Origin of the sequence: Allobosea sp. FBZP-16, assembly GCF_002831785.1 — a bacterium.
GTDB classification, from domain to species: Bacteria; Pseudomonadota; Alphaproteobacteria; order Rhizobiales; family Beijerinckiaceae; genus Allobosea; species Allobosea lupini.
Genome location: NZ_LNCQ01000006.1, coordinates 108,444 through 164,594 on the forward strand (window position 1 = coordinate 108,444; position 56,151 = coordinate 164,594).

At 66.4% G+C, this 56,151-nt stretch carries 52 protein-coding genes and 1 tRNA gene; 30 read left to right on the forward strand and 23 right to left on the reverse strand.

All coding sequences use genetic code 11. The features are described 5' to 3' along the window. Positions 1-52: 52 nt before the first annotated feature. Entirely contained in the window at positions 53-823 is a 771-nt protein-coding gene (locus tag CXY91_RS00935) for an alpha/beta fold hydrolase (RefSeq protein WP_158673217.1), read from the forward strand. 77 nt (positions 824-900) lie between these two features. Here the strand turns inward: CXY91_RS00935 and CXY91_RS00940 are convergent, their stop codons facing one another. Further along, complete coding sequence (locus tag CXY91_RS00940) at positions 901-1,749, reverse strand: fumarylacetoacetate hydrolase family protein (protein WP_091829838.1); 849 nt, start codon at positions 1,747-1,749, stop codon at positions 901-903. Positions 1,750-2,215: 466 nt separating this feature from the next. On the opposite strand from CXY91_RS00940, the gene CXY91_RS00945 reads away from it, so the two are divergent. Then, positions 2,216-3,574: an OmpP1/FadL family transporter gene (locus CXY91_RS00945; protein ID WP_100958930.1), complete on the forward strand. Its 1,359-nt coding sequence runs from the start codon at positions 2,216-2,218 to the stop codon at positions 3,572-3,574. A 194-nt stretch (positions 3,575-3,768) separates the two neighbouring features. Here the strand turns inward: CXY91_RS00945 and CXY91_RS00950 are convergent, their stop codons facing one another. Further along, positions 3,769-5,610, reverse strand: coding sequence for a class I poly(R)-hydroxyalkanoic acid synthase (locus CXY91_RS00950; RefSeq protein ID WP_100958931.1), 1,842 nt, complete (start codon positions 5,608-5,610; stop codon positions 3,769-3,771). A 209-nt stretch (positions 5,611-5,819) separates the two neighbouring features. Here CXY91_RS00950 and CXY91_RS00955 point away from each other — a divergent pair, with 209 nt between their 5' ends. The 4 genes from CXY91_RS00955 (at position 5,820) to CXY91_RS00970 (ending at position 8,774) form a co-directional block, all read left to right on the forward strand. After that, a complete protein-coding gene (locus CXY91_RS00955) occupies positions 5,820-6,071 on the forward strand; it encodes a hypothetical protein (protein WP_100958932.1) in 252 nt (83 codons plus the stop codon). 75 nt (positions 6,072-6,146) lie between these two features. Beyond that, positions 6,147-6,773: a glutathione S-transferase family protein gene (locus tag CXY91_RS00960; protein WP_100958933.1), complete on the forward strand. Its 627-nt coding sequence runs from the start codon at positions 6,147-6,149 to the stop codon at positions 6,771-6,773. 152 nt (positions 6,774-6,925) lie between these two features. Beyond that, on the forward strand, positions 6,926-8,146 hold the full coding sequence (locus CXY91_RS00965; RefSeq protein WP_091829828.1) for an LL-diaminopimelate aminotransferase: 1,221 nt from the start codon (positions 6,926-6,928) through the stop codon (positions 8,144-8,146). Between the two features lie 196 nt (positions 8,147-8,342). Further along, positions 8,343-8,774, forward strand: a complete 432-nt coding sequence (locus CXY91_RS00970) for a hypothetical protein (protein ID WP_091829826.1) — start codon at positions 8,343-8,345, stop codon at positions 8,772-8,774. 7 nt (positions 8,775-8,781) lie between these two features. On the opposite strand, the gene CXY91_RS00975 is transcribed toward CXY91_RS00970, so the two are convergent. Continuing rightward, on the reverse strand, positions 8,782-9,318 hold the full coding sequence (locus CXY91_RS00975) for a peroxiredoxin-like family protein (protein WP_091829824.1): 537 nt from the start codon (positions 9,316-9,318) through the stop codon (positions 8,782-8,784). Between the two features lie 68 nt (positions 9,319-9,386). On the opposite strand from CXY91_RS00975, the gene CXY91_RS00980 reads away from it, so the two are divergent. Continuing rightward, the gene (locus tag CXY91_RS00980) at positions 9,387-10,163 is read left to right on the forward strand and encodes a helix-turn-helix transcriptional regulator (RefSeq protein ID WP_100958934.1); all 777 of its coding nucleotides are present in this window, start codon (positions 9,387-9,389) and stop codon (positions 10,161-10,163) included. A gap of 9 nt (positions 10,164-10,172) precedes the next feature. Here the strand turns inward: CXY91_RS00980 and CXY91_RS00985 are convergent, their stop codons facing one another. Continuing rightward, positions 10,173-11,075 (reverse strand): hypothetical protein, encoded by a 903-nt coding sequence (locus CXY91_RS00985; protein ID WP_248307301.1) that lies wholly within the window; start codon positions 11,073-11,075, stop codon positions 10,173-10,175. Here CXY91_RS00985 and CXY91_RS00990 point away from each other — a divergent pair. Beyond that, positions 11,074-12,414, forward strand: a complete 1,341-nt coding sequence (locus CXY91_RS00990; protein ID WP_100959056.1) for a homoserine dehydrogenase — start codon at positions 11,074-11,076, stop codon at positions 12,412-12,414. The genes CXY91_RS00985 and CXY91_RS00990 overlap by 2 nt on opposite strands. A gap of 95 nt (positions 12,415-12,509) precedes the next feature. Beyond that, complete coding sequence (glpX, locus tag CXY91_RS00995) at positions 12,510-13,508, forward strand: class II fructose-bisphosphatase (protein ID WP_091829820.1); 999 nt, start codon at positions 12,510-12,512, stop codon at positions 13,506-13,508. Positions 13,509-13,589: 81 nt separating this feature from the next. On the opposite strand, the gene CXY91_RS01000 is transcribed toward glpX, so the two are convergent. Next, complete coding sequence (locus CXY91_RS01000; RefSeq protein WP_100958935.1) at positions 13,590-14,264, reverse strand: GntR family transcriptional regulator; 675 nt, start codon at positions 14,262-14,264, stop codon at positions 13,590-13,592. Between the two features lie 174 nt (positions 14,265-14,438). Between CXY91_RS01000 and dctP the strand changes: the two genes are divergently transcribed. The 4 genes from dctP (at position 14,439) to CXY91_RS01020 (ending at position 17,789) form a co-directional block, all read left to right on the forward strand. Continuing rightward, a complete protein-coding gene (gene dctP, locus CXY91_RS01005; RefSeq protein ID WP_100958936.1) occupies positions 14,439-15,422 on the forward strand; it encodes a TRAP transporter substrate-binding protein DctP in 984 nt (327 codons plus the stop codon). Positions 15,423-15,524: 102 nt separating this feature from the next. Next, positions 15,525-16,043, forward strand: coding sequence for a TRAP transporter small permease (locus CXY91_RS01010; protein ID WP_100958937.1), 519 nt, complete (start codon positions 15,525-15,527; stop codon positions 16,041-16,043). Further along, positions 16,040-17,335: a TRAP transporter large permease gene (locus tag CXY91_RS01015; RefSeq protein ID WP_100958938.1), complete on the forward strand. Its 1,296-nt coding sequence runs from the start codon at positions 16,040-16,042 to the stop codon at positions 17,333-17,335. The genes CXY91_RS01010 and CXY91_RS01015 overlap by 4 nt, the downstream gene beginning before the upstream one ends. A gap of 19 nt (positions 17,336-17,354) precedes the next feature. Further along, positions 17,355-17,789, forward strand: coding sequence for a type II 3-dehydroquinate dehydratase (locus tag CXY91_RS01020; protein ID WP_100958939.1), 435 nt, complete (start codon positions 17,355-17,357; stop codon positions 17,787-17,789). Between the two features lie 9 nt (positions 17,790-17,798). Here the strand turns inward: CXY91_RS01020 and CXY91_RS01025 are convergent, their stop codons facing one another. Together CXY91_RS01025 and CXY91_RS01030 are read right to left on the reverse strand one after the other, a co-directional pair. Further along, positions 17,799-18,524 (reverse strand): RlmE family RNA methyltransferase, encoded by a 726-nt coding sequence (locus tag CXY91_RS01025; protein ID WP_100959057.1) that lies wholly within the window; start codon positions 18,522-18,524, stop codon positions 17,799-17,801. Then, a complete protein-coding gene (locus CXY91_RS01030; protein WP_244543678.1) occupies positions 18,521-19,621 on the reverse strand; it encodes a Ppx/GppA phosphatase family protein in 1,101 nt (366 codons plus the stop codon). The genes CXY91_RS01025 and CXY91_RS01030 overlap by 4 nt, the downstream gene beginning before the upstream one ends. Positions 19,622-19,852: 231 nt before the next feature. Here CXY91_RS01030 and glpK point away from each other — a divergent pair, with 231 nt between their 5' ends. Together glpK and CXY91_RS01040 are read left to right on the forward strand one after the other, a co-directional pair. Next, the gene (gene glpK, locus CXY91_RS01035; protein ID WP_100958940.1) at positions 19,853-21,355 is read left to right on the forward strand and encodes a glycerol kinase GlpK; all 1,503 of its coding nucleotides are present in this window, start codon (positions 19,853-19,855) and stop codon (positions 21,353-21,355) included. Between the two features lie 161 nt (positions 21,356-21,516). Next, positions 21,517-21,590 (forward strand) — tRNA-Gln (locus tag CXY91_RS01040). Positions 21,591-21,864: 274 nt separating this feature from the next. On the opposite strand, the gene CXY91_RS01045 is transcribed toward CXY91_RS01040, so the two are convergent. From CXY91_RS01045 to CXY91_RS01060, 4 genes are all read right to left on the reverse strand, one after another. Beyond that, positions 21,865-22,758, reverse strand: a complete 894-nt coding sequence (locus tag CXY91_RS01045; RefSeq protein WP_100958941.1) for a DMT family transporter — start codon at positions 22,756-22,758, stop codon at positions 21,865-21,867. A gap of 59 nt (positions 22,759-22,817) precedes the next feature. Continuing rightward, positions 22,818-24,203: an RNB domain-containing ribonuclease gene (locus CXY91_RS01050; protein ID WP_100958942.1), complete on the reverse strand. Its 1,386-nt coding sequence runs from the start codon at positions 24,201-24,203 to the stop codon at positions 22,818-22,820. 256 nt (positions 24,204-24,459) lie between these two features. After that, positions 24,460-25,512 (reverse strand): FAD-binding oxidoreductase, encoded by a 1,053-nt coding sequence (locus CXY91_RS01055; RefSeq protein WP_100958943.1) that lies wholly within the window; start codon positions 25,510-25,512, stop codon positions 24,460-24,462. Next, complete coding sequence (locus CXY91_RS01060) at positions 25,509-26,747, reverse strand: aromatic ring-hydroxylating oxygenase subunit alpha (RefSeq protein ID WP_199777324.1); 1,239 nt, start codon at positions 26,745-26,747, stop codon at positions 25,509-25,511. The genes CXY91_RS01055 and CXY91_RS01060 overlap by 4 nt, the downstream gene beginning before the upstream one ends. A 183-nt stretch (positions 26,748-26,930) precedes the next feature. On the opposite strand from CXY91_RS01060, the gene CXY91_RS01065 reads away from it, so the two are divergent. The 8 genes from CXY91_RS01065 (at position 26,931) to CXY91_RS01100 (ending at position 35,073) form a co-directional block, all read left to right on the forward strand. After that, the gene (locus tag CXY91_RS01065; RefSeq protein WP_100958944.1) at positions 26,931-27,923 is read left to right on the forward strand and encodes a GlxA family transcriptional regulator; all 993 of its coding nucleotides are present in this window, start codon (positions 26,931-26,933) and stop codon (positions 27,921-27,923) included. Between the two features lie 113 nt (positions 27,924-28,036). Continuing rightward, the gene (locus tag CXY91_RS01070) at positions 28,037-28,690 is read left to right on the forward strand and encodes an ABC transporter permease (protein ID WP_100958945.1); all 654 of its coding nucleotides are present in this window, start codon (positions 28,037-28,039) and stop codon (positions 28,688-28,690) included. Then, complete coding sequence (locus CXY91_RS01075) at positions 28,687-29,793, forward strand: ABC transporter ATP-binding protein (RefSeq protein ID WP_100958946.1); 1,107 nt, start codon at positions 28,687-28,689, stop codon at positions 29,791-29,793. Before CXY91_RS01070 ends, CXY91_RS01075 begins: the two co-directional genes overlap by 4 nt. A gap of 1 nt (position 29,794) precedes the next feature. Continuing rightward, positions 29,795-30,523 carry an ABC transporter permease gene (locus CXY91_RS01080; RefSeq protein WP_091829794.1) on the forward strand — a complete coding sequence of 243 codons (729 nt, stop codon included), beginning with the start codon at positions 29,795-29,797 and terminating at the stop codon, positions 30,521-30,523. Positions 30,524-30,558: 35 nt separating this feature from the next. Then, positions 30,559-31,449 (forward strand): glycine betaine ABC transporter substrate-binding protein, encoded by an 891-nt coding sequence (locus tag CXY91_RS01085; protein WP_100958947.1) that lies wholly within the window; start codon positions 30,559-30,561, stop codon positions 31,447-31,449. A gap of 55 nt (positions 31,450-31,504) precedes the next feature. Then, positions 31,505-32,362 carry a nitrilase-related carbon-nitrogen hydrolase gene (locus CXY91_RS01090; protein ID WP_158673218.1) on the forward strand — a complete coding sequence of 286 codons (858 nt, stop codon included), beginning with the start codon at positions 31,505-31,507 and terminating at the stop codon, positions 32,360-32,362. Further along, positions 32,359-33,696 carry an MmgE/PrpD family protein gene (locus CXY91_RS01095; RefSeq protein WP_100958949.1) on the forward strand — a complete coding sequence of 446 codons (1,338 nt, stop codon included), beginning with the start codon at positions 32,359-32,361 and terminating at the stop codon, positions 33,694-33,696. The genes CXY91_RS01090 and CXY91_RS01095 overlap by 4 nt, the downstream gene beginning before the upstream one ends. Positions 33,697-34,002: 306 nt before the next feature. After that, positions 34,003-35,073 (forward strand): LLM class flavin-dependent oxidoreductase, encoded by a 1,071-nt coding sequence (locus CXY91_RS01100; protein ID WP_100958950.1) that lies wholly within the window; start codon positions 34,003-34,005, stop codon positions 35,071-35,073. A 24-nt stretch (positions 35,074-35,097) separates the two neighbouring features. Here the strand turns inward: CXY91_RS01100 and phnE are convergent, their stop codons facing one another. Genes phnE through phnD form a run of 3 tightly spaced genes read right to left on the reverse strand, consistent with a single transcriptional unit; the run spans position 35,098 to position 38,584 of the window. Continuing rightward, on the reverse strand, positions 35,098-36,729 hold the full coding sequence (phnE, locus tag CXY91_RS30765; RefSeq protein ID WP_248307302.1) for a phosphonate ABC transporter, permease protein PhnE: 1,632 nt from the start codon (positions 36,727-36,729) through the stop codon (positions 35,098-35,100). Beyond that, positions 36,726-37,517 (reverse strand): phosphonate ABC transporter ATP-binding protein, encoded by a 792-nt coding sequence (gene phnC, locus CXY91_RS01110; protein WP_100958951.1) that lies wholly within the window; start codon positions 37,515-37,517, stop codon positions 36,726-36,728. Before phnC ends, phnE begins: the two co-directional genes overlap by 4 nt. Positions 37,518-37,537: 20 nt before the next feature. Further along, entirely contained in the window at positions 37,538-38,584 is a 1,047-nt protein-coding gene (gene phnD / locus CXY91_RS01115; protein WP_442896406.1) for a phosphate/phosphite/phosphonate ABC transporter substrate-binding protein, read from the reverse strand. 148 nt (positions 38,585-38,732) lie between these two features. Here phnD and CXY91_RS01120 point away from each other — a divergent pair, with 148 nt between their 5' ends. Continuing rightward, on the forward strand, positions 38,733-39,611 hold the full coding sequence (locus CXY91_RS01120; protein WP_100958952.1) for a TIGR01459 family HAD-type hydrolase: 879 nt from the start codon (positions 38,733-38,735) through the stop codon (positions 39,609-39,611). A gap of 9 nt (positions 39,612-39,620) precedes the next feature. Here CXY91_RS01120 and CXY91_RS01125 read toward each other — a convergent pair whose 3' ends face one another. Both CXY91_RS01125 and CXY91_RS01130 read right to left on the reverse strand, forming a co-directional pair. Further along, entirely contained in the window at positions 39,621-40,628 is a 1,008-nt protein-coding gene (locus CXY91_RS01125) for an anion permease (protein WP_465246832.1), read from the reverse strand. A 21-nt stretch (positions 40,629-40,649) separates the two neighbouring features. Then, entirely contained in the window at positions 40,650-41,294 is a 645-nt protein-coding gene (locus CXY91_RS01130; protein WP_091829777.1) for a DUF47 domain-containing protein, read from the reverse strand. A gap of 159 nt (positions 41,295-41,453) precedes the next feature. Between CXY91_RS01130 and CXY91_RS01135 the strand changes: the two genes are divergently transcribed. The 4 genes from CXY91_RS01135 to CXY91_RS01150 all read left to right on the forward strand — a co-directional run bounded on the left by CXY91_RS01135 (position 41,454) and on the right by CXY91_RS01150 (position 46,641). Next, on the forward strand, positions 41,454-42,782 hold the full coding sequence (locus CXY91_RS01135; protein ID WP_100958954.1) for an ABC transporter substrate-binding protein: 1,329 nt from the start codon (positions 41,454-41,456) through the stop codon (positions 42,780-42,782). A 149-nt stretch (positions 42,783-42,931) separates the two neighbouring features. Continuing rightward, positions 42,932-44,647 carry an ABC transporter permease gene (locus tag CXY91_RS01140; RefSeq protein WP_100958955.1) on the forward strand — a complete coding sequence of 572 codons (1,716 nt, stop codon included), beginning with the start codon at positions 42,932-42,934 and terminating at the stop codon, positions 44,645-44,647. A gap of 1 nt (position 44,648) precedes the next feature. Further along, positions 44,649-45,746 (forward strand): ABC transporter ATP-binding protein, encoded by a 1,098-nt coding sequence (locus CXY91_RS01145; protein ID WP_100958956.1) that lies wholly within the window; start codon positions 44,649-44,651, stop codon positions 45,744-45,746. A 94-nt stretch (positions 45,747-45,840) separates the two neighbouring features. Continuing rightward, positions 45,841-46,641 carry an aldolase gene (locus CXY91_RS01150; RefSeq protein ID WP_100958957.1) on the forward strand — a complete coding sequence of 267 codons (801 nt, stop codon included), beginning with the start codon at positions 45,841-45,843 and terminating at the stop codon, positions 46,639-46,641. A 3-nt stretch (positions 46,642-46,644) separates the two neighbouring features. Here CXY91_RS01150 and pdxR read toward each other — a convergent pair whose 3' ends face one another. Next, positions 46,645-48,096: a MocR-like pyridoxine biosynthesis transcription factor PdxR gene (gene pdxR, locus CXY91_RS01155; protein ID WP_248307303.1), complete on the reverse strand. Its 1,452-nt coding sequence runs from the start codon at positions 48,094-48,096 to the stop codon at positions 46,645-46,647. Between the two features lie 65 nt (positions 48,097-48,161). Between pdxR and CXY91_RS01160 the strand changes: the two genes are divergently transcribed. After that, complete coding sequence (locus CXY91_RS01160) at positions 48,162-48,791, forward strand: FMN-binding negative transcriptional regulator (protein ID WP_100958959.1); 630 nt, start codon at positions 48,162-48,164, stop codon at positions 48,789-48,791. 3 nt (positions 48,792-48,794) lie between these two features. Here the strand turns inward: CXY91_RS01160 and CXY91_RS01165 are convergent, their stop codons facing one another. Continuing rightward, positions 48,795-49,424, reverse strand: coding sequence for a glutathione S-transferase family protein (locus CXY91_RS01165; RefSeq protein ID WP_349236574.1), 630 nt, complete (start codon positions 49,422-49,424; stop codon positions 48,795-48,797). Continuing rightward, positions 49,424-50,617 (reverse strand): diaminopropionate ammonia-lyase, encoded by a 1,194-nt coding sequence (locus tag CXY91_RS01170; protein ID WP_100959062.1) that lies wholly within the window; start codon positions 50,615-50,617, stop codon positions 49,424-49,426. The genes CXY91_RS01165 and CXY91_RS01170 overlap by 1 nt, the downstream gene beginning before the upstream one ends. Positions 50,618-50,734: 117 nt before the next feature. Here CXY91_RS01170 and CXY91_RS01175 point away from each other — a divergent pair, with 117 nt between their 5' ends. Continuing rightward, on the forward strand, positions 50,735-51,214 hold the full coding sequence (locus tag CXY91_RS01175) for an Lrp/AsnC family transcriptional regulator (protein WP_100958960.1): 480 nt from the start codon (positions 50,735-50,737) through the stop codon (positions 51,212-51,214). Between the two features lie 131 nt (positions 51,215-51,345). On the opposite strand, the gene CXY91_RS01180 is transcribed toward CXY91_RS01175, so the two are convergent. From CXY91_RS01180 to CXY91_RS01195, 4 genes are all read right to left on the reverse strand, one after another. Then, positions 51,346-52,239, reverse strand: coding sequence for a carbohydrate ABC transporter permease (locus tag CXY91_RS01180; RefSeq protein WP_091829759.1), 894 nt, complete (start codon positions 52,237-52,239; stop codon positions 51,346-51,348). Then, positions 52,236-53,129 carry a carbohydrate ABC transporter permease gene (locus tag CXY91_RS01185; protein WP_100958961.1) on the reverse strand — a complete coding sequence of 298 codons (894 nt, stop codon included), beginning with the start codon at positions 53,127-53,129 and terminating at the stop codon, positions 52,236-52,238. Before CXY91_RS01185 ends, CXY91_RS01180 begins: the two co-directional genes overlap by 4 nt. A 187-nt stretch (positions 53,130-53,316) precedes the next feature. Then, entirely contained in the window at positions 53,317-54,597 is a 1,281-nt protein-coding gene (locus tag CXY91_RS01190) for an ABC transporter substrate-binding protein (protein WP_091829755.1), read from the reverse strand. Positions 54,598-54,680: 83 nt separating this feature from the next. Further along, entirely contained in the window at positions 54,681-56,087 is a 1,407-nt protein-coding gene (locus CXY91_RS01195) for a beta/alpha barrel domain-containing protein (RefSeq protein ID WP_100958962.1), read from the reverse strand. Positions 56,088-56,151: the final 64 nt, after the last annotated feature.

The following is a 56,151-nucleotide window of genomic DNA, read 5'->3' on the forward strand; positions in this document are numbered from 1 at the left end:
CTTGCCCCCATAGTCGGAAAGCTATCGTCGTAGAATGAGGAGAAGGCTTGTCGTGCAAGAGCTCTCTTGGACATTGCGAGCAATGCGGCGCCGCGCGCTCGTACCATTGCTCTCGGCTGCGGTCGCGCTCGGCGCGATGGCGCCCGCCTCGGCGTTCGACCTGCGCGGCGCGGGCGTAGTGCTCATCCACGGCAAGGCAGGTGGGCAAGGTCCCCTCCAGCCATTGGCCCAGGCGCTGAAGGCGCGTGGCGCGACCGTCCTGCTGCCGCGGATGTCTTGGACGTCCGGCTACAGGACCTATGACCAGACGCTCGGCGAGGTGCAGGCTGCCGTCTCGCGGCTGAAGGCCGGTGGAGCGTCCCGGATCGTGCTCGCCGGACATAGCCTCGGAGCCAACATCTCCATGGGCTATGCCGCTCGCGTCGGCGGCGTCGACGCGGTCGTGGCGCTGGCGCCGGGGCATCGCCCGGACTTCATCGCCAGCCAGACCGGCGAGAGTCTTGCGCAGGCCAAGGCGATGGTCGCGGCCGGGCAGGGGGCGCAGAAGGCGAAGTTCCTCGACTTCAACCAGGGCCGGACCTTCCCCATCACCACCACGGCCGAGGCCTATCTCAACTTCTTCGATCCCTCCGGGCCGGCAGCCCAGGCTGCCCAGGCGAGCGGTGTCCGCGCTCCGACGCTCTGGGTGATCGGCACGGGCGATCGCCCAGCGATGAACGATCGCGCCGCTTACTCCGGCACGCGCCTCGTCGTCGAGGCCGACCATCAGACGACACCACGCGTCGCGGTGGCCGAAGTGATCGACTGGCTGCAGAAGCAGTAGGGTCGCGGCCTGCCGGGATTGAAAAAGGGCGCTGCCGGAGGCCCGGCAGCGCCCTTCACGTCTTGCGCAGGATAGCGTCAGCCTGCGTAGGGCTTGAAGAGCTGCTTCTGCGTGCCTAGGCCCTCGATGCCGAGGGCGACGGTCTCGCCACCCTTGAGGAAACGCGGCGGCTTGAAGCCGAGGCCGACGCCGGGCGGGGTGCCGGTGGTGATGACGTCGCCCGGATCGAGCTGCATGAACTGGCTGATGTAGTGGACGAGATAGGCGGCGCCGAAGATCATCGTCTTGGTCGAGCCGTTCTGGACGCGCTCGCCGTCGACTTCGAGCCACATGGCGAGATTCTGCACGTCGGCGATCTCGTCCGGGGTGACCAGCCAGGGGCCGAGCGGGCCGAAGGTCGGGCAGCCCTTGCCCTTGGCCCATTGTCCGCCGCGCTCGGTCTGGAATTCGCGCTCGGAGACGTCGTTGCAGACGCAGAATCCGGCGATCGCCGCCATCGCGTCCTTCTCGTCGATGTAGGAGCCGCCGTCGCCGATCACGATGGCGAGCTCGACCTCCCAGTCGGTCTTCTTCGAGTTCTTCGGGATGATCACGTCGTCATTGGGGCCGACGATGCAGTTCGGCGCCTTGTTGAACAGGATCGGTTCGGCAGGGATCGGCGCGCCGGTCTCGGCGGCGTGGTCGGCGAAGTTGAGGCCGACGGCGATGAAATTGCGGACATCGCCGACGCAGGCGCCGATGCGCGGCGAGCCCTCGACCAGCGGCAATGATTCGGGGGAGAGGGCCTTCAGCTTGGCGAGCGAAGCGGATTTGAGCGCCGCGCCGGCGAGGTCGGAGACATGCGCCGAGAGATCGCGCAGCTTGCCGGCAGAGTCGACAAGGCCGGGCTTCTCCTGACCAAATGCACCGTAACGAACCAGTTTCACGTCGTTTCCCCCTTTTCAATCGTTTCAAACAGGGCTTGTAAGGCTAGACCGAAGGTCGCGCCGATCCTGTGCGGACTGCCCCTGCGATGCAAGCCCGGCGCGACGCATGCCATACTTGCGGGCGGACCGGGAGTTGTGGCGCTTATGCAACGCTCGTCACGAAAGCGCGCCCGAACTCGGCGCTGGCGGGTGAGGCTATGCTGCGGCGCACAATGGCGAAACCCACGATAGTTCGCATCTAAACTATCTTTTCGGGCGCTGGCTTTGCCGCGGGACGCGCGAAACGCGGTCATTTTGCACGTTTTTTGGCCCTGCCGATGCGGAAAGCCGATCGAGCATGGCGATTTGAAGGCGGTCAAGGCGGGATTGCGGCGTAATCCGGCAGGCGGCATGGTGATGACAGATTCCGCGGCCTGCTTCGCCGCAACCACCACAACAAGAACCTCAGCCTGGGGAAGACGCCGCGATGAAGAGCCTTCTGAAATTCACCGCCGCCGCCACTGTCTCGCTTTCGGCGCTGCTGGCGGCCGGCGCGGCTTCGGCGAGCTCCTTCGCGATCCGCTCGGGCCAGAGCGCCGAAGGTCTCGGCATGGCCTATGCCGGCGCGGCGGCGGGCGGCATCGGCATGGGCTCGATGGCCTGGAACCCGGCGACGATCACCATGTTCCCGGGCCGCAACAGCCAGTGGAACTTCACCTATCTCTATGCCAACGGCGACTATCAGCCGACTTCGACGACCACGGTGCGCACCCCTGCGGGCGCCACGGTTCCGATCCAGGCCGCCGGCGGCAGCACCCTCGGCACCGGCAATATCGGCGGCGACGGCTCCTTCATCCCGGCCTCCTATTCCTCCTGGCAGCTGACCGACCGGTTCTGGATCGGTCTTACCACCGGCGCGCCGTTCGGCCTGCGCTCGAAGCCCGACAACCAGGTCAACGCGGCGCAGGTCTTCGGCCGCTCGGCCAAGGTGCAGACGATCAACGTCTCCCCGACCATCGGCTACAAGGTCAACGACTGGCTCTCGATCGGCGCGGCGCTGCAGGTCCAGTATTTCAAGGCCAGCCTGAAGCAGGCCAACGGCGTCACTGCGGCCGCGACGCCGATCATCATCCAAGGCGACACGATCGATTTCGGCTATCGCTTCGGCGCCACGCTGACCCCGCTCGACGGCACGACGATCGGCCTGGCCTACCGCTCTTCTGTCAAGCAGACGCTGGAAGGCAGCCTGCGGAGCGCGGCGACCGGCTATATCCCGGTCAAGGCCAACCTGAACCTGCCCGACTCGGTCGTGCTGGGTGTTTCGCAGGTCATCAACGACCAGTGGCAGGCCCATCTCGGCGTGGAGTGGACCAACTGGAGCCGCTTCCGCAACATTCCGGTCGTGACCCGCGCCGGTGGCGTCCCGCTCACCAGCCTGAACTTCCAGTATGACGACAGCTGGTTCTTCTCGGGCGGTGTCGAGTACAAGTACAGCCGCGACCTGACGCTCCGCGCCGGTGTGGCCTACGAGCTCTCGGCCGTGAACGACGACAACCGCCAGATCTTCATCTCGGACAACGACCGGCTCTGGCTCAGCGCCGGTCTGAGCTACCAGCTCACCGAGAAGTTCAAGCTCGACGTCGGCTACACCTATATCCACGTCAACAAGGCCAAGGTGAACTACACCGGGAACAATCCGCAGCAGGTCTTCAATCCGTCGCTGCGGGCGGTGTCCTATACCGGCCAGGCCGAGCCTTACATCCACATCGTCTCCGCCGCCCTGACCTATCGCTGGGACAACCCGGCCGAGACGATCCCGGTCCGCCCGGTCGTTCGCAAGAACTGATCGGCGCTTCCACGACGCTGAAAAGCCGGCCTTCGGGCCGGCTTTTTTTGTCGAGGTGAAAGGAAGGGCCGGCAGAGAGCAGGAACTGCCGCCGGATGCCGGCTTCATCCGGAGACATCCTCGTCATCCCGGAGCTGCGCGGCTTCGCCGCTTGTCTAGGATGACGGAGCGGTTCCGAGTAGAATCCGTAAGCTCTAAGCCTTGATCTTCACATAGCTCCCCGGCGCGTCCTCGAGCGCGGGCAGGGGCCCCTCGCCGGGGATACGCGGCTTGACGCGCTTGGGCGCCTGCTTCTCCAGCCAGCCGAGCCAATGCGGCCACCAGGAGCCGGGGTGCTCCTCGGTTTTCTTCATCCAGTCCTCGAAGGCGCCCTCCGGTTTCGGGCCGGTCCAGTACTGGTACTTCACCTTGTTCGGCGGATTGACCACGCCGGCGATGTGGCCGGACCCGGCCATGACATAGTCGACCGGGCCGCCAAAGGTCTGCGAGCCCAGGAAGACCGATTTCGCCGGAGCGATGTGGTCCTCGCGCGTCGCCAGATTGTAGATGGGTATCTTCACCTTCTTGAGGTCGAGCCGCTTGCCGCCGAGGCGCATCTCGCCCTTGCTCAGCTTGTTCTCGAGATAGCAGTTGCGCAGGTAGAAGGAGTGGTTCGCCGCCGGCATCCGGGTCGAATCCGAATTCCAGTAGAGCAGGTCGAACGGGGTCGGCGCCTTGCCTTTCAGGTAGTTGTTGACGGCATAGGACCAGATCAGGTCGTTGGGCCGGAGCATGTTGAAGGCGCCCGACATGCGCGAGCCGTCGAGATAGCCGCGCTCGGCCATCTGCTCCTCGACGGCGCGGATCTGCTCCTCGTCGACGAAGACCGAGAGCTCGCCGGCGTGGCTGAAATCGACCTGCGTGGTGAAGAAGGTCGCGCTGGCGATGCGCTTGTCCCGGGTTGCCGCCATATAGGCCAGGGTCACGCCGAGCAGCGTGCCGCCGACGCAGTAGCCGATCGTCGAGACCTGTTTCTCGCCGGTGACCTGTTCGATCGCCTCCAGTGCAGCGAAGATACCCTCGCGCATGTAGCTCTCGAAATCCTTGAGCGCGTGGCGGTGGTCCGGGTTGACCCAGGAGATGCAGAAGACCGTCAGCCCCTGCGAGACGCACCAGCGGATGAAGCTCTTCTCGGCGTTGAGATCGAGGATGTAGAACTTGTTGATCCAGGGCGGCACGATCAGCAGCGGCCGCTTCAGCACAGTCTCGGTCGCCGGCGCGTACTGGATCAGCTCGATGATGTCGTTGCGGTAGATGACCTTGCCGGGCGTCGTCGCGATGTTGACGCCGACCTGGAAGGCGCCGGCATCGGACTGCCTGATCTTGAGCTCGCCGCCGCCTGCCTCGACGTCCTCGGCCAGCATCTTCATGCCGCGCACCAGGTTCTCGCCGTTCTGCGCCATGGTCTCGCGCAGCAGCTCGGGATTGGTCGCGACGAAGTTGGAGGGCGAGAGGGCGCCGGCGATCTGCTTGACGTAGAAGCGGGCCTTGTCACGCGTATGCGGGTCGAGCTCGTCCGCCTGCTCGACCATGCCTTCGGCCCAGCGCGTCGTCAGCAGATAGGCCTGCTTGACGAAGTCGAAGACGGGATGGCTGTCCCACTCCGGATCGGCGAAGCGTGCATCCCTTTTCTCGGGGGCGATCACCGGCTCGACCTGCTCGCCGCCAAGGCGCTTCAGGGTCGAGCTCCACAGGGAGAGGAAGTCGCTGGTGATCGCGCCCTGCGCCTCGATGATCTTCTGCGGGTCGCTGACCCAGCGCTCGGCGACGCGGCCGAGCACCTTGACCATTTCGCTGGCTTCGTCGGCCTGGCCGGTCTTGGCCTCGCCGCGCTCGATCGGCTTCAGATAGGCGGCGGTCACCTTGCCGGCCTGCTCGACCAGCTTGCCCATGTTCTGCGCCATCGCTTCGAAATCGGGAACGGCCGGGAGCTCGGCGAACGGCGCTTCAGCAGGCTTTGGCCCGGCTTTGCCTTTCTCGTCAGCTGGCGGACACATGATGGCGCTCCCCTTGGTAGCCTTACGCAGGAGTTGCACTCCCCATTTTGGACCCATTAAGGACCTAACCGGTATGAGTGACAAAGAAATTTTGCGGAAGCAGGGCGATGGCTGACAGGCGGACTCAAATCTCGCTCAGGGCGGCTGGACTGGTTCTCATGGTCGGAGCCGGCCTTGGAGGCTGCGAAGCCACGCGCGGTGTGGCTGAAATGGCCGATCTCGCCACCAAACCCGGCGAGCCCAAGCCTTTCGTCACCGAGACCCGGCCGCAGGATCCGAAATATATCCCGATCGGCACCACCGTCTCGCGGCCGGCCAAGCGCAAGACCGTCGACGAGTTCAAGAAGCTCGAGGCCGAGTTGGAAGCCAAGCGAATCTCCAACGACGCTGCCGGCGCGCAGGCGCAGAGCCTCGGCAAGGTCCTGCCGCCGCCGGCGCCACCGCCGCAGCCGAAGGAGTGAAGGCGGCAGGCACGGAACGCTTGCCTGGCGTCACCCGGATCAATCCAATGACGGCTCCTCGGTGGAGCGCCCGCGATGATCCTGATCGGCCAGTATGATTCGCCCTTCGTGCGCCGCGTCGGCATCGCCCTGACGCTCTATGAGTTGCCCTTCGAGCACCGGCCCTGGTCGGTTTTCGGCGACGGCGACAGGATCGCGCCGCTCAATCCGCTGGTTCGCGTGCCGACATTCGAGCTCGATGACGGGCTCGTGCTGGTCGAGAGCCATGCCATTCTCGATTATCTCGACGGCTTGGTTCCGCCCGAGCTTGCCCTGTTCCCGCGTACGGAGCCGGGCCGTCACAGGGCCTTGCGCGTCGCGGCACTGGCGATCGGGCTCGCCGAGAAGGCGGTGAGCCTGTTCTACGAGCTGCGATTGCACGACCAGGTTTCCGAGGTCTGGGCCGGGCGCTGCCGCTCTCAGATTCTGGGTGTCCTTGCCGCTCTCGAGCGCGAGCGTGCCGAGCGTAACGGCGACTGGTGGTTCGACGATCGGATCGGCCATGCCGATATCGCGCTCGCCTGCGCGCTGCGCTTTGCCGGCGAGGCGCATCCCGATCTCGTGGTCCTCCGTGACCATCCGGCATTGGAGGCTCATTCCGCGCGCTGCGAAGCGCTCGACGTGTTCAAGACGATCAGTCAGCCCTTCATTCCGCCGGCTTGAAGCGTTGCAGCAATGCGGCATGCGCTGCTGTTCGCTGAATCTTGCGTTTTTTCTGCTGTTGGGGCGGAAGCTGCGGTGGTAAGGCATCGCAACGCAAGAATGTGATTTGCCGCGCGCGAGGGTGCGGCGATCCGCAAGGACCTGTTGTCGAGATGACCGATTTCCACCGCATCAAGCGCCTGCCGCCCTATGTTTTCGAACAGGTCAACAAGATCAAGGCTGCCGAGCGCGCCAAGGGCGTCGACATCATCGACCTCGGCATGGGCAATCCCGATCTGCCGGCGCCCAGGCATGTCATCGAGAAGCTGGTCGAGACCGCCGGCAAGCCGCGCACCGATCGCTATTCCGCCTCGAAGGGCATCTCCGGCCTGCGCCGCGCCCAGGCCCATTACTATCAGCGCCGCTTCGGCGTGACTCTCAATCCCGACACGCAGGTCGTCGCCACGCTCGGCTCGAAGGAGGGCTTCGCCAATATGGCGCAGGCCATAACCGGTCCCGGCGACGTCGTGCTCGTGCCCAATCCGAGCTACCCGATCCATGCCTTCGGCTTCCTGATGGCGGGCGGCGTGATCCGCTCCGTCCCGGCCGAGCCGACGCCGGCCTTCTTCCCGGCGCTCGAGAGGGCGATGGCGCATTCGGTGCCGAAGCCGATCGCGCTCGTCACCTGCTATCCGGCGAACCCGACCGCCTATACCGCCTCGCTCGACTTCTACCGCGACCTCGTCGCCTTCGCGAAGCGGCATGAGCTGATCCTGCTCTCCGACCTCGCTTATGCCGAGGTCTATTTCGACGAGAATGATCCGCCGCCCTCGATGCTTCAGGTGCCGGGCGCGATCGACGTCGCCGTCGAGTTCACCTCGATGTCGAAGACCTTCTCCATGGCCGGCTGGCGCATGGGCTTTGCCGTCGGCAATGAGAAGCTGCTGGCGGCGCTGGCGCGGGTGAAGTCCTATCTCGACTACGGCGCCTATACGCCGATCCAGGTCGCGGCCGCGGCGGCGCTGAACGGTCCCGACGACTGCATCCGCGAGATGCGCGAGATCTATCGCAAGCGCCGCGACGCGCTGGTCGAGAGCTTCGGCAAGGCCGGCTGGGAGTTCCCGGCGCCGCAGGCCTCGATGTTCGCCTGGGTGCCGATTCCCGAGAAGTTCCGCCATCTCGGCTCGCTGGAGTTCTCCAAGCTGCTGATCGAGAAGGCCGAAGTCGCTGTCGCGCCTGGCATCGGCTTCGGCGAGCATGGCGACGACTATGTCCGCATCGCCATCGTCGAGAACGAGCAGCGCATCCGCCAGGCGGCGCGCAATATCGGCCGTTTCCTGAAGAGCGCCGACCAGACCCTGCACAATGTCATCCAGATGCCGAAGGCGGGGTAGGGCGGAAGCGTCCCGCCATCGTCATTGCGAGCGTAGCAAAGCAATCCAGAAGGTCGCGCTCTGCGGCTCCTGGGTTGCTTCGTCGCTGTGCTGCTCGCAATGACGCTTGGGCGGTGTTGCGCGCCGGCACTGGACCGGGCCGCCGAAACATGGGAACCCAGCACCGAGGGCGGATAGCAGGGATAAAGAGCGCATCATGGTCTCGAAGGGCCGGTTGATCGGGATCATGTTCGGCCTGTTCGCGCTGGTCTGCCTGTTCGCGACCTATGATTTCTCGCGTGGCCGCACCACCGACACCGACTCACCCCTCATCGCCGACGTCCTGACCGCCTCGCGCGCCAAGGAATGCGGCCGCGACGCGACTGAGATCGCCGGCAAGTATTTTCCGGTGGGCATGGGCCGGGCCGAGGCCGAGCAATTGCTGGCGCAGACCGTGATCCGGGCACCCAAGCCCTGGTTCTGGAAGCCGATCGACGAGAATTCGACCCAGGCGGACGGCGACAGCGTCGAGGCGTTGCGCACCATCAAGATCACCGCTTTCGGCAACCAGCTGCTGCGGCTCTATCTCGGCTTCGAGAACGGCAAGGTCCACAAGCTCGCCGCCGAAGTCGTCTGCCGCTTCGAATAGGCGGCTTTTAGGCCGTCGCAACCACCTCGCCACGCGCCGGATAGTCGTTCTTGATGACGAAATCGAGTGCTGCGACCATCTCGGCAAAGTTCGGTCGCACGAACGGCATCGACTGGACGGAGAGGTAATAGAGCGTCCGGTCCGGGCGCACGAGGAATATGCCGGGCTCGGAGAACAGCGCCGGCTCCTCGATGCCGATCGAGGTCTTGCCGCGCGAGGCGGAGATGTAGAGCCCCCATTCGCGGGCCGTCTCCAGCGCCAGCCCGTAACCGATCCGCAGCCGGTCCGCGCCGATCTTCCGTGCCATCTCGCCGGCGCGCTCCGCGCCGTCGCTGCTGACCGCGATCGTCTCGACACCCCGGCTGGCGAAGTCCGGCGTCAGCCGCTCGAGTTCCTTCAGGTAGTTGGCGCAGATCGGGCAGTGCAAGCCCCGGTAGAAGCAGACGAGCGTAAAGCGTTCCGGCTCCGCCTCCCATAGGTCGAAACGACCTTGCCCGAGGGTCTCGACGGAAAGGGTTGGTACGAGCTGACGTGGAATGAGCATTGAGAGAGCCTCCAGGGTTGCGAGTTCTCCCAGATTGCATATTGTCAGGCATGAAAAGTTCCAATCGCATGATCGAAAGTCCCGATGCGCGGCGCGATCGCCTGTCGAGCTTCTTTTCTGCGTTCGATGTCATGGCGGAACAGGCGGCGCCAGAAGTCGCCAATCTGCTACTGACTGGGCGAGCAGGGGACCTGCGCTCGCTGGTGTTCCTGCCGCATGCAAAGGTGACGGCGAAGCTTGGCGAAGAGGTGCTGGCCGCGGTGAGGATCGACTTTGGCGGGCCGGCCAACCCGCTGATTGCAGCGCTGCCGGAACGGGTCGAGCTTGCACTCGACGCGGCGCCGGCGATGCGAACGGTCGCCGATCTGCTGGCGGCAGAGGCGGCAGCCCGGCGATGTGGGCGGCAGATCGCCCTCGACAACATTTGCAGGCTGCTCCTGCTCCTGCTTCTGCGCCATTTGATCGACGAGGGCTCGACCCGGCCGGGGCTACTGGCAGGGCTGTCGCACCCGCAGCTGTTTCCAGCGCTGGTAGCGATGCAGGAGGCGCCGGCCCATGGCTGGAGCGTCGACGAGCTCGCCACGATCGCCGGCATGTCGCGGACGCGGTTCATGGCCTTGTTCCCGCGTGTGCTGGGCACCACGCCGATGGCGCATCTGGCGCATTGGCGGATGGTGCTGGCACGGCGCGAACTCGAACGTGGCGGCCGCGTCAAGCTGGTCGCGCGGCGCATCGGCTATGGCAGCGCCGCCGCTTTCTCCCGCGCCTATCAGCGAACGTTCGGCGAGCCGCCGATCGTTCTTAGGACGCCAGCGCGGCGCGCTGCCGCATCCGGCTCGCTTTGAGGTGCAGCATCAATGCCGCCGCAACAGCCGCTTCAGTGGGCTGTCGGCATGCGGATCGAGATAGTGCAGGATCGCCGTGGAGCGGATCGTATCGGGGTCGCACGCTTCGTTGGTATGGATCGAGCGGTAGCCATTGAACAGGTAGAGGCCGCCCGGCTTCAGCTTGAGATGTCTGATGCTGCGATGGCCGCGGCGATAGAGATGCCGCAGCGCCGCTTGCGACAGCGGATTGTCCAGCAGGATCTTGTCCAGGAAGTTCGTCGCGTAGCTGGCACGCAGCTTGCGGGTGTTGGGGATGATCAGTAGGTCCCCGCTCTGGCCGCGCTCGGGCATCAGGATCGGGATCAATGCCGTGAGCAGGTAGGAATCATAGTGGAAATTCAGCGAGTTGGCCGCAGCTCTCTCGCCGGAGAGGCAACGCAGGATCTGGTAGAAGGACGGCTGCGGCGCGGGCTTACCCATGCTGCTCTGATAGATGCCGCGGCACAGCGTCAGGAAGTCGGAATCTTCCGGCCAGCGTTTCAGGAAGGTTCCGTCCAGACGTTCGGGCCCGGCGATCGCCAAGTAGTTTCCGCCATTGCCGCTGACCGCGCGCCTGACGAAATCCTGGGCTTCCTGCAAATCGCCAGGCGGGACATAGTCGTCGATCACCGCGAAGCCGTCGCGATCGATCTGTGCTGCGATGAGCGCGGGGTCGGGCAGGGGCGCTACAGGCGCGCTATCGGCAACTTCAATGGCGTTTGTCGGAAGGGCAGGCATCGGCATCGCAATCCTCCACCCGGGAAAGCGCTCGCTGCGGCTCGCGTTTCTCAATGGAAGCAAAATCCGTGCCCGGAGGTTGATCTGTCGCTCACAGTGCTTTGCCGCCGTTGACTCCCCGCGCGCCTCATGCGACCCCCGCGCCATGACCATGCACGCTGCTTCTTCCGAGATCAGGCCCCTGCGCGTCGGCATCGCCGGCCTGGGAACAGTCGGCGCGGCGGTCGCCGGCATTCTGAAGCGCCAGGAGAACGCGCTCGCCGCGCGCTGCGGCCGGCCGATCCGCGTGACGGCGGTCTCGGCCCGTAATCGCAATCGCGATCGTGGCATCGATCTCTCCGGCTTTGCCTGGTTCGACGATCCGGTCGCGCTCGCCGCGTCCCCCGAGATCGATTGCCTGGTCGAGCTGATCGGCGGCTCTGACGGCCCAGCGAAGACGGCGGTCGAGACCGCGCTTTCCGCCGGCAAGCATGTCGTCACCGCCAACAAGGCGCTGCTAGCCGCCCATGGCGTCGCGCTCGCCGAGCTCGCCGAGGCCAATGGCGCGGCGCTCGCCTTCGAGGCCTCCTCGGCCGGTGGCATCCCGGTGGTGAAGACGCTGCGCGAGGCACTCTCGGGCAACAATGTCAGCCGGCTCTACGGCATCCTCAACGGCACCTGCAATTACATTCTCTCGCGCATGGAGCTTGAGGGCCTGACCTTCGAAGCCTGCCTGAAGGACGCCCAGCGCCTCGGCTATGCCGAAGCCGACCCCACCTTCGACGTAGAGGGCTTCGACACCGCCCACAAGCTCGCCATCCTGACCAGCCTCGCCTTCGGTACGAAGATCGACGCCGAAGCGATTCATGTCGAAGGCATTTCCTCGATCACGCCGCTCGACCTGAAGATGGCCGACGAACTCGGCTACCGGATCAAGCTGCTCGGCGTCGCCGAGCGGACCAAGACCGGCATCGAGCAGCGCGTGCACCCGACCATGGTGCCGAAGTCGTCGGCGATCGCGCAGGTGATGGGCGTCACCAACGCGGTGACCATCGACGCCGATGCCGTGCGCGAGATCACCCTGGTCGGTCCCGGCGCCGGTGGCGGCCCGACCGCGTCGGCGGTGATCGCCGATATCGCCGACGTCGCGCGCGGCACCGCCGGCCAGCCCTTCGGCATGCCTGTCGCCCGCTTGGAACAGCCGACACGCGCCGCGATGCAGCGTCACGAGGGCGGCTACTATATCCGTCTCGCCGTCGCCGACCGCCCCGGCGCGGCCGCCGCGATCGCGACCCGGATGGCGCAGGCCGATATCTCGCTTGAAAGCATCGTCCAGCGCCGTTCCGAGATTGCTGCCCAGCGCGACCCCGGCGGGCGCTCCGGCGCACCGGTCCCGGTCGTGCTGATCACCTACGCCACCAGCGAACAGGCCATCCGCGGCGCCCTGGAGAAGGTCAGCGCCGACGGTCACATCGCAGAAGCGCCGCAAGTCATCCGCATCGAGCGGGAATGAGCGTGAAAGGCTGGGTCGCCCACGGCTTAGCCTTATCATCGCCAATCCGTTCGCTATTCACCTCGGCCATCCGCTAACGCGCTCAGGGAGTCCCCATGTCCGTCGATCTCCGCATCTCGCCCGACCAGATCATCGAGCGCTATCTCTCGATGGAGCTGGTTCGCGTCACCGAGCGCGCCGCCGTCGCCGCCGCCCGCCTGCGTGGTCATGGCGACGAGAAGGCGGCCGACCAGGCCGCGGTCGACGCGATGCGGCGCGAGCTCAACCGCCTGCCGATCGACGGCGAGATCGTCATCGGCGAGGGAGAGCGCGACGAGGCGCCGATGCTCTTCATCGGCGAGAAGGTCGGCAACAAGCAGGGCCCCAAGGTCCACATCGCCGTCGACCCGCTCGAGGGCACCACGCTCTGCGCCAAGGACATGCCAGGCTCGATCGCGGTGATGGCGATGGCCGGCGCCGGCCAGCTGCTCTACGCCCCCGACGTCTACATGAACAAGATCGCGATCGGCCCGGGCTACCCGCAGGGGATCGTCGATCTCGACGCCTCGGCCGCGGACAACATCAACGCGCTCGCCCGCGCCAAGGGCGTCAAGCCGCACGAGATCAACACGCTGATCATGGACCGGCCGCGCCACGAGAAGCTCATTGCTGAAGTTCGCAAGACCGGCGCCTCGATCCGCCTGATCACCGATGGCGACGTTGCCGGCGTGATCTTCTGCACCGAGCCGGAAAAGACCGGCATCGACCTTTATCTCGGCATCGGCGGCGCGCCGGAAGGCGTGCTCGCTGCTGCGGCGCTGCGCTGCGTCGGTGGCCAGATGCAGGGCCGCCTGATCCTCGATACCGAGGAGAAGCGGGCACGCGCCGCGACCATGGGCGTCAAGGACCCGAACAAGAAGTATGACATGTCGGAGATGGCCTCCGGCGACGTCATCGTCTGCGCCACCGGCGTCACCGATGGCGGCATGCTCTCGGGTGTGCGCTTCGGGCCCGAGGTGATCGAGACCGAGACGATCGTCTATCGCTCGATCACCGGCACGGTCCGCCGCATCTATGGCGAGCATCGCGAGCTGTCGAAGTTCCAGCTCGACTAAGCTCTGGAGCTGTTGCAACTGCAAAGCCCGTTCCGCAAAAGCCGCGGCGCGGGCTTTGTTATTGAGCCGACCTGCGCCGCTTCAGCCTTGCAAGGTGCCGCCGGCGAGGGTGTGCTCGACGCACGCGTTGATATGCGTTGCCAGGACTGCGGTGGCACGCGCGATGTCGCGCCGCATCGCGCAGTCGAGCAGGATCTGGTGCTCCTGCGCCGCCGCCTCGCCGCGGAAGATCACCGCGACCATCTGATAGCGCAGATAGCGGTCATAGACCGAGGCGTGCGTCTCCATCAGCACCTGCGAGCCACAGGCCGAGATCAGCGCGTGATGGAATTCCCAGTCATAGCGCTTCCAGAGTTCCGGATCGGCGCGATCATTGTCGAGCATCCGCTTTTCCATCAGGGCGAGCTTGTGATGGGCGGCGACGACGCGGCCTTCCCACTCCATGTCACCGGCCGTGAAGGATTGCGCCAGCGCGTGTCCCTCCAGCAGTAGCCGCAGCGCCGCGATCTCGCTCAGATTGCTGGCGGAGACCGGCGCGACCATGAAGCCCTTCTGGCCCTCGGCCTCGACCAGCCCTTCCGACGAGAGCCGGTTCAGGATCTCGCGCAGTGTGCTGATGCTGGTGCCGTAGGTCTCGCGCAGGTCGTCGAGCTTGAGCCGCTGCGCCGGTACCAGCCGCCCGAAGACGATGTCGGCGCGGATCCGGCGATAGGCCAGCTCTCCGATCGAGGCGGTCGGCGGGGCGTAATTCAGCATGCGTGATCCGTGGCAAGTGCGGCAGAGGGAGCATCCTAGCTGCCGAGCGGAGGAGGCACAATTATTATGGCAAAATTGAAATCATCGGAGGAAATCGAAAATACCTGTTGATTGCTGATATGCGCTTGGGCATGGTCTGCTTCGAAGCGGGCCAACCCGCACGGGAGGAACGGCATGAAACAGGGTATCGACAGGCGTGCGCTTCTGGCGGCCGGCGGCGCTCTTGCGCTGACGGGTGGTGCCGCGCTCGCACAAGGCAAGCCGAATCTGCGATTTTCGGCGGTTTTCTCGGAGCAGGACATCCGCGCCGAGATGATGAAGCGCTTCGCCGAGGCCATCAAAGACGACTTCGCGCTGCAGCCCTATTACGGCGGCAACCTGTTCAAGCAGGGCACCGAACTCGTCGCCATGCAGCGCAACAACCTCGAAATGGGGAATATCGCGCCGCAGGACGTCTCGAACCAGATTCCGGCCTGGTCGATCGTCACCTCGGCCTATCTCTTCCGCGATGCCGACCACCTCAAGAAGGTCTTCGCCAGCGATGTCGGCCGCGATCTCAAGAAGATCGCCGAGGACAAGCTCAACATCAAAATTCTCGGCCCGACCTATTTCGGCGCCCGCCAGGTCGGCCTGAAGCCGAAGAAGAAGATCAGCACCCCGGCCGATCTCGCTGGCGTCAAATTGCGCATGCCCGGCGGCGACGCCTGGCAATTCCTCGGCCAGTCGCTTGGCGCCAACCCGACGCCGATGGCCTATGCCGAGGTCTATACCGGCCTGCAGAGCGGCGCGATCGACGGGCAGGACAATCCGCTGCCAAACGTCCAGAACATGAAATTCTACGAGGTCTCCTCGCAGATCGTGCTGACCTCGCATCTCGTCGGTTTCGACCTGCTCTGCGTCACCAAGCGCGTCTGGGACGGGATGGATGCGAAGAAGCAGGCCGCCTTCCAGGCCGCGGCTGACGCCGCGATCGACTGGAGCACCAAGGAGCACCTGGCCAAGGAGGCCGAGCTGGTCGACTTCTTCAAGAAGCAGGGGCTCGAGGTCTATACGCCCGATCTCAAGGCCTTCCGCGACTTTGCCCAGAAGAAGTACCTGGAATCAGAGCTGGCCAAGGGCTGGGTGCCCGGCATGATCGACAAGATCAACGCGCTCTAGCGTTTCGCTACACTTGAGCGACCGAGGTCTAGCGCCGGCCCTTCGGGGGCGGCGTGGCCCGCCGACGGAGGGGCCGGCGGGCCGAATTTCACCGGAGGGGCGATGCTGAACTCGCTGAAAGCACTCGGTGCCTTCATGGCGCGCCGGGCCGAGAACCTGCTCGCGCTGATGCTCGGGGCGATGTTCCTCGTCTTCCTGGTGCAGATCGTCTTCCGCTATCTGCTCAACTTCCCGATCGGCTGGACGCATGAGATCAGCGTCATCCTCTGGCTCTGGCTGGTGCTGTTCGGCGCCGGCTTCGTGCTGCGCGAGAGCGAGGAGATCCGCTTCGACATCATCTATGGCGCGGTCGGGCCAGGTCCGCGCCGCGTGATGGCGCTGATCACCGCGACCGCGCTCGTCGTGCTGTACGTGATCTCGCTGCCGGCGATGGCGGACTACGTCTCCTTCATGAAGGTCGAGCGCACCGCCTATCTGAAGATCCCGTTCAACTGGGTCTATGCGATCTATATCGCCTTCGCGGTCGGCGCGATCATCCGCTATCTCTGGCTCGGCTTCAGCGCCTTGCGCGGCAAGGCGCCCGAGGCCTTCGATCCCATCAAGGCGGGCTCGGGCGTATGAGCACGCCGTTCTCCCTCGCCATCCTCGCCATCGTCACGCTGTCGCTGCTCGGCCTGCCGATCGGCCATGCGATGATCGCAGGCTCGATCCTCTACCTGCTCGTCGCCGGACAGGATCTCTCGATTGCCGCCGAGCAATTGCTCAACGGCATGTACACCAACTACGTCATTCTCGCCGTGCCGCTCTTCATCCTGGCGGCGGAACTGATGAATATCGGCTCGATGACGGAACGGCTGCTGCGCTTCTGTGACGCGCTGGTCGGTCGCTTCAGGGGCGGGCTCGCCCATGTCAACATCGTCCAGAGCGTGATCTTCGCCGGCATGTCGGGCTCGGCCATCGCCGACGCCGCCGGCACCGGCCGAATGATGCAGGCGATGATGACCAAGGACGGCAAGTACCCGCCGGCCTTCGCGGCGGCGCTGACCGCTGCCTCCTCTGTGATCGGGCCGATCATCCCGCCCTCGATCCCGATGGTGATCTACGCGCTGGTCTCGGATGCCTCGATAGGCTTCCTTTTCCTCGGCGGGGTCATTCCCGGCCTGCTGATGGCGCTGGCGCAGATGACGATCGTCGCCTCGGAGGCAAAACGGCGCGATTTCCCGGTCGAGCCGCCTATCCCCTTGCGGCAACTGCCCGGGATCACCTGGCGCGCCTTTCCGGCGCTGATGATGCCGGTCGTGCTGCTGGGCGGGATCTATGGTGGCGCGACGACGCCGACCGAGGCTGCCGCGGTCGCCGCCGCCTATGCGCTCGCCGTCTCGGTGCTGCTCTATCGCAGCGTCAGCTTTCGCGCCTTCTACGGTTCGCTCGCCTACAGCGCCCGCACCACCGCCTCGATCGGCATGCTGATCGCCGGAGCGCTGGTCTTCAACTACGTCGTCACCATCGAGAACATTCCCGACAGCCTGCGCATGCTGCTGGCCGGCTGGAACCTGTCGCCGCTCGGCTTCCTGATCCTGGTCAACGTGCTGCTGCTGATCCTCGGCTGCCTGCTCGAAGGCACCGCGATCCTGCTCATCGTGGTTCCAGTGCTGATCCCGACCGCCAAGGCGCTCGGCATCGACATGGTGCATTTTGGCGTGGTCGTCGTCGTCAACATCATGCTGGGGCTGATCACGCCGCCCTACGGCCTGCTGCTCTTCATCATGACCAACATCGCCGAGGTGCCGCTGCGCCTGATCGTGCGCGAGTGCATGCCCTTCCTCGGGGCCATGCTGGTCGCACTGGCGCTGATCACCTTCTTCCCCAGCCTCGTGCTCTGGCTGCCGCGCCTGATGGGCTACCAGGGCTGACAGGACAGGACCCCCAACCGTGAGCAAACCGATCTACGTCCTCAACGGCCCCAATCTGAACCGGCTCGGCACGCGCGAGCCGCAGATCTACGGCTCGACCACGCTCGCCGAGATCGAGACGATGTGTCGAGCGACGGCCGGCGGGCGCGAGATCGTCTTCCGCCAAAGCAATCGCGAATACGAGCTGATCGACTGGATCCACGAGGCGATCGATCAAGGCGAAGCGATCGTGATCAACCCTGCCGCCTATTCATTCACCTCGATCGCGATCCTCGACGCCCTGAAGATGTTTCCCGGGCCGGTCGTCGAGTTGCACATCTCCAACATCCACCGGCGCGAGCCGCACTACCACAAATCCTATGTCTCGCTGGCGGCGACGGCGGTCATCGCCGGGCTCGGCCCGCAGGGCTATGTGGTGGCGGTCAAGGCGGCGATCGATCTCGCGAGCCGATAGGGCTCGACGTCAACCGAGCTCGCTGTCGTCCGCAGACTCGGCCTTGCGCCGAAAGCCGGTCGCCAGCACGTAGAGTTCGGAGGAATCGGCCCGACTCGCTGCCGGCTTGATGTTGCGCACCTGGGCGAAATCGCGCTTCAGCTCCGCCAGCAGCCCGGCCGTGTCGCCACCCTGGAAGAGCTTGGCGAGGAAGAAGCCGCCCGGTGCCAGCACGCTGTTGGCGAATTCGAGCGCTGCCTCGGCGAGGCCGATGATCCGCAGATGGTCGGTTTTCTTGTGGCCGGTGGTGTTTCCGGCCATGTCGGACATCACGCCGTCGGCCTTGCCGCCGAGCTTTTCCGTCAACAGGGCAGGGGCTTCCTCCGCCATGAAGTCGAGCTCGATCAGCTCGACATGCGGGATGGGGTCGACCGGCAGGAGGTCTATGCCAACGATCCGGCCCTTGCCGTTCTCAAGCCCGATCTTGGCCCCTGCGACCTGGCACCAGCCGCCCGGCGCGCAGCCGAGATCGACCAGCTTCTGGCCGGTTTTGAGGAACTTGTAGCGCTCGTCCATCTCGGCGAGCTTGAACGCCGCGCGCGAGCGATAGCCCATTTCGCGCGCCCGCTTCACATAGGGGTCGTTCAGCTGGCGCTCGAGCCAGAGCTGCGAGGAATGGCTGCGCTTGGCGGGCTTCTTGACCTTAATGCGCAGGTCGCGTGCGCCACCGCCGCTGCCGGACTTTGTTGTCGTCATTGCCTTCGGCGCCACCAGGCGCGATCCTCGTGCATCATCCTGAGCAGGATGCCTTCGCGCAGGCCGCGATCGGCGATGCGCACCTTCGGGCTCGGGAAGGCCCGCCGGATCGCCTCGAAGATGGCGCAGCCGGCGAGCACCAGATCGGCCCGCTCGCGGCCGATGCAGGCATTGGCCTGACGCTGGGCATAGTCCATCGCGACGAGTTCGTCGATGACGCTGCAGATGTCCCGATCCTGCATCCACAGCCCGTCGACCTGCCGCCGGTCATAGCGCGGCAGGCGCAAATGGATGCCGGCGACGGTGGTGACGGTACCGGAGGTGCCGAGCAGGTGGAAATTCGGCGCATTCCGCGCCGCCGCGGCCTTTGCCGCAAACGGCGCCAGCGCCTCGCTGCAATCGGTGACCATGCGCTCGAACTTCTCGCGCCCGACCTCGATGCCGCCATAGCGCTCCGCCACCGAGACCACGCCGATCGGCAGCGAGGCCCATTCGCGGATGCGGGAGGCGGGGTCGCGCCCGGCCTCGCGTCCGCCGAGCCAGACGATCTCGGTGGAGCCGCCGCCGATGTCGAAGACGATGACTGCGCCGGCTTCCGGTGCCGCCAGCGCGGCGCAGCCGGTGACGGCGAGCGAGGCTTCCGTGCGCTGGTCGACGATCTCGAGTTCGAGCCTTGCTTCCTCGCCCACGCGGCGGACGAACTCGATACCATTGGTCGCAGCCCGGCAGGCTTCTGTGGTGATCAGGCGGGCCCGGGTGACGCCGCGATGGTCCATCTTGCTCTTGCAGACCTTGAGAGCTTCGACCGCCCGATCCATCGCGTCGTCGCAAAGCTTCCCGCTGGCCCCGAGTCCCTCGCCGAGTCGCACGATCCGCGAAAACGCGTCGACGACCCGGAAGCCGTGCTGGGCCGGCCGGGCGATCAGCAGACGGCAATTGTTGGTGCCGAGATCGAGCGCGGCGTAAGTGGTCGGATGAGGGCGCTGGAACGGGGCCGGAGCGAAACGAACCGCGTCCGGCGGCGCGGGCCGCTCGCCCGGTAGAGGGACCACCGCCACGAGGGGGCGGTCGGAATCCTGGCGGTCTTCGACCGTCACTGGCTAACCCTTCGCCGGTCAGGACCGTCATGGTGGCCCGCCGGAGTCCAGCAAGAAGCTGGAACGTTTCCATTCGAAGGGCAGCGTAACAACAGCACGCGGCCCCTGCCAAGCGGAACCTGTGGCGAAACTGCGGCATGGTCGGCGGCGCTTGCCTGTGTCCCGTCTTCGCGGCAAAGCTCGCCTCGACCGGCATGACCAAGCCGGCGGCGACCAATCGGGAGAAACGGCATGGCGGCGCGGCGCATGATTCTGGCGATCGACCAGGGCACGACGTCCTCCCGTGCCATCCTGTTCGATGAGAATCTGCAGCCGCTCGCCAGTGCCCAGCAGGAGTTCCCGCAGCATTATCCGGCTTCGGGCTGGGTCGAGCACGAGGCGGAGGATCTCTGGGAGAGCACTCTCTCGGTCTGTCGGCAGGCGCTGGCGCGCGCCGAGGCGCGGGCAGGGGAGGTCGCGGCGATCGGCATCACCAACCAGCGCGAGACCACGCTGGTCTGGGACCGCAGCACCGGACAGGCGATCCACCGCGCCATCGTCTGGCAGGACCGGCGCACCGCCGAGCGCTGCGCCGCGCTGGAAGCGGAAGGCCACGGCAAGCTGGTCGCCGAGCGCACCGGCCTGCGCATCGATCCCTATTTCTCCGGCACCAAGATCGCCTGGATCCTCGACCACGTCCCCGGAGCCCGCGAGCGGGCGAAGCGCGGCGAGCTCGCCTTCGGCACGGTCGACAGCTTCCTGCTCTGGCGCCTCACCGGAGGGCGGGTCCATGCCACCGACGCGACCAACGCCTCGCGCACCATGCTGTTCGACATCCATCAGGGGCGTTGGGACGAGGAATTGCTGGCGCTGCTCGACATTCCCGCCGCAATGCTGCCTGACGTCCGCGACTGCGCCACCCATTTCGGCGACAGCGAACCTGGCCTGCTCGGCGGCGCGATCGCGATTCGCGGCATCGCGGGCGACCAGCAGGCGGCGACCGTGGGCCAGGCCTGCTTCGAGCCCGGCATGCTGAAGTCGACCTATGGCACCGGCTGCTTCGCGCTGCTCAACACCGGAGCCAGGGCTGTCACCTCGCAGAATCGCCTGCTCTCGACCATCGCCTATCAGCTCAAGGGTGTGCGCCATTACGCGCTGGAGGGCTCGATCTTCATCGCCGGTGCCGCCGTGCAATGGCTGCGCGACGGGCTCGGCATCATCGAGAAGGCCTCCGACAGCGGCCCGCTCGCGGCCAAGGCCGATCCCGGGCAGCAGGTCTATCTGGTGCCGGCCTTCACCGGCCTCGGCGCGCCGCATTGGGACGCCAACGCCCGCGGCGCCTTATTCGGGCTGACGCGCAATACGGGTCCACGCGAATTCGCCCGTGCCGCGCTTGATTCGGTCTGCTTCCAGACACTGGACCTGCTGGAAGCGATGCGCTCCGACTGGCCGGAGGCGGATGGGGCGGAGACGGTGCTGCGTGTCGATGGCGGCATGGTCGCCTCCGACTGGACGATGCAGCGCCTCGCCGACATCCTCGCCGCCCCGGTCGATCGGCCGCAGGTGCTGGAGACCACCGCGCTGGGCGCGGCCTATCTTGCCGGCCTCGACGCCGGGCTTCTGCCCGAGCCGACGCAGTTCGCCGACCGCTGGCGGCTGGAGCGGCGATTCTCGCCCGGCCTCGCCGAGGAGACGCGCCGTAACCACGTTGCCGGCTGGCGCGACGCCGTCAGGCGCACGTTGAGCGGGAGCTGACGCGCGCCGATGTCCAGTCGCGTGGGCTTTGGCGATCGCTTGAGACGCTGTGCCAGGCGCTGTGAGCGGCTCGCATGTCGAAATCGTCACAGAAGGCTTGCAACCGGGCGCGAGGTTGTTTAGATCGCCCCCATCCGACGCGTCGCAGACAACGCGCCCGTTGGGGGATCGTCTAACGGTAGGACCCCAGACTCTGACTCTGGTTGTCTAGGTTCGAATCCTAGTCCCCCAGCCACTTCCCTAAGTGGTTGATTTTAGAGATGTATCCTCGAGTGCAGTAGCAGGCCGCCACGCTCGTCCGTGGGCGGGACCTGTCGCTCGCCGACGCTCTGTATCTTTGCTTTATCGCGTTATCTGCACCCGAACTACTGTTCGCTTTGCTCGAGAATGCTCAGATCGGCTGCGCCCCGGCCGTTGCTCTCTGCCATGTCGCAATGGCGCGAGTATCCAATTGGTGCGACACGGCTATCCGCCCCAGGACGGTGCGGGCGCGGATCGAGACGTCGGTCTCAGGCGCCTTTGCGGATCTCGGAAATGGCGATCCCGCCGATGACGAGGGCGATGGCTACGACCGCATAAGGCCGCAACGGCTCATGCGCGACGGCGACCGACAGGACGATGCCGAAAATCGGGACGAGATTGTAGAAGACGCCGGCCCGCGCGGCGCCGATGAGCTCGACGCTGCGCAGATAGAGCAGCTGGCACAGCAGCGACGGGAAAAGCCCGATGAACAGCAGGATCGCCCAGCCCTTGGGCGTCGGCCATTGGAACTGACCGAGGGCGGCCTCGCCGATCGCGAGCGGAATCGAAGTTAGCAAGGCCGCCAGGGCGAGCCCGGCGATGAAGACGAGCGGCGACACCTGTGGCCGCCAGCGCAGGCCGACGGTGTAGACCGCATAGATGATGCTGGCCACGATCATCAGGATGTCGCCGCGATTGAAGGACAGCTCGACCAGAACGGCGAGGGAGCCGTGCGAGGCGGCGATGACGACGCCGAGGACGGTGATCGTCGCGCCGAGCCATTGCAAGGCCGGGGGCCAGGTCCCGAGCAGCGCGCCCGAGACCAGCAGCACGACGATCGGCGTCGCGCCCTGGATGATCGCCATGTTGATTGCGCTGGTCGTATGCGCGGAGGCGTAGAACAGGATGTTGAAGATCGTGAAGCCGATGCCGCCCATGGCGAGCATGAACGGCCAGCGACTGCGCAAGACGCGCCATTCGGCCAGCAGCGCCCGTCTGGCGATGAAGGCGAGGCACGTCGCAGCGATGACCCAGCGCAGCATGACGATCGCCATCGGCGACATCTCGCTGACGGACAATTTGCCGGCGACCACATTGCTTCCGAAGAAGAGCGTTGCGACCAGCAGATAGAAATAGGCGCGGACAGGGCTTTGAGTCGTCATCCCGCCATCTGCCCGCAACCATCGGGCGTTGTCACTTGCCCTGGCCGGGCCGCGCGCGCTCAGCCTGCTCGTTCGAAAGTGATCGTATGGCGCAGTGGATCGGCGGCGGTCAGCTTGACCTCGATCCTGTCGCCCGGGGTGCCACCTTGCCCGCGGACGCGAGCGACAACGGGCAAGTCGCAGAGCTGGATGCGCAGGCCGTGCTCGTCCGCATCGGTCACCACCGCCTTGAATAGGGTGCCTTCACTGCCCTTGAGCATCAGGGCCTCGGCCAGGTCGATCACGGCCCGGTCGATCTGGCCATCACGCGCGTCGGCCCGCGCCATTACCTGGGGCAATCGTTCGAATGCGGACGATACCGCCGGCGGCACCGGCTGGCCGTTTGCGACCGCGAGGGCGGCGCGCACCACATAGCGGTCTGCCAGCCGGCGCAGCGGCGCCGTGGCATGCACATAGCTCGCCGCCATCGGCGCATGCCAGGGCACGACGCCTTCGCGGTAGGGGACATAGCTCGCGCCGCCGCTGGCCCTTCTCACCGCCAGCGTGAAGGCCGCATGTCGGCTGTCGGACAGGTTCAGCGTCTTCTCGAACTGGGCGAGGGGCTCCATCTCCGGCCATGTCAATCCCAGCGCCTGCGCGGCGTGGCGCAGGCGCTGGACGGCCTTCTCATCCGGCTCGGGCATGACCCGGAACAGGCCGGTACGGGCCGCCAGGAGCGCGTCGGCGATGGCGAGGTTGCTGGCCAGCGACAAGGCCGCATTCTGCTCCTCGCTTCGCAGGCGTGGCCGGAACGTCAGCTGGTAGCGGCCATCGCCGAGAGCGCTGACCTCCTGTTCGGGTGGGTCGACGCGCGCCGCGCCGCGCCGGCTTTCGGCGGCATCGATACGGCGGGACAACTCGTCGAAATCGGGCGGCAGGTCGGCGGCGTCCACGCTGTCATAGGCGAGCTTGGCGGTGCTGCGGATGACAGCCCGCTCGGCGCCGTCGAGATGGACATTGCCGTCCGCGTCGACCCGGGTCGTAAAGATCACGGCCGGCCGGGAGACCGCCGGCAGCAGGCTCGCGGCGCCCTCGGTGAGGATCGGCGGATACAGCCCGGCCTTGCCGTCCGGCAGGTAGATCGTCGTGCCGCGCCGCCAGGCTTCCTGGTCGACAGCGTCGCCATCGTCGACGAACCAGGCGACATCGGCGATGGCGTAATGCAGCAGCAGGTCGCCGCCGCTGCGCTCGATCGCGAAGGCCTGGTCGAGATCCGTTGAGGTCGCGGGGTCCAGCGTGACGAAGCGCCGGTCGGTGCGATCGGCATGCTCGGTTGGCAGGCGCCCGGCTGCAGCTTCCGCTGCGGCGACGATTTCGGCCGGAAACTGGTCGGCAACGCTGAATTGCAGGCGGATTGCCGCCAGTCCGTCGATCAGCGCATTGGTGGAGTCGATGAGCGTCTTCATGCCGTGCTGCCGGCCTCCACCTGTCGTTCGGCAGGCTGCGAAGGCACCGGCCAGGGATTTTGCCAATGGCCATGTTAGCCGAGCGCGACGCGAAGCAGCAGGCCCCATCCGCAGCGTCCCGCGCAATCCCGGGTGGTGCCAGTATGTGCCGGCCACCCTGCGTGCGAGAGGCTGCGCGCGTTCACGGCTTCAGTCATCGCGTTGAACGGGGCGATCCATGCCTCCGGCCGCTTCGCAGTGACGCTGGCAGCGGGTCCTACAATCCGATCGTCACATCCGAGCGCGGGCGCGAGGAGCAGGCGAGGATATAGCCCTGCGCCTCCTCTTCCGGCGAGATTCCGCCCTCGTGCCGCATCTCGACCGAGCCCTCGACGAGAGTGACCCGGCAGGTGCCGCACATGCCCGAGGCGCAGCCGCAGGGGATGACGATGGTCTGGCGCGTCGCGGCCTGCAGCAGCGTCTCGCCCGGCCGGGCGGTGAAATGCTTGCCGCCGAGCCGGATCGCATAGCCTCCGGCGGGCGCATCGGCTGGAACCGGCGGTGGCGGGACGGCCGCGACGGCGCCGAAATGCTCGACATGGAAGAGCTCGCGGGCGCCGCCCTCGGCGGCGTGGATCAATCGCGCTTCCTCCATGAAGCCGGCCGGGCCACAGCAGAAGACCTCGCGGCGCCCGTAATCCGGCAGTGCGACCGAGACCAGTCGCCGCCCAAGCCGGCCGGCGAAGCCGAACCAGCCGGGCTCCGGTCGGCTGGCGAGCATGGCGACCTTGAGATTGGGCATCCGCGCCTGCAGCGCGGCGAGCTCGCGGGCGAACAGGATGTCGCGTGGCGTGCGTGCGGCATGGAGCCAGTGCACGTCGATATCGGGCTTGGTCGCAGCGAGATGGCGCAACATCGCCATCAACGGGCTCGCCCCCGAGCCGGCCGAAACCAGGGCGACCCTGTCGGTCGTGCGGCTGTCGATGGTGAAGCGGCCTTTCGGCAGGCGGCCGTCGAGCCGTGCGCCGACAATGAGCGCATCGTGCAGCCAGCGCGTGGCGCGGCCCTTGGCATGCGCCTTGATCGTCATCGCGATCGTGCCGGACGCGTCCGGTGCCGAGGCGAGCGAGAAGGTGCGGAACAGCGTCTCGCCATCGATCGAAAGCTTCAGCGTCATCGACTGGCCGGCTGCATAGCGCGGGACGCCGCCTTCCGGCCGGAAGACGAAGGTCTTCACGTCATGCGTCTCGTCGCGGATCTCGGCGACGACGAGCTGCAGCAGATCGGCTGCCGGAGCAGCGATCGGCGCTTCCAGGCTGCCCAGGCTCATTCTGCGGCAATCCTGAGCGGCGCGGGCTCGCCGGCATAGGCGGCCATCTTGCCGGCATACCAGTTGGTGAAGTTGGTGAGCATGAACTCGGTCGGGGCGTAGGGCCCGGGCTGGTAGCCCATGGAGCGGATGCCGGCATGGTTCACGGCGGCGAGCTCGGCGTCCTGCGCATTGGTCGCGATCCAGACCTCGGTCAGCCGCTTGATGTCGTAATCGACGCCCTCGACCGCATCCTCATGCACCAGCCAGGTCGTGCGCACCGCGGTCTTGTCCTGGGAAAGCGGCAGCACCCTGAAATGCAGGATGTGGTCGGCGAGGAAGTGGTTCCAGTTATTGGGAACCCGGAACATCCGGACCGAGCCGAGATCGGGCTCGGTGAAATCGGCGAGCAGCTTGTTGCAGGCCGGCCCGCCGTCCATCGTGAAGGAAAGGGCGCCTTCGTGGAAGGGCAGGCGGATGCAGCGGAATTCCTCGCCGCCATCGGCCGGCTGATGCGGCAGGCCCAGCGCATCCCATTTCGCCGTCTTGCGCTCCATCAGCTCCTTGAACTCGGCCGGCCCGCGCGGATCGTCCGGCAGCGCGAACTCGACCAGCGTCACCAGGAGCTCCGGATGGTTGCCGGCGCAGTGATAGCATTCGCGGTTATTCTCGATGACGAGCTTCCAGTTGGCGTCCTCGATCAGGGTCATCTCGAAAGCGACCTTGGTGCGCTCCGGCATATGCGGCGCGATGTAGGGCGTCACCGCCTCGCGATAGCGCGAGAGGTCGGGCGGGCTCTCGGCGAGGCAGATATAGACCATGCCGCAGATCACCTCGACATGGACCGGCTTCAGCCCATGGGCCGAACGGTCGAAGTCGGCCGGCATCTGGCGGGCGTTGAGCAGCGAGCCGTCGAGCTCGTAGACCCATTGGTGATAGGGGCAAACGAGCCGGTTGGCGCGGCCCTTCTCATGGCCGCAGATGCGCGAGCCGCGATGGCGGCAGCTGTTGTGAAAGGCGCGCACCTGTCCATCCCGGTCGCGCAGCACGACCACCGGATTCTCGCCGACTGTCAGGGTCAGGTAGTCGCCCGGTTTTTTGATCTCGCTGGCATTGCAGGCGAACAGCCAGTCGGTCTCGAACACGGCCTTGATGTCCGTCTCGTGCATCGCCGGATCGACATAGAAGGCCTGCGGCAGGCTATGGCCCTCGCGGCGCTCGGCAAGGAGCTGGCGGATGCGGTCGCGATCGATCATCGGCTGAAGACCCTGCGGATGGATGCCGCGATCTTGTGCCGACGCAGGGCAGGGAGGCCGAGGCATTCCGACCTCGCAGGCAAGCTTTGCGACGAGGCCATGTCGCTTTCATTGCAACAATGTCGGAAATCCGCTTTGCTTGGATCGGTTCCAGGCGGGATGATCAGGGCAGGAGGCCAAGGCATGAACGAGGCGCCGGCCGGCACCCAGATCGTGACGCTGCTGCTCGTCGAGGGCTTCTCGATGATGAGCGTCGCCTCGGCCATCGAGCCCCTGCGCTCGCTCAACCGGCTGGTCGATCGCGAGGCCTGGCGTTGGCGGTTGGCGAGCCTCGACGGCGGCGTCCTAGCAGCGTCGAACGGCATTCCGATCCCGACCGAGGCGGCCGAGACCGCCTTGCCCGGCTCGCATTACTTCTTCGTCTGTGGCGGCCTGCGCATCCAGTCGGTCGATGAGCGGCGCTATCTGGCCATCCTGCGCAAGGCGGCGCGCAGCGGCGTGCGCGTCGGCTCGCTCTCGACCGGCACCTATCTCTTGGCGCGCGCCGGCTTGCTCGACGGCTATCGCTCGACGATCCACTGGGAGAACCGCCCCGCCTTCCAGGAGGAGTTCCCCGATCTCGTCTGTACCGACAAGCTCTACGAGATCGATCGCGACCGGATGACCTGCTCGGGGGGCACGGCGGCGATGGACCTGATGCTGCACCTGATCACCGAGCGCCATGGCGCCGATCTCGCCCGCCGCGTCGCCAACCAGTTCCACCATGACCGCATCCGCGACGAGCGCGACAACCAGAGCGGCGGCCGGCTGGAGCGGATGTCGAGCCTGCCGCCGGCGGTGCGCAACGCGCTCAAGCTGATGCAACGCCATGTCGAGGATACGATCTCGATTGCCGAGATCGCCGAGAAGGTCGGCATGAGCCCGCGCCAGCTCGAGCGGCTGTTCCTGCGTTATCTACAGACCTCGCCGGCGCGCTACTATCTCTCCTTGCGCATCGACCGGGCGCGCGAGCTGCTGCTTTATTCCGACCGTCCGGTCCTGGAGGTCGCGATTGCGGCCGGCTTCACCTCGACATCGCATTTTGCCCATTGGTTCAAGAAGCTGCAGGGCGTGCGGCCGAGCCAGCTCCGCGGACGGCCTGCGAGCGAGGAGACGGCGCCGGCTTCTGCCAGTTGAGCACGGCAGGTCGCAAGCGCGACATGCGATGTCGCATTCCCGGCCCGAGGCTGGAACGGTTCTGATCGACACTTTCCCTCGAAAAGGCGGAAAACCGCTGCGAGGGGACGAGAGTGGAGACGATCGCCTTCATCATGGCGAACCTTCCGGTGATCGGACAGCGCATGCTCGAGCATGTCTCGCTGGTCGCCGTCTCCGTCGGCGTCGCGATCCTGACCGGCGTGCCGACCGGCATCGCGATCACCCAGAGCAAGCGCGCCGCCGATCTTGTCCTCTACATTGCCTCGATCATCATCACGATCCCCTCGATCGCGCTGTTCGGCCTTCTGATCCCGCTGCTCTCGACTATCGGCCACGGCATCGGCTACCTGCCGGCGGTGATCGCGCTGATCCTCTACGCGCAGCTCCCGATCATCCGGAACACCTATACGGCGATCATGAACGTCGATCCGGCGCTGCGCGAGGCGGCGCGGGGCATGGGCATGACCACGCTGGAGCGGCTGCGCCGGGTCGAGCTGCCCTTGGCGCTGCCGGTGATCCTGAACGGGGTGCGCAGCGCGGTGGTGCTGAACATCGCGATCGCCGCGATCGCGACTTACATCGGCGCCGGCGGCCTCGGCACCTTCATCTCGCGCGGCATCTCGCAGACCGATATCCGCCAGCTCCTGACCGGCGCCATCGCCGTCAGCCTGCTCGCGATCCTCGCCGATTACGGCCTGCTCTTCGCGCAGCGCCTGCTCACCTCGCCGGGATTGAAGCTGAAATGATCCGTCTCGAGCAGGTCTCCAAGCATTTCGGCACGATGATCGCCGTCGATCGCATCGACATGGAGGTGCCGGCCGGCGCCGTCTGCGTCCTGCTCGGCCCATCCGGATGCGGCAAGACCACGACGATGAAGATGATCAACCGGCTGATCCCGCCGACCGCGGGCAGGATCTATGTCGACGGCAAGGATACGGCCGGGGTCGACGAAGTCACGCTGCGGCGCTCGATCGGCTACGTCATCCAGCAGATCGGCCTGTTCCCCAACATGACGATCGAGGAGAACATCTGCGTCGTGCCGGACCTCCTCGGATGGCCGGCGTCGAAGTCGCGCAAGCGCGCCGCCGAATTGCTCGACATGGTCAATCTCGACCCCTCGGTCTTCCTCAAGCGCTACCCCAAGCAGCTCTCCGGCGGCCAGCAGCAGCGCGTCGGCGTGGTGCGCGCGCTCGCCGCCGACCCGCCGGTACTGCTGATGGACGAGCCTTTCGGGGCGATCGACCCGATCAACCGCGAGGTGATCCAGGACGAGTTCATGAAGCTCCAGGCGGAGCTGAAAAAGACCATCGTCTTCGTCAGCCACGACATCGACGAAGCCGTGAAGATGGCGAGCCGCATCGCGATCTTCCGAGACGGCAAGCTGATCCAGTACGACACGCCCGACAACATCCTCGCCCATCCGATCGATGCTTTCGTCTCCGAGTTCGTCGGTTCCGACCGGACCCTGAAGCGGCTGCGGCTGATCAAGGTCACCGACGCCATGATGGCGCAGCCACCGCGCGTGCACGCCGAGGACACGCTCGATACGGCCGCCAGGCTGATGGAGGAGCATGGCCATATCTCGATCGTGATGGTCGGGCCGCGCGGCCGGGCCCGCGGCGTGGTGCGGCTGGAAGAGGCGCGCGAGCGCAAGGGCACGGTCGGCGAGCATCAGGAGCCGCTGCCCGGCGTCGTCAATCTCCGAGACGACCTGCGCACCGCGGTCTCGCAGATGTTTACCCATGGCGTGACCTGGCTCGCCTGCGTCGACGATGACGGCTTCTACAAGGGCTACATCACCCAGAAGAGCATCACCCAGGTGCTCGGCGCGACCTACCGGGAAAGCTGAGATGGCGCGCGCGGGCCTGGCAGGAACGCTTCGCTGGCTCGTCGTCTTCGGTGCCTTCGCGCTCGGCGCCTGGCTGCAGGCGCGCGGCACCATCCCCGCCATTTTGAGCCACTCGGGCGACGTGACCTATCTCATCCGCCAGCATCTCGCTCTCGCGGCGATGTCGGGCGCCATCGCACTAATCGTCGGCATCCCGCTCGGCATCCTGCTGACGCGCCCGCGCTTCGAGATCTTCGCCGATGCGGTGACGCAGATCGTCAATCTCGGCACCACCATCCCCACCCTCGCTTTGCTCGCGATCTCGATGTCCTTCCTCGGCATCGGCTCGCCGCCCGCGGTCTTCGCGCTCTTCGTGCTGACGCTGCTGCCGATCGTGCTCAACACCATCGCCGGCCTCCGCTCGGTGCCGCAGCATCTGATCGAGGCGGCGCGCGGCATGGGCATGACGCCCGGCCAGATCCTGCGGCGGGTGGAGCTGCCCAACGCCGTCTTCGTCATCCTCGCCGGCGTGCGCACCGCCTTCGCCATCAATATCGGTACCGTGCCGCTGGCCTTCCTGATCGGCGGCGGCGGCCTTGGCGAACTCATCTTCACCGGCATCGACCTGATGGAGCCGAGCATGCTGCTGGCGGGCGCGATCCCGACGGCGCTGCTCGCCGTGCTCGTCGATTTCCTGATCGGCCAGATCCAGTTCTGGCTGGTTCCCAAAGGCGTCAACCCGTTGCGCTGAGCAGCGGCACACAACCAGAAAAGGGGAGTACGACCATGCACAAGCGCAGTTTCCTGGGACTCGCTTCCGCCGCTTTGGCCTTCGCCGCCCTGCCGCTCGCCGCGCAGGCGCAGACCATCGTCGTCGGCGGCAAGAACTTCACCGAGCAGCAGATCATGTCGGAGATGACGACGCAGCTGCTCAAGGCCAAGGGCTTCACCGTCGACAAGCGCGCGGGCCTCGGCACCGCGCCGCTGCGCCAGGCGCAGGAAGCCGGGCAGATCGACCTCTACTGGGAGTACACTGGCACCTCGCTGATCACCTTCAACAAGGTCGTCGACAAGATGGACGCGGCCGCAACCTATGCGAAGGTCAAGGAGCTCGATGCCGCCAAAGGGCTCGTCTGGCTGAACCCGTCCAAGGCCAACAACACCTATGCACTCGCCATGCGCAAGAAGGACGCCGAGGCCAAGGGCGTCAGGACGCTCGACGATCTCGCCGCCAAGGTGACCGGTGGCCAGTCCTTGAAGTTCGGCTGCAATGCCGAGTTCTACGCTCGACCCGACGGGCTCGCTCCGCTGCAGAAGGCCTATGGCTTCGATTTCGGCCGCGAGAACGTGGTGCGGATGGATACCGGCCTCGTCTACCAGGCGCTGCGCGACAGCCAGGTCGATGTCGGCCTCGTCTTCGCCACGGACGGGCGCGTTCCCGCCTTCGATTTCGTCATCCTGGCCGACACCAAGGGCTATTTCCCGACCTATGCGATGACTCCGGTCGTCCGCAAGGAGACGCTCGACAAGAACCCGGAGCTGGCCGAGCTGCTGAACGGGCTCTCCGCCAAGCTCGACGACGCGACGATGGCCAGGCTCAACGCGTCCGTCGATGTCGACAAGAAGAGCATCGAGGAGGTCGCTGCCGGCTTCCTCAAGGCGCAGTCGCTGGTCTGATCGTTCCGCCCGAGCCGGAGGCGCACCGCGTCTCCGGCTGTCCTGCGAGAGCCCCATGTCGTCGCTGAAGGTCGCGATCGCCCAGATCCGGTGCGAGCCGGCCGAGCTTTCTGCAAACCTTGCCATGCACCTCGACGCCATCGCCCGGGCGCGCGGGCTGGGCGCAGAGCTGCTGCTCTTTCCCGAGCTGTCGCTGACCGATTATCTCGTCGCGCCGGACTGCGGGGCGCTGGCACTGAGGCCGGACGCCAATCCGCTTGCGCGCCTCGCCGAGGCGGCTGACGGCATCACGGTCTCGGCCGGCTTCATCGAGCGCGGCGAAGAGGGCCGCTTCTTCAACAGCCAGGGCCTGTTCCGCGACGGCAGGCTGCTCGCGATCCATCGCAAGCTCAATCTGCCGGGTTACGGCGCCCTGCGCGAGGATCGTGTCTATGCCCGCGGCAGCGGTCTTGCTTCGGTCGAACTCGCTGCGGGCTGGCACGCCGCCACGCTGATCTGCGCCGATGCCTGGAACCCGGCGCTGCCTTGGCTCGCCGCGCTCGGCGGCGCCAGCCTGCTGCTCCTGCCGGCAGCGTCGGCGCTCGGCGCTGTCGGCAACGGCTTCGACAATCCGCGCGGCTGGGAGATCAACCTCGCCCACACCGCGATGACCTACGGCCTGCCGACCCTCTTCGCCAATCACTGCGGCAGGCGCGGTGGCGCTGCGTTCTGGGGCGGATCGCGCATCCTCGATGCCTGCGGCCGCGAGCTGGCGCGTGCGGGAGAAGCGCCGGAACTCATCATGGCGGAGCTGTCGCAAGCCGATGGCGAAGCGGCAAGGCGGCGCCTGCCGACCGCCCGCGACGGCGATCCGGCGCTGGTCGGCGCCTTGCTGTGCAGTCTGATCTCGAACAGCGAGCGCATTAGCCCATGACCGGCCCGATCGACTTCATCCACGGTTTGAGTTTCGCGCAGTTGCCGCCCGAGGTCGTCCACCAGGCCCGTCGCTGCCTGCTCGATCTCGTCGGCGTCGCCATCAGTGGTCGGCAGACCGCGCTCTCGCGCATCGCGCATGATTTCGCGGTCGATCATCTCGGCGCCGGGCGAAAGAGCGCGCGCCTGCTCTTCGACGGGCGCCGCGTGAGCGCAGCCGGCGCGGCCTTCGCCGGGGCGACGACGATCGATTCCTTCGACGCTCATGACGGTCACGCTTTGACCAAGGGCCATGCCGGCGTCGCGATCATGCCGGCGCTGCTTGCTGTCGCCGATGCCGAAGGGATGCTCGAGGACGGCGCTCTCGATGGCGAGGCGCTGCTGACCGGCCTCGTCCTCGGCTACGAGATCGCGACGCGGGCCGGCATCGCGCTGCACGCCAGCGCCTGCGACTATCACACCTCCGGCGCCTGGAATTCGCTCGGCTGCGCCGCCGTCGCCGCCCGCCTGCTCGGCCTCGACGGCGAGCGCACGCGCCATGCGTTGGGCATCGCCGAATATCACGGACCACGCAGCCAGATGATGCGCTGCATCGACCACCCGACCATGGTCAAGGACGGCTCGGGCTGGGGTGCACTGGCTGGCGTCAGCGCCGCTTATCTGGCGAAGGACAGCTTCACCGGCGCACCGGCGGTCACGCTGGAGGCGCCCGAACAGGCGGCGATCTGGGCCGATCTCGGCGAACGCTGGCTGATCGTCGACCAGTATTTCAAGCCCTGGCCGGTCTGCCGCTGGGCGCAGCCTGCGATCGAGGCGGCCAGCAGCCTTCTTGGCCGGCATCAATTCGAGGCTTCGGACATTGATCTGATCGAGGTGGAGACGTTCCACCAAGCCGTGCGGCTCGGCGCGCAACTGCCGGCATCGACCGAGATGGCGCAGTACGCGATCGGCTTTCCGCTGGCGGCCTTCATGGTTCGCGGGAGACTCGGCGCTGAGGAGATCGGCGGCGCCGGCCTCGCCGATCCCGCGATCAAGGAGATGCTGCAACGGATACGGCTGGTCGAAGCGGCCGAGCTCTCCCGCCGTTTTCCCGCGGAGAGGCTGGCGCGCCTGCGCATCGTCCTGAAATCAGGCCATGTCGCCGAGTCGGACGTCTCGTCTGCCCGCGGTGACCGGCGGCGTCCTTTGACAGATGCCGATCTGTGGGCAAAGTTCGACCTGTATGCAGCCCTGCTCGGCAATGAGCGGAGGGCTCAGCTCGGCCATGGCTGCATGACCCTGGCTGAAGGTTCTACGGCCTGGCGCCTTAGCCGCGACCTGTTCGCGCCCATCTGACACGAGCTGTCTTGCGGCTGGATCCGCGCGAAGGCTGGACGATTGCCGTTCAAGCCCGGCGCTCCCGATGGCCGTCCGGAGGCTGTGGATTCCCGAGATGGGCTGAAGAATGAAGTGATCTAGCACGGCATTCTCCCGTCAGGGCAAAATGGAGATCGTTATTCCAACTATATCGTTCTTTTGATCGAACGTTTTCATTGACGCAGCGCTGGGCCGGCGCGCACTCTGGAGCATGCGCAAATGCCGCCCGATATTGTCTTCGGGCGAGGCGCAAACTTGCTGACCAGCTGACTGCGACGCGACGATATGAGCCTTGAATCCGAATACCTCTGGTACATCCCCAATGTCGTCGAGCCCGGTCATCGCGGCGATTCCACGGTCGAAGGCCATAACAGCCTGGAGACGCTGACCAGCCACGCCAGGGCGCTGGAGGATCATGGCTGGAAGGGCGCGCTGCTCGGCACCGGCTGGGGCCGGCCGGACACCTTTACGGTCGCGACCGCGCTCGCGGCCCGCACCACCACCTTCGAGCCGCTGATCGCGATCCGCCCGGGTTATTGGCGGCCGGCGAACTTCGCCTCCGCCGCAGCGACGCTCGACCACCTGACCGGCGGGCGCGTGCGCATCAACATCGTGTCCGGCAAGGACAATCTCGCCGCCTATGGCGACAGCGAGGGCGACCAGGCGCATCGCTACGGCCGTACCAAGGAGTTCATGCGCCTGGTGCGCAGGCTTTGGACTGAAGAGAATGTCGACTTCGCCGGCGAGCATTTCCGGGTCGACGGATCGACCGTGGTGCCGCGTATCGAACAACGCGGCGCGCGGCGCCATCCCAGGCTCTATTTCGGCGGCGCCTCCGATGCGGCCGAGCGGGTGGCCGCGACCGAAGCGGATGTCCAGCTCTTCTGGGGCGAGCCGCTCGACGATGTCCGTCAGCGCATCGAGCGGCTGAAGGCCTTGAGCCGCGATCTCGACCGCGACCTGCCGCCGCTCGAATTCGGACTGCGGGTCACCACCTTCGTCCGCGACACCACGGAGCAGGCCTGGGCTGAAGCGCAGGCCAAGGTCGCCGAGATGGCGCAGGGCAAGGGCCAGGGCTGGAACGACCACCGGCGCGGTGTCGCCGTCGGCCAGCAGCGCCTGTTCGACCTGCAGGGCCGCGGCGAGGTGCTCGACGACAATCTCTACACCACGCCGGGCAAGTTCGGCGGCGGCGGGGCCGGCACCACCTGGCTGGTCGGCTCGGCTGAGGACGTCGCGCGCTCGCTGTGCAAGTATCGCGACCTTGGCATCAGCCATTTCGTCCTGTCGGACACGCCCTATCTGCCCGAGATCAGAAGGCAGGGCGAACAGCTGCTGCCCTTGCTGCGGAGCTGAAACGGGAGGCCTGCGCCTCTCGTCTCAGATCACCCTTGCGCGCAGCGTCGCGGTGACGATCTCGGTGACAACCACGACCGCGAAGATCACGACGAGCACGAGCCCGACCTGATCCCAGTAGAGATTGTCCATCGCTGCCTGCAGGGCGACGCCGAGGCCGCCGGCGCCGACCAGGCCGAGCACGGCGCTCTCGCGCACATTGATGTCCCAGCGGAACAGGCTGACGGCGAGGAAAGCCGGCTTCACCTGCGGCCAGAAGCCCTTGAGCAGGACCGAGCGCCAAGGCGCGCCGGCGGCCCGCAGCGCCTCGATCGGGCCGGGCTTGGCCTCCTCGATCGCCTCGGCCAGGAACTTGCCGGTGAAGCCGATCGAGTGCACCGCCACCGCCATGACGCCGGCGAGGGCACCGGGGCCGAAGATGGCGACGAAGAGCAGCGCCCAGACCAGCGTATGCACCGAGCGGGTCGCGACCAGGATGAAGCGGCCGAGCGTGTTGACCCAGAGCGAAGACGAGATGTTGCGGGCGCACATCAGCGCGACCGGCGTTGCCATGAGGATCGCCAGCACCGTGCCAAGCGTCGCGGTATGCAGCGTCTCGATCAGCGCCTGCTGCACGGTCTTGGGGAAGTAGGCCCAGTCGATCGGCCACATCCTCGCGAAGAGGTCGACCGTCTGCGCCGGCGCGTCGTAGAGGAATTCCGGGATCACCTCGATGGTCTGGACCGACCAGCCCAGCGCCAGCGCCGCTACGCCCCAGAAGGCGAGGCGCATGCCGCGCTCGGCCGCGGTGAAGCGATGCCAGACCGGGCCGGATGCGCCTTGCTTGACCTCGCCGCTCGGCGCTTCGTCCTGATAGACCCGGCGCATGAAGGCGGAGAGGATCTCGCCGGCCATCACCGCCAGGATGATCGCGATGATGATGGTCAGGACGAAGTCGTAGTCGAAGCGCTGGAAGGCCGTGAACAGGGTCGCGCCGATGCCGCCGCCGCCGACCAGGCCAACGAGGGCGGAATTGCGCAGGTTCGAGTCGAGCTGGTAGGCGGCAAAGCCGATGAAGCGCGGCAGCACCTGCGGCACTACGCCCATGATCACCACCGAGAGGAAAGGCGAGCCGGCGGCGCGCAGCGCCTCGATCGGCTTCATCGACATCTCCTCGATCGCCTCGGCAATCAGCTTGGCGATGAAGCCGATGGTGGCGACGATCAGCGCCAGGATGCCGGCGAGCGCACCGAAGCCGACCGCCTTGACGAAAAGGATGGCGACGATGACCGGGTGGAAGGTCCGGCAGAGCGCGATGAGACCGCGCGCCAGGATCGTCACCGGCAGAGGCATCAGGTTACGCGCGGCGCAAAGGCCGACGGGCAAGGCCAGCAGCACGCCGGCGCCGGTCGCGATGATGGCGATCTGCAGCGATTCCAGCATGCCCTGCGCGAGCAGCTGCAGCTTGTCGTGCGCCAGGTTCGGCGGGAACATGCGGCCGAGGAAGCGCGCACCGTTGCCGAGGCCCTGGACGAAGCGCTCCCAGCGGATGTCGACGATGCCGGCGGCGTAGATGACATAGGCGACGAACAGCACCGCGCCGAGGCGCAGCGGCCAGTTCGGCGGGAAGGCGCGGGCGCGCAGGCTGCCGCCGGCGCTCACAGGAGGGGCGCTCATTCCATCCAGCCTTCGCCGCCATAGATCTCGGCGAGATGGCTGTCCTGCAGCCCGGCCGGCGGCCCGTCATAGATGACGAGGCCCTTGGACATACCGATCATCCGTAGCGCGTAACGTCGCGCCAGCGCGACGTTGTGGATGTTGACCAGCACCGGGATATTGCGCTCGCGCCCGACCTTGGCGAGCAGCTCCATGATCTCGACCGAGGTCTTGGGATCGAGCGAGGAGGTCGGCTCGTCGGCGAGGATCAGGTCCGGCTCCTGCATCACCGCGCGGGCGATGCCGACGCGCTGGCGCTGGCCGCCGGAGAGCTGGTCGGCGCGGCGGGTGGCGAAATCGCCGAGCCCGACGGATTCCAGCAGCGCGAAGGCGCGGGCGATGTCTGCTTCAGGGAAGCGCCGCGTCCAGGCGCGCCAGACCGGGACATTGCCGAGCCGGCCGCAGAGCACGTTCTCGATCACCGTCAGCCGCTCGACCAGGTTGTATTCCTGGAAGACCATGCCGAGGCGCCGGCGCGCCGCCCTGAGAGGCTCGCCCTGCAGCTTCGCCAGATCGGTCTCGCCGAGCATGATCGAGCCGGAGGTCGGGTCGACCAGACGGTTGATGCAGCGGATCAGCGTCGACTTGCCAGTGCCGGACGGGCCGATGATCGCGACGATGCCGGGCTCGGAGACGCTGAGCGAGATGTCGCGCAGGACCGGCTGGCCCTTGCGATACTCCTTGACGAGGTTGCGGATGACGAGCGCCCGGCCATGGCCGGGCGCCTCTGCGACGGGAAGGGCGCTCATGAGCTGCGAAAGACTTTCGGTCAGGGCTTGGCCGGCGCGGGCTGCTGCGCCTTCTTGGCGGCGGCCTCGGCCTCGCGCTTGGCTTCGGCGTCGTAGGCCGACTTGTTGTAGGGCGTGCCCGACTTCTCCGCGACGTCGCGCACGATCGCCCAATCCTTCTGGTAGGTGATCGGCAGGAAGCGGTCGTCGCCGTTGAACTCCTTGGTCATTTCCGGGGTGAAGCGGAAGGAGAAGAAGCAGTCGGTCAGCTTCTTGGCGAGCTCGGGCTTGAGGTCGTGCGCATAGGCGAAGGACGAGGTGGGGAAGATCGCGCTGCGATAGATCTCGCGGGTGTCGTCCTTCTTGATCGTGCCGCGCACGATCATGCGCTCGTAGACGTCGCCGGCGACGGCGCCCATGTCGTAGTCGCCCGAGACGACGCCGAGGATCGACTTGTCGTGGCCGCCCGACATCAGCGGCTTGTAGTCCTTGTCGGCCTCGAGCCCGTGCTCGGGGAAGAGCACGCGCGGGGCGAGGTTGCCTGAGTTGGACGAGGGCGAAGTGTGGGCGACCTTCTTGTCCTTGAGGTCCGACAGCTTCTGGTAGGGGCTGGAGGCCTTGACCACGGCGACGAGATTGTAGCCCCGCACGCCGGCCGCCGAGCCCTTGGCGGCAAACGGGATCGCGCCGGCGAGGTTGACGGCGAAGCCGGTCGGCCCGGTCGAGAATCCCGCGAAATGCAGGCGGCCGGAGCGCATCGCCTCGATCTCGGCCGAGTTCGACTGGACTGGGTAGTAGACGATGCGCTTGCCGGTGCAGGCCGCGAGATGGTCGGTCAGCGGCTTGAAGATGTTGGCGTAGACGGCGGGGTCTTCGACCGGCGTATAGGCCCAGACCAGCGCCGACGGGTCCTTCAGCTTCGACGGATCGGTCGGCACGTCGGCGACCAGGTCCTTGTTGGCGTCGCAATACATCGTGTCGAGCTGGCCGCGATTGGGGCAGGCGTCCTGTGCCTGCGCCGCCCCAGCGAGCCCGAGGCCAACGAGCAGCGAGGTCGTGGCGGTCAGGCAAGTCAGCATCTTGGTCATGGTCGGCGTCTCTCCCGGTCGATCTTGATTATGAGCTGGCTATAGTATGTGACACAAAACTGTCATATTCCAGCCGGGCGAAACGTCTCGACTTACGACTATCGTGGTCTTGTCCACCGCGACGGTCGGACACTCACCAACCCTGACGATGCAGAGCCTTTCTCCTACAACCTTCCCGGACGATCTCGCGGCGTTGATGCCGCGCTATGACGGCTTCCTGCTCGACCAATGGGGCGTGCTGCATGACGGTATCCAGCCGTATCCGGGTGCCGTCGCCGCGCTCGAGATGCTGCGCCGGGCGAGCAAGCGCGTGATAATCCTCTCGAATTCCGGGCGTCGTGGCGCCGAGAATGCCACGCAGCTGGCGAAATTCGGCTTTGCACGCGATCTTTATGATGAGGTCGTCTCGGCCGGGGACGACGCCCGCGATGCATTAGCGGCGCGCGACGAACCGTTCCATCGCGCGCTCGGCCGGCGCTGCCTGTTGCTGGCACGCGAGGGCGAGGCGCATCTGGCGCACGGGCTCGGCCTCGACCTGGTCGATGACGTCGCCCCGGCCGACTTCATCCTGCTGATGACGATGGACCCGCCCCGGCAATCGGTCGCCGGCTGGATCAGCTTGCTCGAAGCGGCCAGCGCGCGGCGCCTGCCCATGGTCTGCGCCAATCCGGACCTGCATCGCACTAGCCCCGATGGCGGCCTGCAGGAGGCGCCGGGCCTCGTCGCGCGCGCCTATGAGCAACTCGGCGGTATCGTGCGCTATCACGGCAAGCCTGAGTCGCGCATCTATCGCAACTGCCTGGCGAAGCTCGGGCTCGACCGCGGGCGCGTCGTTGCGATCGGCGATTCGCTGGCGCACGACATCGCCGGTGCGCATGGCGCCGGCATCGACAGTGTCTTCATCGGCGGCGGCATCCATCGCGGCGAGATCGTTTGGGATGGCGCGTCGATGGATCCGGCGAGCTGTCTTGCGCTCTTTGCTCGTGCGGGGCGAAGCCCGACCTATGCGCTGCCGCTGCTTGGCTGACGCTTTGGCTCAACGCCCGGTCAGGAAGAAACCTGACAGGAAATAGGCCAGTGCCGAGATCAGGCCCGCCGCCGGCATGGTGACGATCCAGGCGAAGACGATGCCGCGGGCGACGCCCCAGCGCACCGCCGTGACCCGCCGCGCGGCGCCGACTCCGATGATCGCACCGGTGATGGTGTGCGTGGTCGAGACGGGGACGCCGAGATAGGTCGCCATGAACAGGGTGATCGCGCCGCCGGTCTCGGCGCAGAAGCCCTGCTGCGGCGAGAGACGGGTGATCTTCGAGCCCATGGTGTGGACGATGCGCCAGCCGCCGCAGAGCGTGCCGAGCGCCATGGCCGCCTGGCAGGAGATCACGACCCAGAACGGCACCGAGAAAGTGTCGCCCATCATGCCGTGCGAGAACAGCAGTACGGCGATGATGCCCATCGTCTTCTGCGCATCGTTGGCGCCGTGCCCCAGCGAGTACAGCGAGGCCGAGACGAATTGCAGGAGGCGGAAGGTCGAATCGACCTTGATGGGCGCCACTCGCAGGAAGGTCCAGGAGACGATCAGCACCAGGAGCAGCGCAAGCGCGAAGCCGATCGCCGGCGACATGAAGATCGCGAGGAAGGTCTTGCCGAGCCCCCACCAGACGATCGACGACAAGCCGACCTTCGACAGGCCGGCGCCGACCAGCCCGCCGATCAGCGCATGCGAGGAACTCGACGGGATGCCGGCGATCCAGGTCACCACGTTCCAGACGATCGCGCCGGTCAGCGCGCCGAAGATCACCCGGTCGTCGACGATCGTCGCCTGGATGATGCCGGAGCCGACCGTCTGGGCGACATGCAGGCCGAAGAACAGGAAGGCGATGAAGTTGAAGAAGGCGGCCCAGAACACCGCCCATTGCGGCGCCAGCACCCTCGTCGAGACGATGGTCGCGATCGAGTTGGCGGCGTCGTGCAGGCCGTTCAGGAAATCGAACAGCAGCGCGACGGCGATCAGGAAGATGAGGGCAGGGGCGAGGCTGGCGATGTCCACGGCGCGGTGCGCCTTTCAGAGGTGTTCGAGCACGATGCGGCTGACGCGCTTGGCGACGTCCTCGAAACGGTCGACCACCTTTTCGAGGTGGTCGTAGATCTCGGCGCCGACGATGAAGCCCATGGCGTCGCTGCCGCGATGGGCCTTGAACAGCTCCTTCAGGCCCTGGTCGTAGAGCCGGTCGGAGTGCTCCTCGATCGCGCCGATCTCCTTGGCGAGCGCGCCGATGCCGACGGCGTGCTTCTTGATGTCGCGCAGCATCGGCAGGAGTTCGCCGACCTTGTGCGAGGCGGTGACGATGGTCTTGCCGAGTTCCTGCATGCTCGGCTCGAAGCGCTCGACCTCGAAGAGCTGGATCGCCTTGGCCGTCTTCTGCATCTGGTCGATGGCGTCGTCCATCGAGCCGATCAGTTCCTCGATGTCGCCGCGGTCGAAGGGCGTGATGAAGGTGCGGCCGACCTCGAGCATGACCTCGCCGGCGATCGTATCGGCGCGGTTCTCCTCGGCGAAGATCTCGGCGCAGCCGGCCGCGATCGCTGTCGTTCCGCTGAGGACGCCGTCCAGAGCTGCCGCGCCGGCCTGCAGCGTCTGCGCATGACGCTCGAACAGCACGAAGAACTTGTCTTCCTTCGGCAACAGCTTCTGGAACCAGCCCAGCATCGGAACGGCCTCTCGCCAACTTAGTCTGCCCGCGGCAAAGAGCGGGATGACATGCCTGCGCCTTTTGTGACAGTTTTGCGACAACGGCAATCCGGATTCCCGCTTTGCCACCGTTGGCCTCGACGCCGGCGGACACGGAAAACGATAGGGAGGATCAGAATGTTCACTCGCAGGATCGCGCTCGTCTCGGCGCTCGGATTGGCCCTGGCAGCCTCTGCCGTTCACGCGCAGGCGCCGGCGGGCAAGGTCACGGTGGTGACATCGTTCTCGAAGGACGTCACGGACCCGATCAAGAAGGCCTTCGAGAAGGCCGTGCCGGGCGTGACGCTCGAAGTCCAGAACCGCAACACCAATGCCGGCGTGAAATATGTCGAGGAGACCAAGGCCAACAACCAGGTCGACCTGTTCTGGGCCTCGGCGCCCGACGCGTTCGAGGTGCTGAAGGGCAAGCAGCTGCTGACCGCCTACAAGCCCAAGGCGACCGGCATCCCCGAGAAGATCGGCTCCTATCCGATCAACGATCCCGCCGGCTTCTATTTCGGCTTCGCGGCGTCCGGCTACGGCATCATGTGGAACGAGCGCTATGCCAAGGCCAACAAGCTGCCCGAGCCCAAGGATTGGCAGGATCTCGCCAAGCCGGCCTTCTACGGCCACGTCTCGATCGCCTCGCCCGCACGCTCGGGCACGACGCATCTGACCGTCGAGACCATCCTGCAGGGCGAGGGCTGGGAGAAGGGCTGGCGGACGCTCAAGGAAATGTCCGGCAATTTCCATTCGATCACCGAGCGTTCCTTCGGCGTGCCGGAGGCGGTCAACTCCGGGCAGGTCGGCGTCGGCATCGTCATCGACTTCTTCGCCTTCTCGGCGCAGGCCTCCGGCTTCCCGGTCAAGTTCGTCTACCCGACCGTGACCACCGTCGTGCCGGCCAATGTCGGCATCATCGCCAATCCGCCGAACAAGGCGGCGGCCGAGGCCTTCATCGAGTTCCTGCTCTCGCCCACCGGGCAGGAGGTGCTGCTCGAGCCCGGCATCCGCCGCCTGCCGGTCAATCCGGCGGTCTATGCCAAGGCCGGCGCCGACTATCCCAACCCCTTCACCGACCCGCGCTTCCAGAAGATGATCGGCTTCGACGTCGACAAGTCGGAAGCCCGCACCGCGGTCGTCGACACGCTGTTCGACCAGCTGATCTCCTTCCAGCTCGATGCACTGAAGGGCGTCACCAAGACGCTGCACGAGGTCGACGCGGCGCTGGCCAAGAAGCCGAACGCCCAGGCCAAGGCGCTCGCCGACGAGGCGCGTACCCTGATCGCCGCCCTGCCGGTGACGGAGGAGCAAGCCGCAAGTCCCGAGCTGCGCGCCGCTTTCACCGGCGGCAAGGAGAAGGGCGCGCGCCAGGCCGAGGTCGAGGCGCAATGGGCGAGCTTCGCCCGCGACAACTACGCCAAGGCGAAGGCAAAGGCCGAGGAGGCGCTGAAGGCGGCGAAGTGATCAGCCTCACACCGTCATGCTCGCCCTTGTGGCGAGCATCCACGTCTTGAACACGGCATTCGATCAGTCGGGCGAAGACGTGGATGGTCGGGACAAGCCCGACCATGACGGAAGAGCTCGATCGATAAGATCCTGCGAGCCTAGAGCCTATGACCGCCGTCCCCGCCGCCCCATCCCGCGCTCGCGCTTTCTCCGCCACGCCCGGCCAGATCGCGCTGGCGCTCGCCATTGCAGGCTTCCTGCTCGTCTTCCTGGTGCTGCCGGTGGCGACGGTGATCTACGTCGCCTTTACCGAGAAGGGCACCTCGACTTTCACGCTGGTCAATTTCTACGACTTCGTCCGCACCGAGCTGTTCATGCGCTCCTTGTGGAACTCCTTCTATGTCTCTGCGATGTCGGTGGTCTGGGCCTCGGTGCTGGCGCTGCCGCTCGCCTATCTCACCACGCGCTTCGCCTTTCGCGGCGCTGCGATCGTCCAGACGCTCGGGTTCCTGCCGCTGATCATGCCGCCCTTCGTCGGCGCCGTGGCGATGCAGCTCTTCTTCGGTCGCAACGGCTCGATCAACCTGCTGCTCGACGACTGGTTCGGCTTCAAGATCGATTTCATGGAAGGGCTGAACGGCGTCATCTTCGTCCAATCCGTCCATTATTTTCCGTTCATCCTGATCAATCTCTCGGCGGCGCTGCGCAATATCGACCGCGCCATGGAGGAGGCCGCGCAGAACCTCGGCTCCTCCGGATTCCGCCTGTTCCGGCGCATCGTCTTCCCGCTGGCGCTGCCGGGCTATCTCGCCGGGGCCTCGCTGGTCTTCGTCAAGGTCTTCGACGATCTGGCGACGCCGCTCCTGCTCAACGTCAAGGACATGCTGGCGCCGCAGGCCTATCTGCGGGTGACCTCGATCGGCATCGCCGACCCGATGGGATACGTCATCTCGGTCGTGCTGATCGTGGCCTCGGTGCTGGCGATGTGGCTCTCGGCGCTGGCGCTGAAGGGCCGTGACTACGCCACGACCCAGCGCGGCGGCGGCGGGCTCGCCCGGCGGGTGATGCGCCCGCACGAGGCAGTGCTCGGCTATGGCGTCGTCATCCTGATCCTGGCGCTGGTGCTGGCGCCGCATCTGGCGCTGCTGCTGCTCTCCTTTGCGACGATCTGGTCGTTCTCGCCGCTGCCGGACGCCTACACGATCGCCCATTACGGCCGCGTCTTCGGCGAGAGCTCGCTCTATATCAAGAACACTCTGATCTATGCCGCCATCGCCGGCGGAATCGATGTCGTGCTTGGCGTGGCCATCGCCTATCTCGTGCTGCGCACGAAGCTCGTCGGCCGCGAATGGCTCGACTGGATGGCCACGGCGGCGCTCGCCATCCCCGGAGTCGTGCTCGGCATCGGTTATCTCAGGACCTTCTACGGCATCACCCTGCCGGACGGCACGCCGCTTGCGGCGCTCTGGATCACCATCGTCATGGCGCTGGCGATCCGGCGCCTGCCCTATGCGTTGCGGGCCTGCCATGCCGCGCTGCAGCAGATCTCGGTCTCGCTGGAGGAGGCGGCCGAGAACCTCGGCGCCACGAAGGCCCGCACGGTGCGCCGCATCGTCGTGCCGCTGATGACCGGCGGCATCCTTGCCGGCTTCGTCACCTCCTTCGCGACCGCCGCGGTCGAGCTCTCCGCGACGCTGATGCTGGTGCAGTCCAATTCCGATGCGCCACTGGCCTATGGGCTCTACGTCTTCATGCAGTCGGCCGCCGGGCGGGGCCCTGGCGCGGCGCTCGGCGTCGTCGCGGTCGTGCTCGTCGCGGCCTGCACTTTCCTGTCGCACCTCATCGTCGAACGCAGCCAGAAGGCCAAGGGAATGGGCCACTGACATGAACGCAAACGTCTCCCTGACCACGCCGGCCGTCTCGGTCGCGATCGAGGGCGTCAACCTGTCCTATGGCGACAACCATGTGCTGAAGGACGTGAACCTTTCGATCGAGCCCGGCGAGTTCTTCGCCTTTCTCGGCCCTTCCGGTTGCGGGAAGACCACGCTGCTCAGGCTGATCGCGGGCTTCAACCAAGCCGATACCGGCAGGGTCACGATCGGCGGGCAGGATATTTCCCGCTTGCCGCCGTGGAAGCGCGATGTCGGCATGGTCTTCCAGTCCTATGCACTCTGGCCGCATATGAGCGTTCGCCGCAACGTCGCCTTCGGCCTGGAGGAGCGCGGCGTGAAGCGCGCCGAGATCGAGCGGCGGGTGGAGGCGGCGCTCGGCCTCGTCGGGCTTGGCCATCTCGCCGAGCGTCGGCCCTCGCAGCTCTCCGGTGGCCAGCAGCAGCGTGTCGCGGTGGCGCGAACGGTCGCGGTCGAGCCCAAGGTGCTCTTGCTCGACGAGCCGCTCTCCAACCTCGACGCCAAGATGCGCGTGCAGGTCCGGCGCGAATTGCGCGACCTGCAGCAGCGGCTCGGCCTGACCACAATCTTCGTCACCCATGACCAGGAGGAGGCGAATTCCATCTGCGACCGCATCGCGGTGATGAACGACGGCATCGTCCAGCAGGTCGGCACGCCGATGGAGCTCTATGAGCGCCCTGCGAACCTCTTCGTCGCCGGCTTCCTCGGCACGGCCAATATCCTGAAGGGGCGTGTCGTCGGCAGCGGCGCGGAGCGCAGCTTCGAGATCGAGGGCGGCGTGAAGTTCCCGATCGGCGACGGGGCCGCCGTTCCCGATGGCGCTGCGCTGGTCTTTCGCCCGCAGCATGCCAGCCTCGTCGAGCCGGCGGGCTCGAAGGAGGGCGCGCTATCCTTGCCCTGCGTCATCGCCAACCGCGAGTTCCTCGGTGCGAGCGTCCGCTATGGCGCCCGGATCGGGTCTGCCGAGGTGGCGGTCGACATGCCGTTCCAGTCCGGGCGCGAGCTGTTCGAGGTCGGTAGCGAAGCCAGCTTGAAGCTCGCCCCGGGGTCGCTTCACTGGCTCTCTGCCTGAGGAGGCCGCCGCCATGCGGGCATCAGCACAGGTGTCTTCACCAGGCGCAGGGCAGCTCGCTTGCCTCGTTCCAGAGCAGCCCTAGACTGGCGTCATGGCACACTCACTCAAGCCCGGCGCGACGCCGGCGACCGCTTCCGCCGGCCCGAACCAGCCGAACCTCGACTCCGATGCAATCTGGGAGGCCAGGCGCGATCTCGCCGCCTGCTTCCGCATGGCGGCGCGCTATGGCTTCGAGGAAGGCATCTGCAACCATTTCTCGGCGCTGGTGCCGGGCTATGACGACCTCTTCATCGTCAATCCCTATGGCTGGGCCTTCCGCGAGCTCACCGCATCAAAACTGCTGATCTGCGATTTCCACGGCAATGTCGTCGCCGGCGAGGGCCAGCCCGAGGCGACCGCCTTCTACATCCATGCCCGCATCCACAAGAACCTGCCGCGCGCCCGCGTCGCCTTCCACACCCACATGCCCTATGCGACGGCGCTCTCGATGACCGAGGGCGATCCGCTGATCTTCGCCGGCCAGACCGCGCTGAAGTTCTACGGCCGCACCGCGGTCGATCGCGACTACAACGGCCTCGCCCTCGACGAGCGCGAGGGTGACCGCATCGCCGGCGCGGTCGGCGACGCCGACATCGTCTTCATGAAGCACCATGGCGTCATGGTGCTCGGCCCGACCATCGCCGAGGCCTGGGACGATCTCTATTATCTCGAGCGCGCCTGCGAGGTGCAGGCGCTCGCGCTTTCGACCGGGCGCCAGGTGCTGCCGGTCAAACCCGAGATCGCCGAAGCGGCTTACCAGCAGATGCGCGAAGGCGATCCGGAATCGGCGCGCCTGCACCTGGCCTCGATCCGCCGCCAGCTCGACGCCGAGGAGCCGGTGTACCGGGATTGAGGTTTACGCACCGAGTTCGTGCAGCAGCCCGTCCAATCGCGCGATGCCTGCGGCGATCTGCGCCTCGTCGAGCGCCGCATAACCGATGACGAGGCCGGCGCGGCGCTCAGGATCGTCCGGCCGGTCATAGAGCCCGCTGACGCCATAGAGGCCGAGCGAGGCTGCCGCCGCCCGCTCCGTCAGCTCGGCCTCGCGCGTTTGCGGCAGCCCGTTGATCCAGGCGAGGACATGGAGGCCGGCATCGGTGCCGACGATGCTGACGCGCTCGCCCAGCCGCTCGCGCAGCACTTTCAGCAGGGCGGCTCGTCGCTCGCCATTGCGGCGCCGGATGCGACGGACATGACGCTCATAGGCACCGCTTTCGATCAGCTCGGCCAGGGCGGCCTGTTCGAGTTCGGGCGTATGCCGGTCGACCATGCGCTTGGCCCTGGCGAAGATCTCGCGCAGCGCCGGCGGCAGCACGAGATAGCCGAGCCGCAGGGTCGGCGAGAGCGTCTTCGACACCGTGCCGAGATAGATGACGCTGCCGGCTTGGTCGAGCGAGCGCAAAGGCGGCACCGGGCCGACGCCGTGGCGGTATTCGGCGTCGTAATCGTCCTCGATGACGAAGGCGCCATGGCGCGCCGCCCAGGCGAGCAGTTCCTGCCGGCGCGGCGCCGAGAGGATGCTGCCGAGCGGCAGTTGATGCGAGGGCGTGACGAAGGCGAGCCGTGCGGGAGGCAGCGCTGCGGTCTGCATGCCTTCGCGATCGACCGGTTGCGGCGAAAGCTCGGCGCCTGCCGCCAGGAAGGCCTGGCGCGCCAGATTGTAGCCGGGGTCCTCGATCACGACGCGGTCACCGGGATCGAGCAGCAGGCGCGTGCAGAGGTCGAAGCCCTGTTGCGAGCCGTTGACGACGAGGATGTCGTCGATCTCGCACCGCAGGCCGCGGCCGCGCCAGAGATAGCCCTGCAAGGCAGTCCGCAATTCCGGCAGGCCGCTCGGATCGCCATAGCGCAGCCGGGCTGGCCGCCTGGTTACGGCTTTCGCCAGCGCCCGCCGCCAGGCCAATGTCGGGAAGTCGCCGCCGGCGAGTTCGCCATAGCGGAAATCGAGTGCGAAAGGCTGCGGATTCCATGGAATCGGTGCGGCGGAGGCCAGCCGCTTGCCATAGGCGGAGAGCTCGATCGTGCGAGGCGAAGGATTACCTCCCGCAGCCGGCTTCGGTTGCGCCAGTCCGGCGGCGACCTGAGCCCGCGCGCCGGGCCGGGTTTCCAGATAGCCTTCCGCCGCCAATTGCTCGAAGGCGGCCGTGACAGTGGTGCGCGACAGTCCCCATTCGGCTGCGAGCGCCCGCGTCGACGGCAGGCGCGAGCCGGGCGCATGGACACCGGCCGTAATCTCGCGCTTGATCGCAGCGATGACCCGGCGTTGGGCGCCGATCTCCTGCTCAACTGATCCAGTCGGAATGCTCAAAACTGGTCGTTTCATGCAGGCCAGATTAGCGGCATGACGACGGCGCTCGCAAGGAGACCTGTTTCATGTACACGCCGCCGGCCTTCCGCGTCGACGACCGCGCCGAGATTCACGCGATGATGCGTGCCTGCCGGCTTGCCACGCTCGTGACCGCTACAGCCGAGGGGCTGCTCGCGACACCGCTGCCGCTGATCCTGGCGGAGGAGGAGGGCGAGTTCGGCGTGCTCCACGGCCATCTCGCCCGCGCCAATCCGCAATGGAAGGCCGCGGCGATCGGCGAGGCTATGGTGCTGTTCAACGGGCCCGACGCCTATGTCACGCCGTCCTGGTACGAGACCAAGCGCGAGACCGGCAAGGTCGTCCCGACCTGGAACTACCAGGCGGTCCACGCCTATGGCCCGGCCGAGTTCTTCGACGATCCCGAGCGTCTGCTCGATGCGGTGACGCGCCTCACCAATCTGCATGAGGGCACGCGGGCGCAGCCTTGGGCGGTCGATGACGCGCCGCCCGAGTTCGTGAAGGCGCAGCTGCGCGGCATCGTCGGCCTGCGCATCCCGATCACGAGGCTCGAAGGCAAGCGCAAGATGAGCCAGAACCGCCCGCTGGCAGATCGCGTCGGCGTCGCCGAGGGATTGGCCCAGAGCGAGCGCCCTGGCGACTTGGCTGTTGCCGCGATGGTCCCGATCGAGAGCTGAGGATCAGTCCTGCGTCTCGCCCTCATAGGGCGTGGCGCGCATAGACGCGCGCTGGTTGAAGCGGTCATACCAGCCGGCGAGCCTTGGTGCCCGCGCGCGGAAATCCGGCAGGCGCCGGAAACTCAGCCAGGCGAGGGCGGTCACCAGCCCGATCTGACCGACCGTGACCGGCCCGTCGAGATCGGCCTGCGATTCGAGATAGTCATAGGCCTCGAGCAGCTTGGTCGTCTGGCCTTCGGCGAGCGGCGGATAGCGCAGCGCCTGCGGCCGGCGCTCGGTCTCCCAGCGCACCGCGATGCCGGCATCGCACAGGCCCTGCGCCAGCGCTTGCAGCCGCAACGCTTCATAGCGCGCCGGCCCCTCGCGCGGGATCAGCGAGCCCTGGCCGGCGACCCGGTCGAGATAATCGCAGATCACCACGGAATCGAAGAGCGCGCCGGCATCGGGCGTCAGCAGCACCGGCACTTTGCCGAGCGGGTTCTGCGCGAACACCGCGTCGTTGCGATTGGTCGGACTGGTCTCATGGTGGACGACATCGAGACGGTCGACCAACCCGAGCTCATGCGCGCAGACCAGCACCTTGCGGGCATAGGGCGAATGGCTCTGGTAGAGCAGCGTCAGCTTGTCCGACATCACGCCGTCCCGGCGACGTCGGCTGGCGTCAGCCCGACCAACTCGGCGTAGCGCTCCGGATCGGTTGCGCCCTCGGTAACGACAGCGAAGACGCGAGAGGATGCGTCGAGCTTCAGTGCGGCGCGGGCCTGCGGATCGCGCAGGGCTGCGAGCAGACCGGCAAAGCCCGCCGCGCCGCTCTCGCCGGCGACGATGGCCGGGTCGCTGCCGGCCGGGCGCGCCAGCCGGTTCATTGCTTCGACCGCGACCTCGTCCTCGACCGTCATGAAGGCATCGGCGACGCGCGACAGCACGCGCCAGGCCAAAGGCGAGGGGTCGTAGCATTCCAGCATTGCCATCACTGTCGGCTCGCCATGGGCGATCTTGGTCGGTCGCCCGGCGCGGGCGCTCTCGAACAGGCAGGCGGCGCGAGCCGGGTCGACCACGGTGAAGACCGGCCGCTTCTCGCCAAACTCCAGCGCAAGCTGCGCCGCGATTGCCGCGGCGATGCCGCCGACGCCGGCCTGCACGAACACATGGGTCGGCGGCTCCGGCAGCTGCCGCAGCGCCTCGCGGATGATCGCGGTATAGCCCTGCATGACGAGGCCGGGGATGCGCTCATAGCCGTCCCAAGAGGTGTCGGAGACGGTCGTCCAGCCCTTTTCATCGGCGACGCGGGCCGCCTCGACGATGGAATCGTCATAGGTGCCGGGGACGCGCACGATCTCAGCGCCAAAGCGGGCGATCGCCGCGGCGCGCGGCTCGCTGACGCCGCCATGCATGAAGATCACCGAGCGCGCACCGACGAGCTGCGCGCCCTGCGCGACCGAGCGGCCGTGATTGCCGTCGGTGGCGCAGGCGAAGGTCATTTCGGATGCGATCGCGCGAACCTCCGGCGAGGCCAGCTCGGCTTCGTCGAGGGTTCGTCCGAGCCGCTCAGCTGCCGCCTCCAGCACCAGGCGCGTGACGGCATAGGCGCCGCCGAGTGCCTTGAAGCTGCCGAGACCGAGCCGCTGGCCTTCGTCCTTGAGATGCAGCGCCCCGATGCCGAGCTCCGCGGCCAGGCTTGGTAGGGCGCGCAGCGGTGTCGGCACATGCTCGGCCCGTCCGGCGAGATGCCGCTCGATCGCGTCCGCGCCGGCGGGGCCGAGCGTCTGCGCATCGACCGGGTGGAGCGGCTGGCGGAAGTCCGGGAGCTGGTTGAGCAGGAGCACGGCTTGCCTCATTGAGATGTCCTGGTGAAGAGATATTGCAAGCGTCGCGAAAAAGGCGCTGCAATCAGCCGCCAGCCTTGCAAGTTTGTTTCATAATCATTCTCCCTGGAGCTTCGCTTGAGCGAACCATCCGCCTCCGCCCTCGATGCCTTCGACCGGGCGATCCTCGCCATCCTGCAACGGGACAACACGACGCCGCAGCGGGTAATCGGCGAGAAGGTCAATCTGTCGGCGCCGGCCGTGCAGCGCCGCATCCGCCGGATGGAGAAGGAGGGCATCATCACCGCCAACGTCGCGGTGGTCGAGCCGGCGGCGCTCGGCCATCCGATCACCATCTTCGTCGAGGTCGAATTGGTCAGCGAGACGGCGAAGGACATTGATGCCGCCAAGCGCGCCTTCGTCGCCGCGCCGGAGGTGCAGCAATGCTACTACGTCACCGGCGAGGTCGATTTCATGCTGGTCGTGCTGGTGCCGAGCATGACGGCCTATGAGGCGCTGACCCGCCGGCTCTTCTTCGCCGACGCCAACATCCGCAAGTTCCGCACCTTCGTCGCGATGGACCGGGTCAAGACAGGGCTGACGGTGCCGATGGGGTAAGACGCTGCCTCTCCCGTCATGGTCAGGCTTGTCCCGGCCATCCACGTCTTCGCTCAAGCAATGCGGTGTTCAAGACGTGGATGCTCGCCACAAGGGCGAGCATGACGAGATGGAACAGCGGTGAGCCCGCGCTACGACGTCAGCGCGCCGGCCGTCATGCCCTGGACCATGAACTTCTGCAGGAAGATGAAAGCCATCACCAGGGGCAGGCTCGCCAGCACCGAGAAGGCCATCATCGTGTTCCAGTCGGTGACGAACTCGGCCATCAGGCTGTAGATCGCCATGGTCAGCACCCGGTTTTCCCAGGATTCGATCAGCACCACCGCGAACAGGAACTCGTTCCAGGCGAGCAGAAAGGTGTAGAGCCCGGCGCCGATGAAGGCGGGATAGGACATCGGTACCAGCGTCCGGAAGATCGCGCCCAGGCGCGAGCAGCCGTCGACCATCGCCGCTTCCTCGATGTCGCGCGGGATGTTGATGAAATAGCTGCGCAGCATCAGGATGCAGAAGGGCAGGGTGAAGGTCAGGTAGACCACGATCAGCGAGGTCCGGGTATCGTAGAGCCCAAGCGTGATGAAGATCCGGAAATAGGGGATGCAGAGCAGCACCAGCGGGAACATCTGCGTGGTGATCAGGAACATCAGCACCGCCCGCTGGCCGGCGAACTTGAAGCGCGCCAGCGCATAGGCCGCCATCGCGCCGAGGAGCAGCGAGAGCGCGGTCACCACCAGCGAGACCATCATCGTATTGGCGAAGACGAGGAGATAGCGCGGGCTCGCGAAGATCTTGCGGTAGCCCTCAAGCGTGAACACCTGCGGCAGCCATGTCGGTGGCATCCGCATCACCTCGATGTTCGGCCTGACCGAGACCGTCAGCATCCAGGCGAGCGGGAAGAACACGATCGCGATCGCGATCAGCAGGAGGAGATAGGAGGCGGCATTGATCAGGCGCTCGCGCCCGCGAATGCCGATCTTGCCGAGATAGGGACGTGTATGCGCGACAGCGCCGTACTGGGCGACGGTCATTGCTGATTGCTCATGGTTCGGCGGACATAGATGGCGCTCACGATGAAGAGCACGATGAACATGACCACGGCCTCGGCCGAGGCGTAGCCGAACTTCAGCTTCTGGAAGCCGTCGAAATAGATCGCCGTCGCCAGCACTTCCGAGCTGTGCGCCGGGCCACCGCCGGTCATCACATAGACCGGGTCGAAGGCGCGGAACGTCCAGATCGAGTCGAGCAGCACGATCGTGGTGATGACGCCGCGCAGCTGCGGCAAAGTGATGTGCCAGAATTGCCGGAACAGCGAGGCGCCGTCGATCTCGGCGGCCTCGTAGAGCTGCTTGGGGATCGCCTGCAGGCCGGCGAGCAGCATCACCATGAAGAAGGGGAAGGCGCGCCAGACGTTCATCGCCGTCACCGACCCCAGCGCCGTCGAGGGATCGCCGAGCCAGGAGATGGTGAAGTTGGCGTCGATGATGCCGAGCGAGGCGAGGAGTCCGTTGAATACGCCGAAAGGCTGCAGCATCAGCACCCAGATCATGCCGGCGACGGTCGGCGCCAGCAGCCAGGGCACGATCAGCAGGCCGCGCGCGAGCGTGCGAAAGGCCGGGTCGAGGTTCATGTTGAGCAGGAGCGCCAGGCCGAGCCCGATCACCAGATGCAGCACGACGCTGAAGAAGGTGAAGACGACGGTCTGCCAGAAGGCGCGCCAGAACAGCGGGTCGTTGGCGAGCGCGATGTAGTTGCCGAAGCCGACCCAGACCTCGCGCTGGAGGTTGCTGTCGTGCAGGCTCAGGCGGACCACGTCGATCAGCGGGTAGATCAGCAGCGCGACGAGGATGAGAAGGGACGGCCACAGGAAGGACGCGGCCAGGACTTCCTCGCGGTATTTGCGTTTGAGCGTCAGCAGCATGACTCGCCGATCGTTGCGGAAGCGCGGCTCAGAGCCGGCCTGTCAGAAAATCGGGGTCATCCCGGACAAGCGGCGAAGCCGCGCCGATCCGGGATCCATTCCGGAGCCTCACAGACGAAGGCTCAGGCATGGGTCCCGGGTCTCCCTTCGGTCGCCCGGGACGACTGACAGAGTGAATCCCGAGGGATCACTTGGCCGCGGAGAGTACCTTGTTCCACTCGGCCGCGGCGTCATCCAGCGCCTGCTTGGCGGTCTTCTTGCCCTGCACCGCGTTTTGGATCTCGGTGCTCATCACCTTGTTCATCTGCACGGCGTTGGGCATGGACAGGAACGGCGACTGCGCGTTCGGCTGCGCCATCTGCGTCACGAAGGCCTGGAAGAGCTTGCGCTCCTTGAACCAGTCCTGATTGGCGACGTCGGTGCGCGCGGGGAAGCCGCCCGAACCCTTCGCCCACATCTCGATTCCCTTAGGTCCCGAGAGCCACTTCACGAAGGTCCAGGCTGCGTCCTTGTCCTGCGCCTGGCTGCTGATGGTGTTGAGCGAGCCGCGCACCATGGTGCCGGTGCTCTTGCCCTTCGGCAGCGGGGCGATGTCGTAGTTCAGGTTCGGGTTGAGCTGCTTCTGGATGGCGACGCCCCACGGCCCCTCGAACATCATCGCGACATTGCCGGAGGCGAAGTTGGCGCGCTTTTCCTTCTCGCCGTTGCTCAGCACGCCCGGCACCGAGACTTTGTCCTTGTTGACCCGGTCGATGTACCACTCGATCGCGGCGACGCCCTCGGGGCTGTTGAACACGGCTTTGTTGGTCGCCGGGTCCATCAGCGTCGCGCCGCCCTGCAGCAGCAGCGGGTAGATGTCGTAGGTCATGTTGGTCGGCGGCTCGGCCTGGAGCGTGCCGGTGATCGCGAACTGGCGCTTGTCCGGGTTGGTCAGCTTGCGCGCGTACTCGGCGAACTCGTCCCAGGTCTTCGGCGGGCCTGAGAGACCGGCCTCCTTGAAGCGGTCGGTGTTCCAGAACAGCGCGACCGCACCGCTTTCGATCGGCAGATAGTACTGCTTGCCCTTCCACTTCGCATGGAAGGTCTCCGGGATGTTGGAGAAGAACTCCTTCGGCTCCTTGGCGATGCGCTCGTCGAGCGGCTCGATCATGCCGAGATCGGCGAACTCGGCGACCCAGTCGACCTGGACCAGCAGCACGTCCGGCAGCTTCTTGGCCTGGTGCAGCACGATGGCACGGTCATGGAAGCCGGTGAACGGCGAGTCGACCGGCGTCAGCTTGATGTCGGGATGGTCTTTCTCGAAGGCGGCCTTGAGCTCGCCCATGAACTTCTCGCCGACCTCGGTGCCCTTCCACTGACCCCAGCGAACCTCCTTCTGCTGGGCGAGAGCGAGCGTCGGCAGGCTGATCGCCGAGGCGAACGCCATCGCCGCGAGCGTCAGCAAGGAAGACCTGCGATGCTGATCCATATGCGTTTCCTCCCGGTTGATTATCGTTTTTGGGCTTGAGCGGCGCGCCCGTCGTTGCGGGCGCGCCGTAGTCACGAAGTAGTTCAGGCCGCGCGCGCCTTGCGCAGAGCCTCGGGTACCGGCGGGGCGACCTTGACCAGCGTGGTGTTCTCGTCGACCAGCCTGCTGGTTCCGCCCACATTCATCCAGGTGAACATGTTGCGGAACATCTCCTGCAGCGACGCCATGATCGCGGTCTCGGCCGCCTTCGGCATCTCCCAGAACGGCTTCTTCATCACCTTCCAGGACTTCTTGCGGGTGTTGTAGAAGAACTGGGCATCCGTCTCGCCCGCCCCCTTCTCCGAGAGGTGATTGGCGAAGGTGTACTCGCGGATCTGGTCCTTGATCGCCTGCGGCAGGGCCGGGTGGTCGAAGATCAGGTTGTTGAAGCCGAGCGCGAGATGGACTTCGACCGCCTCCGCCTTCGGGAGCTTGGCGAGCTGCGTGCCTGGCAGGGTCGAGGCGCCATGCTGGACCGCGCCGGCCATGTTGTACTCTTTGCGGCAGATCGTCGAGATCGTCTTCAGCAGATCGTAGTCGACGTTGACCTCGGCAAGCGTGCCGTCCGGCAGCACCTTGCCGCCGTGATAGGTGCCGGAATTGATCGAGATCTTGCTGACGATCGGCAGCTTGGCGCCACGCTTGGCCATCTCCTCCAGATAGACCTTCATGAAGGCGCGCAGCTCTTCCGGCGTCGTATTCTCGTGGCCGACCTCGCCGATCTCGGCACCGAGCGAGATCGAGACGCCCTTCGGCTCGATGCCGCGCACGAATTCGGTGAAATGCGCGGTCAGCTCGGCATTGACGCGCTGCTGATCCTCGACCGTCGCCAGCGACAGGTCGACCACCGTCGAGGCGTCGATGTCGATGCTGTACATGCCGGCCGCGATCTGCTCGCGCATGATGTTCTCGAGCTTGCGAACTTCCGCCTTCGGATCGGCGAGATAGGCCTTGGCGTTGATCTGGTCGTGGTCGGCCTGCAGGAAGACCGGGCCGACATAGCCCTCGCGCAGCGCCGCCGCCAGCACCGCCGCGGCGTATTCCAGCGGCGGCTGCTGGGCGTACAGCGCTTCGCCTACCGCCTGCTCGAAGATGAAGAGCTTCGAATCGAGCTCCTGGCCGGCGCGGAAGACGGCGCGGCAGGTGTGATAGCTCCAGCCGCGCAGGTTCATCGCCGGCACGGTCTTGCCCGACCATTTGCCGGCGGCGCAGGCGAGATAGAGTTCCTGGATCGAGGCCGGCACGATGCCGGCGGCATGGGCGGCCTCGCGGATCGCCCAGATCGCCACGGCGCGCGTCTCCGGCTCGGCCAGCGCCGCAGTCTCGGCCCAGCGATCGATCATCGCATCCGGCGGGCGCTTGCTTTTGCTGAAGTCGGGCGAGGAGCCGGCGAGATCGACGCCGATCGTCTTGAGGTCATCGGTCAGTTCAGCGAGCGAGGCGCATGCCATGGGTCATACCTTCGAGAACGGCTTCGAAACGGACGGCGCCGGCGGATGTCCGGGCGTCCGGCGA

Coding starts and splice junctions, on each gene's coding strand:
- CXY91_RS00945 (WP_100958930.1), top strand. CDS start 2,216: ATGAAGAGCCTTCTGAAATTCACCGCCGCCGCCACTGTCTCGCTTTCG.
- CXY91_RS00950 (WP_100958931.1), bottom strand. CDS start 5,610: ATGTGTCCGCCAGCTGACGAGAAAGGCAAAGCCGGGCCAAAGCCTGCT.
- CXY91_RS00955 (WP_100958932.1), top strand. CDS start 5,820: ATGGCCGATCTCGCCACCAAACCCGGCGAGCCCAAGCCTTTCGTCACC.
- CXY91_RS00960 (WP_100958933.1), top strand. CDS start 6,147: ATGATCCTGATCGGCCAGTATGATTCGCCCTTCGTGCGCCGCGTCGGC.
- CXY91_RS00965 (WP_091829828.1), top strand. CDS start 6,926: ATGACCGATTTCCACCGCATCAAGCGCCTGCCGCCCTATGTTTTCGAA.
- CXY91_RS00970 (WP_091829826.1), top strand. CDS start 8,343: ATGGTCTCGAAGGGCCGGTTGATCGGGATCATGTTCGGCCTGTTCGCG.
- CXY91_RS00975 (WP_091829824.1), bottom strand. CDS start 9,318: ATGCTCATTCCACGTCAGCTCGTACCAACCCTTTCCGTCGAGACCCTC.
- CXY91_RS00980 (WP_100958934.1), top strand. CDS start 9,387: ATGATCGAAAGTCCCGATGCGCGGCGCGATCGCCTGTCGAGCTTCTTT.
- CXY91_RS00990 (WP_100959056.1), top strand. CDS start 11,074: ATGCACGCTGCTTCTTCCGAGATCAGGCCCCTGCGCGTCGGCATCGCC.
- CXY91_RS00985 (WP_248307301.1), bottom strand. CDS start 11,075: ATGGTCATGGCGCGGGGGTCGCATGAGGCGCGCGGGGAGTCAACGGCG.
- glpX (WP_091829820.1), top strand. CDS start 12,510: ATGTCCGTCGATCTCCGCATCTCGCCCGACCAGATCATCGAGCGCTAT.
- CXY91_RS01000 (WP_100958935.1), bottom strand. CDS start 14,264: ATGCTGAATTACGCCCCGCCGACCGCCTCGATCGGAGAGCTGGCCTAT.
- dctP (WP_100958936.1), top strand. CDS start 14,439: ATGAAACAGGGTATCGACAGGCGTGCGCTTCTGGCGGCCGGCGGCGCT.
- CXY91_RS01010 (WP_100958937.1), top strand. CDS start 15,525: ATGCTGAACTCGCTGAAAGCACTCGGTGCCTTCATGGCGCGCCGGGCC.
- CXY91_RS01015 (WP_100958938.1), top strand. CDS start 16,040: ATGAGCACGCCGTTCTCCCTCGCCATCCTCGCCATCGTCACGCTGTCG.
- CXY91_RS01025 (WP_100959057.1), bottom strand. CDS start 18,524: ATGACGACAACAAAGTCCGGCAGCGGCGGTGGCGCACGCGACCTGCGC.
- glpK (WP_100958940.1), top strand. CDS start 19,853: ATGGCGGCGCGGCGCATGATTCTGGCGATCGACCAGGGCACGACGTCC.
- CXY91_RS01045 (WP_100958941.1), bottom strand. CDS start 22,758: ATGACGACTCAAAGCCCTGTCCGCGCCTATTTCTATCTGCTGGTCGCA.
- CXY91_RS01050 (WP_100958942.1), bottom strand. CDS start 24,203: ATGAAGACGCTCATCGACTCCACCAATGCGCTGATCGACGGACTGGCG.
- CXY91_RS01055 (WP_100958943.1), bottom strand. CDS start 25,512: ATGAGCCTGGGCAGCCTGGAAGCGCCGATCGCTGCTCCGGCAGCCGAT.
- CXY91_RS01060 (WP_199777324.1), bottom strand. CDS start 26,747: ATGATCGATCGCGACCGCATCCGCCAGCTCCTTGCCGAGCGCCGCGAG.
- CXY91_RS01065 (WP_100958944.1), top strand. CDS start 26,931: ATGAACGAGGCGCCGGCCGGCACCCAGATCGTGACGCTGCTGCTCGTC.
- CXY91_RS01075 (WP_100958946.1), top strand. CDS start 28,687: ATGATCCGTCTCGAGCAGGTCTCCAAGCATTTCGGCACGATGATCGCC.
- CXY91_RS01080 (WP_091829794.1), top strand. CDS start 29,795: ATGGCGCGCGCGGGCCTGGCAGGAACGCTTCGCTGGCTCGTCGTCTTC.
- CXY91_RS01085 (WP_100958947.1), top strand. CDS start 30,559: ATGCACAAGCGCAGTTTCCTGGGACTCGCTTCCGCCGCTTTGGCCTTC.
- CXY91_RS01090 (WP_158673218.1), top strand. CDS start 31,505: ATGTCGTCGCTGAAGGTCGCGATCGCCCAGATCCGGTGCGAGCCGGCC.
- CXY91_RS01095 (WP_100958949.1), top strand. CDS start 32,359: ATGACCGGCCCGATCGACTTCATCCACGGTTTGAGTTTCGCGCAGTTG.
- CXY91_RS01100 (WP_100958950.1), top strand. CDS start 34,003: ATGAGCCTTGAATCCGAATACCTCTGGTACATCCCCAATGTCGTCGAG.
- phnE (WP_248307302.1), bottom strand. CDS start 36,729: ATGAGCGCCCCTCCTGTGAGCGCCGGCGGCAGCCTGCGCGCCCGCGCC.
- phnC (WP_100958951.1), bottom strand. CDS start 37,517: ATGAGCGCCCTTCCCGTCGCAGAGGCGCCCGGCCATGGCCGGGCGCTC.
- phnD (WP_442896406.1), bottom strand. CDS start 38,584: ATGACCAAGATGCTGACTTGCCTGACCGCCACGACCTCGCTGCTCGTT.
- CXY91_RS01120 (WP_100958952.1), top strand. CDS start 38,733: ATGCAGAGCCTTTCTCCTACAACCTTCCCGGACGATCTCGCGGCGTTG.
- CXY91_RS01130 (WP_091829777.1), bottom strand. CDS start 41,294: ATGCTGGGCTGGTTCCAGAAGCTGTTGCCGAAGGAAGACAAGTTCTTC.
- CXY91_RS01135 (WP_100958954.1), top strand. CDS start 41,454: ATGTTCACTCGCAGGATCGCGCTCGTCTCGGCGCTCGGATTGGCCCTG.
- CXY91_RS01140 (WP_100958955.1), top strand. CDS start 42,932: ATGACCGCCGTCCCCGCCGCCCCATCCCGCGCTCGCGCTTTCTCCGCC.
- CXY91_RS01145 (WP_100958956.1), top strand. CDS start 44,649: ATGAACGCAAACGTCTCCCTGACCACGCCGGCCGTCTCGGTCGCGATC.
- CXY91_RS01150 (WP_100958957.1), top strand. CDS start 45,841: ATGGCACACTCACTCAAGCCCGGCGCGACGCCGGCGACCGCTTCCGCC.
- CXY91_RS01160 (WP_100958959.1), top strand. CDS start 48,162: ATGTACACGCCGCCGGCCTTCCGCGTCGACGACCGCGCCGAGATTCAC.
- CXY91_RS01165 (WP_349236574.1), bottom strand. CDS start 49,424: ATGTCGGACAAGCTGACGCTGCTCTACCAGAGCCATTCGCCCTATGCC.
- CXY91_RS01180 (WP_091829759.1), bottom strand. CDS start 52,239: ATGACCGTCGCCCAGTACGGCGCTGTCGCGCATACACGTCCCTATCTC.
- CXY91_RS01185 (WP_100958961.1), bottom strand. CDS start 53,129: ATGCTGCTGACGCTCAAACGCAAATACCGCGAGGAAGTCCTGGCCGCG.
- CXY91_RS01190 (WP_091829755.1), bottom strand. CDS start 54,597: ATGGATCAGCATCGCAGGTCTTCCTTGCTGACGCTCGCGGCGATGGCG.
- CXY91_RS01195 (WP_100958962.1), bottom strand. CDS start 56,087: ATGGCATGCGCCTCGCTCGCTGAACTGACCGATGACCTCAAGACGATC.